At 36.0% G+C, this 57,671-nt stretch carries 53 protein-coding genes, 18 tRNA genes, 1 rRNA gene and 1 riboswitch (1 of these 73 running past the window's edge); of the genes, 54 read left to right on the top strand and 18 right to left on the bottom strand.

Features of this window, described 5'->3' with window-relative positions; genetic code table 11:
* Positions 1–1,036 carry the 5' portion of an acyl-CoA dehydrogenase family protein gene (locus tag A9178_RS17595; RefSeq protein ID WP_068677604.1) on the bottom strand. Its footprint begins 119 nt before the window's first position, so the window shows 1,036 of its 1,155 coding nt (coding positions 1–1,036); its start codon is at positions 1,034–1,036; its stop codon lies off the left edge, out of view.
* A 272-nt stretch (positions 1,037–1,308) separates the two neighbouring features.
* On the opposite strand from A9178_RS17595, the gene A9178_RS17590 reads away from it, so the two are divergent.
* The 4 genes from A9178_RS17590 to A9178_RS17575 are packed head-to-tail and all read left to right on the top strand — an operon-like array spanning position 1,309 to position 4,340.
* On the top strand, positions 1,309–2,058 hold the full coding sequence (locus A9178_RS17590) for an amino acid ABC transporter ATP-binding protein (protein ID WP_068677602.1): 750 nt from the start codon (positions 1,309–1,311) through the stop codon (positions 2,056–2,058).
* A gap of 17 nt (positions 2,059–2,075) precedes the next feature.
* Positions 2,076–2,900, top strand: coding sequence for a transporter substrate-binding domain-containing protein (locus A9178_RS17585; protein WP_068677600.1), 825 nt, complete (start codon positions 2,076–2,078; stop codon positions 2,898–2,900).
* Between the two features lie 38 nt (positions 2,901–2,938).
* On the top strand, positions 2,939–3,643 hold the full coding sequence (locus A9178_RS17580; protein ID WP_068677598.1) for an amino acid ABC transporter permease: 705 nt from the start codon (positions 2,939–2,941) through the stop codon (positions 3,641–3,643).
* A 1-nt stretch (position 3,644) separates the two neighbouring features.
* Positions 3,645–4,340, top strand: coding sequence for an amino acid ABC transporter permease (locus tag A9178_RS17575; protein ID WP_231889883.1), 696 nt, complete (start codon positions 3,645–3,647; stop codon positions 4,338–4,340).
* Between the two features lie 58 nt (positions 4,341–4,398).
* Here the strand turns inward: A9178_RS17575 and A9178_RS17570 are convergent, their stop codons facing one another.
* Positions 4,399–5,868 (bottom strand): aldehyde dehydrogenase family protein, encoded by a 1,470-nt coding sequence (locus tag A9178_RS17570; RefSeq protein WP_068677596.1) that lies wholly within the window; start codon positions 5,866–5,868, stop codon positions 4,399–4,401.
* 238 nt (positions 5,869–6,106) lie between these two features.
* Here A9178_RS17570 and A9178_RS19535 point away from each other — a divergent pair, with 238 nt between their 5' ends.
* Entirely contained in the window at positions 6,107–6,241 is a 135-nt protein-coding gene (locus A9178_RS19535) for a hypothetical protein (protein ID WP_255376736.1), read from the top strand.
* 20 nt (positions 6,242–6,261) lie between these two features.
* On the opposite strand, the gene A9178_RS17565 is transcribed toward A9178_RS19535, so the two are convergent.
* The gene (locus A9178_RS17565; RefSeq protein WP_068677595.1) at positions 6,262–6,858 is read right to left on the bottom strand and encodes a DNA-3-methyladenine glycosylase; all 597 of its coding nucleotides are present in this window, start codon (positions 6,856–6,858) and stop codon (positions 6,262–6,264) included.
* Positions 6,859–7,159: 301 nt separating this feature from the next.
* Between A9178_RS17565 and A9178_RS19740 the strand changes: the two genes are divergently transcribed.
* Positions 7,160–7,297, top strand: a complete 138-nt coding sequence (locus A9178_RS19740) for a DUF763 domain-containing protein (RefSeq protein ID WP_197482216.1) — start codon at positions 7,160–7,162, stop codon at positions 7,295–7,297.
* A 112-nt stretch (positions 7,298–7,409) separates the two neighbouring features.
* On the opposite strand, the gene A9178_RS17560 is transcribed toward A9178_RS19740, so the two are convergent.
* Positions 7,410–8,453: a hypothetical protein gene (locus A9178_RS17560; protein ID WP_197482215.1), complete on the bottom strand. Its 1,044-nt coding sequence runs from the start codon at positions 8,451–8,453 to the stop codon at positions 7,410–7,412.
* Between the two features lie 446 nt (positions 8,454–8,899).
* A tRNA-Val gene (locus A9178_RS17555) sits at positions 8,900–8,972 on the bottom strand.
* 149 nt (positions 8,973–9,121) lie between these two features.
* On the opposite strand from A9178_RS17555, the gene A9178_RS17550 reads away from it, so the two are divergent.
* From A9178_RS17550 to A9178_RS17540, 3 genes are all read left to right on the top strand, one after another.
* On the top strand, positions 9,122–10,279 hold the full coding sequence (locus tag A9178_RS17550; protein ID WP_231889882.1) for an MFS transporter: 1,158 nt from the start codon (positions 9,122–9,124) through the stop codon (positions 10,277–10,279).
* Positions 10,280–10,451: 172 nt separating this feature from the next.
* On the top strand, positions 10,452–10,844 hold the full coding sequence (locus tag A9178_RS17545; RefSeq protein WP_068677591.1) for a hypothetical protein: 393 nt from the start codon (positions 10,452–10,454) through the stop codon (positions 10,842–10,844).
* Positions 10,845–10,919: 75 nt separating this feature from the next.
* The gene (locus A9178_RS17540) at positions 10,920–11,117 is read left to right on the top strand and encodes a hypothetical protein (protein WP_068677589.1); all 198 of its coding nucleotides are present in this window, start codon (positions 10,920–10,922) and stop codon (positions 11,115–11,117) included.
* 164 nt (positions 11,118–11,281) lie between these two features.
* Here the strand turns inward: A9178_RS17540 and A9178_RS17535 are convergent, their stop codons facing one another.
* Positions 11,282–12,397, bottom strand: a complete 1,116-nt coding sequence (locus A9178_RS17535; RefSeq protein WP_068677587.1) for a methionine biosynthesis PLP-dependent protein — start codon at positions 12,395–12,397, stop codon at positions 11,282–11,284.
* Positions 12,398–12,612: 215 nt separating this feature from the next.
* A riboswitch (SAM riboswitch) is annotated at positions 12,613–12,713 on the bottom strand.
* Positions 12,714–12,959: 246 nt separating this feature from the next.
* Here A9178_RS17535 and A9178_RS17530 point away from each other — a divergent pair.
* The 12 genes from A9178_RS17530 to A9178_RS17480 all read left to right on the top strand — a co-directional run bounded on the left by A9178_RS17530 (position 12,960) and on the right by A9178_RS17480 (position 23,257).
* Complete coding sequence (locus A9178_RS17530) at positions 12,960–14,456, top strand: spore germination protein (RefSeq protein ID WP_068677620.1); 1,497 nt, start codon at positions 12,960–12,962, stop codon at positions 14,454–14,456.
* Between the two features lie 11 nt (positions 14,457–14,467).
* Entirely contained in the window at positions 14,468–15,556 is a 1,089-nt protein-coding gene (locus A9178_RS17525) for a GerAB/ArcD/ProY family transporter (protein ID WP_068677586.1), read from the top strand.
* On the top strand, positions 15,553–16,818 hold the full coding sequence (locus A9178_RS17520) for a Ger(x)C family spore germination protein (RefSeq protein ID WP_068677584.1): 1,266 nt from the start codon (positions 15,553–15,555) through the stop codon (positions 16,816–16,818). Before A9178_RS17525 ends, A9178_RS17520 begins: the two co-directional genes overlap by 4 nt.
* Entirely contained in the window at positions 16,819–16,977 is a 159-nt protein-coding gene (locus tag A9178_RS19060) for a hypothetical protein (RefSeq protein ID WP_156520800.1), read from the top strand.
* A 217-nt stretch (positions 16,978–17,194) separates the two neighbouring features.
* A complete protein-coding gene (locus tag A9178_RS17515; protein WP_068677582.1) occupies positions 17,195–17,773 on the top strand; it encodes a biotin transporter BioY in 579 nt (192 codons plus the stop codon).
* Between the two features lie 37 nt (positions 17,774–17,810).
* On the top strand, positions 17,811–18,806 hold the full coding sequence (bioB, locus tag A9178_RS17510) for a biotin synthase BioB (RefSeq protein ID WP_068677580.1): 996 nt from the start codon (positions 17,811–17,813) through the stop codon (positions 18,804–18,806).
* 151 nt (positions 18,807–18,957) lie between these two features.
* Positions 18,958–19,443: a small multi-drug export protein gene (locus tag A9178_RS17505; protein ID WP_068677578.1), complete on the top strand. Its 486-nt coding sequence runs from the start codon at positions 18,958–18,960 to the stop codon at positions 19,441–19,443.
* A gap of 14 nt (positions 19,444–19,457) precedes the next feature.
* Positions 19,458–20,207, top strand: a complete 750-nt coding sequence (locus A9178_RS17500; protein ID WP_068677576.1) for a hypothetical protein — start codon at positions 19,458–19,460, stop codon at positions 20,205–20,207.
* Positions 20,208–20,224: 17 nt separating this feature from the next.
* A complete protein-coding gene (locus A9178_RS17495; RefSeq protein WP_068677573.1) occupies positions 20,225–20,611 on the top strand; it encodes a GntR family transcriptional regulator in 387 nt (128 codons plus the stop codon).
* A gap of 12 nt (positions 20,612–20,623) precedes the next feature.
* Positions 20,624–21,490, top strand: coding sequence for an ABC transporter ATP-binding protein (locus tag A9178_RS17490; RefSeq protein WP_068677571.1), 867 nt, complete (start codon positions 20,624–20,626; stop codon positions 21,488–21,490).
* A gap of 255 nt (positions 21,491–21,745) precedes the next feature.
* A complete protein-coding gene (locus tag A9178_RS17485; RefSeq protein WP_068677569.1) occupies positions 21,746–22,291 on the top strand; it encodes a 5' nucleotidase, NT5C type in 546 nt (181 codons plus the stop codon).
* Between the two features lie 423 nt (positions 22,292–22,714).
* Entirely contained in the window at positions 22,715–23,257 is a 543-nt protein-coding gene (locus tag A9178_RS17480) for a GNAT family N-acetyltransferase (protein ID WP_068677568.1), read from the top strand.
* Between the two features lie 248 nt (positions 23,258–23,505).
* Here A9178_RS17480 and A9178_RS17475 read toward each other — a convergent pair whose 3' ends face one another.
* Positions 23,506–24,402 carry a DUF1002 domain-containing protein gene (locus A9178_RS17475; protein ID WP_231889881.1) on the bottom strand — a complete coding sequence of 299 codons (897 nt, stop codon included), beginning with the start codon at positions 24,400–24,402 and terminating at the stop codon, positions 23,506–23,508.
* A 274-nt stretch (positions 24,403–24,676) separates the two neighbouring features.
* Here A9178_RS17475 and A9178_RS17470 point away from each other — a divergent pair, with 274 nt between their 5' ends.
* Positions 24,677–25,468, top strand: a complete 792-nt coding sequence (locus tag A9178_RS17470) for a DUF4097 family beta strand repeat-containing protein (protein WP_068677566.1) — start codon at positions 24,677–24,679, stop codon at positions 25,466–25,468.
* Positions 25,469–25,524: 56 nt separating this feature from the next.
* Here A9178_RS17470 and A9178_RS17465 read toward each other — a convergent pair whose 3' ends face one another.
* Together A9178_RS17465 and gltC are read right to left on the bottom strand one after the other, a co-directional pair.
* Positions 25,525–26,757 (bottom strand): aminopeptidase, encoded by a 1,233-nt coding sequence (locus A9178_RS17465; RefSeq protein WP_068677564.1) that lies wholly within the window; start codon positions 26,755–26,757, stop codon positions 25,525–25,527.
* A 287-nt stretch (positions 26,758–27,044) separates the two neighbouring features.
* Positions 27,045–27,956 (bottom strand): glutamate biosynthesis transcriptional regulator GltC, encoded by a 912-nt coding sequence (gltC, locus tag A9178_RS17460; protein ID WP_068677562.1) that lies wholly within the window; start codon positions 27,954–27,956, stop codon positions 27,045–27,047.
* Between the two features lie 151 nt (positions 27,957–28,107).
* Here gltC and gdhA point away from each other — a divergent pair, with 151 nt between their 5' ends.
* From gdhA to hmpA, 7 genes are all read left to right on the top strand, one after another.
* Positions 28,108–29,472 (top strand): NADP-specific glutamate dehydrogenase, encoded by a 1,365-nt coding sequence (gdhA, locus tag A9178_RS17455; protein ID WP_068677616.1) that lies wholly within the window; start codon positions 28,108–28,110, stop codon positions 29,470–29,472.
* Between the two features lie 130 nt (positions 29,473–29,602).
* Positions 29,603–30,130 (top strand): DUF1648 domain-containing protein, encoded by a 528-nt coding sequence (locus A9178_RS17450; RefSeq protein ID WP_068677560.1) that lies wholly within the window; start codon positions 29,603–29,605, stop codon positions 30,128–30,130.
* Positions 30,131–30,216: 86 nt separating this feature from the next.
* Positions 30,217–30,606, top strand: a complete 390-nt coding sequence (locus tag A9178_RS17445; protein WP_068677558.1) for an RDD family protein — start codon at positions 30,217–30,219, stop codon at positions 30,604–30,606.
* 287 nt (positions 30,607–30,893) lie between these two features.
* Positions 30,894–31,496 (top strand): DedA family protein, encoded by a 603-nt coding sequence (locus A9178_RS17440; RefSeq protein WP_068677556.1) that lies wholly within the window; start codon positions 30,894–30,896, stop codon positions 31,494–31,496.
* Positions 31,497–31,529: 33 nt separating this feature from the next.
* A complete protein-coding gene (locus tag A9178_RS17435; RefSeq protein WP_068677554.1) occupies positions 31,530–31,760 on the top strand; it encodes a DUF3953 domain-containing protein in 231 nt (76 codons plus the stop codon).
* 330 nt (positions 31,761–32,090) lie between these two features.
* Positions 32,091–33,593, top strand: coding sequence for a malate dehydrogenase (quinone) (mqo, locus tag A9178_RS17430; RefSeq protein ID WP_068677552.1), 1,503 nt, complete (start codon positions 32,091–32,093; stop codon positions 33,591–33,593).
* A gap of 173 nt (positions 33,594–33,766) precedes the next feature.
* Positions 33,767–34,984, top strand: coding sequence for an NO-inducible flavohemoprotein (gene hmpA, locus A9178_RS17425; protein WP_068677550.1), 1,218 nt, complete (start codon positions 33,767–33,769; stop codon positions 34,982–34,984).
* A gap of 542 nt (positions 34,985–35,526) precedes the next feature.
* Here hmpA and A9178_RS17420 read toward each other — a convergent pair.
* The 3 genes from A9178_RS17420 to A9178_RS17410 all read right to left on the bottom strand — a co-directional run bounded on the left by A9178_RS17420 (position 35,527) and on the right by A9178_RS17410 (position 37,485).
* Entirely contained in the window at positions 35,527–35,982 is a 456-nt protein-coding gene (locus A9178_RS17420) for a DinB family protein (RefSeq protein ID WP_068677548.1), read from the bottom strand.
* A 352-nt stretch (positions 35,983–36,334) separates the two neighbouring features.
* Positions 36,335–36,607, bottom strand: a complete 273-nt coding sequence (locus A9178_RS17415) for a DUF1292 domain-containing protein (RefSeq protein WP_068677546.1) — start codon at positions 36,605–36,607, stop codon at positions 36,335–36,337.
* Between the two features lie 341 nt (positions 36,608–36,948).
* Positions 36,949–37,485, bottom strand: a complete 537-nt coding sequence (locus tag A9178_RS17410) for an HD domain-containing protein (protein ID WP_156520801.1) — start codon at positions 37,483–37,485, stop codon at positions 36,949–36,951.
* A 234-nt stretch (positions 37,486–37,719) separates the two neighbouring features.
* Between A9178_RS17410 and A9178_RS17405 the strand changes: the two genes are divergently transcribed.
* Positions 37,720–40,089, top strand: a complete 2,370-nt coding sequence (locus A9178_RS17405; RefSeq protein WP_156520799.1) for a polyprenyl synthetase family protein — start codon at positions 37,720–37,722, stop codon at positions 40,087–40,089.
* A gap of 159 nt (positions 40,090–40,248) precedes the next feature.
* On the opposite strand, the gene A9178_RS17400 is transcribed toward A9178_RS17405, so the two are convergent.
* The 4 genes from A9178_RS17400 to A9178_RS17385 all read right to left on the bottom strand — a co-directional run bounded on the left by A9178_RS17400 (position 40,249) and on the right by A9178_RS17385 (position 43,968).
* On the bottom strand, positions 40,249–40,854 hold the full coding sequence (locus A9178_RS17400; protein WP_068677540.1) for a response regulator transcription factor: 606 nt from the start codon (positions 40,852–40,854) through the stop codon (positions 40,249–40,251).
* Positions 40,855–40,857: 3 nt separating this feature from the next.
* Entirely contained in the window at positions 40,858–41,967 is a 1,110-nt protein-coding gene (locus tag A9178_RS17395) for a sensor histidine kinase (protein ID WP_068677538.1), read from the bottom strand.
* Between the two features lie 18 nt (positions 41,968–41,985).
* Positions 41,986–43,113 (bottom strand): DUF418 domain-containing protein, encoded by a 1,128-nt coding sequence (locus tag A9178_RS17390; RefSeq protein WP_068677536.1) that lies wholly within the window; start codon positions 43,111–43,113, stop codon positions 41,986–41,988.
* A 207-nt stretch (positions 43,114–43,320) separates the two neighbouring features.
* Positions 43,321–43,968: a TerC family protein gene (locus A9178_RS17385; protein ID WP_068677535.1), complete on the bottom strand. Its 648-nt coding sequence runs from the start codon at positions 43,966–43,968 to the stop codon at positions 43,321–43,323.
* A gap of 216 nt (positions 43,969–44,184) precedes the next feature.
* Between A9178_RS17385 and A9178_RS17380 the strand changes: the two genes are divergently transcribed.
* On the top strand, positions 44,185–44,874 hold the full coding sequence (locus tag A9178_RS17380) for an NUDIX hydrolase (RefSeq protein WP_068677532.1): 690 nt from the start codon (positions 44,185–44,187) through the stop codon (positions 44,872–44,874).
* Here the strand turns inward: A9178_RS17380 and A9178_RS17375 are convergent.
* On the bottom strand, positions 44,839–45,684 hold the full coding sequence (locus A9178_RS17375) for an MBL fold metallo-hydrolase (protein WP_068677530.1): 846 nt from the start codon (positions 45,682–45,684) through the stop codon (positions 44,839–44,841). The genes A9178_RS17380 and A9178_RS17375 overlap by 36 nt on opposite strands.
* A gap of 179 nt (positions 45,685–45,863) precedes the next feature.
* On the opposite strand from A9178_RS17375, the gene A9178_RS17370 reads away from it, so the two are divergent.
* The 5 genes from A9178_RS17370 to A9178_RS17350 all read left to right on the top strand — a co-directional run bounded on the left by A9178_RS17370 (position 45,864) and on the right by A9178_RS17350 (position 53,752).
* Entirely contained in the window at positions 45,864–49,079 is a 3,216-nt protein-coding gene (locus A9178_RS17370) for a DEAD/DEAH box helicase (protein WP_068677528.1), read from the top strand.
* A 311-nt stretch (positions 49,080–49,390) separates the two neighbouring features.
* Positions 49,391–49,531 (top strand): YpzI family protein, encoded by a 141-nt coding sequence (locus A9178_RS17365; protein WP_068677526.1) that lies wholly within the window; start codon positions 49,391–49,393, stop codon positions 49,529–49,531.
* A 120-nt stretch (positions 49,532–49,651) separates the two neighbouring features.
* The gene (locus tag A9178_RS17360) at positions 49,652–50,566 is read left to right on the top strand and encodes a DMT family transporter (RefSeq protein WP_068677524.1); all 915 of its coding nucleotides are present in this window, start codon (positions 49,652–49,654) and stop codon (positions 50,564–50,566) included.
* 163 nt (positions 50,567–50,729) lie between these two features.
* Positions 50,730–53,279 (top strand): tetratricopeptide repeat protein, encoded by a 2,550-nt coding sequence (locus tag A9178_RS17355; RefSeq protein ID WP_068677522.1) that lies wholly within the window; start codon positions 50,730–50,732, stop codon positions 53,277–53,279.
* 128 nt (positions 53,280–53,407) lie between these two features.
* Positions 53,408–53,752, top strand: coding sequence for a hypothetical protein (locus A9178_RS17350; RefSeq protein WP_068677520.1), 345 nt, complete (start codon positions 53,408–53,410; stop codon positions 53,750–53,752).
* A 131-nt stretch (positions 53,753–53,883) separates the two neighbouring features.
* On the opposite strand, the gene A9178_RS17345 is transcribed toward A9178_RS17350, so the two are convergent.
* On the bottom strand, positions 53,884–54,474 hold the full coding sequence (locus tag A9178_RS17345; RefSeq protein WP_082918260.1) for an aminotransferase class I/II-fold pyridoxal phosphate-dependent enzyme: 591 nt from the start codon (positions 54,472–54,474) through the stop codon (positions 53,884–53,886).
* Positions 54,475–54,656: 182 nt separating this feature from the next.
* On the opposite strand from A9178_RS17345, the gene A9178_RS17340 reads away from it, so the two are divergent.
* From A9178_RS17340 to A9178_RS17255, 18 genes are all read left to right on the top strand, one after another.
* Positions 54,657–54,731 (top strand) — tRNA-Asn (locus A9178_RS17340).
* Positions 54,732–54,735: 4 nt separating this feature from the next.
* Positions 54,736–54,826: transfer RNA gene (locus A9178_RS17335), tRNA-Ser, on the top strand.
* Between the two features lie 10 nt (positions 54,827–54,836).
* A tRNA-Glu gene (locus A9178_RS17330) sits at positions 54,837–54,911 on the top strand.
* Between the two features lie 103 nt (positions 54,912–55,014).
* Positions 55,015–55,090: transfer RNA gene (locus A9178_RS17325), tRNA-Val, on the top strand.
* 183 nt (positions 55,091–55,273) lie between these two features.
* Positions 55,274–55,350 (top strand) — tRNA-Met (locus tag A9178_RS17320).
* 70 nt (positions 55,351–55,420) lie between these two features.
* Positions 55,421–55,497 (top strand) — tRNA-Asp (locus tag A9178_RS17315).
* A gap of 9 nt (positions 55,498–55,506) precedes the next feature.
* A tRNA-Ser gene (locus A9178_RS17310) sits at positions 55,507–55,599 on the top strand.
* A gap of 201 nt (positions 55,600–55,800) precedes the next feature.
* A tRNA-Phe gene (locus A9178_RS17305) sits at positions 55,801–55,873 on the top strand.
* Between the two features lie 17 nt (positions 55,874–55,890).
* Positions 55,891–55,964: transfer RNA gene (locus A9178_RS17300), tRNA-Trp, on the top strand.
* A gap of 10 nt (positions 55,965–55,974) precedes the next feature.
* Positions 55,975–56,050: transfer RNA gene (locus A9178_RS17295), tRNA-His, on the top strand.
* 14 nt (positions 56,051–56,064) lie between these two features.
* Positions 56,065–56,136 (top strand) — tRNA-Gln (locus A9178_RS17290).
* Between the two features lie 6 nt (positions 56,137–56,142).
* Positions 56,143–56,219, top strand: a tRNA-Pro gene (locus A9178_RS17285).
* Between the two features lie 15 nt (positions 56,220–56,234).
* A tRNA-Ala gene (locus A9178_RS17280) sits at positions 56,235–56,307 on the top strand.
* A 15-nt stretch (positions 56,308–56,322) separates the two neighbouring features.
* Positions 56,323–56,396: transfer RNA gene (locus A9178_RS17275), tRNA-Met, on the top strand.
* A gap of 10 nt (positions 56,397–56,406) precedes the next feature.
* Positions 56,407–56,483: transfer RNA gene (locus tag A9178_RS17270), tRNA-Ile, on the top strand.
* 310 nt (positions 56,484–56,793) lie between these two features.
* Positions 56,794–56,867 (top strand) — tRNA-Gly (locus A9178_RS17265).
* 14 nt (positions 56,868–56,881) lie between these two features.
* Positions 56,882–56,955, top strand: a tRNA-Ile gene (locus A9178_RS17260).
* A gap of 218 nt (positions 56,956–57,173) precedes the next feature.
* Positions 57,174–57,671, top strand: a 16S ribosomal RNA gene (locus tag A9178_RS17255); the annotation flags it as partial.

Below are 57,671 nucleotides of genomic sequence, written 5' to 3'. Positions count from 1 at the left end.
ATAAGCTCCTTGCACCAACAATTTTCATAGCTAAGTCGACAACTTCTAAAGCTTTATTAACAACGGATAACTTTACGGCGCCTAGTTCCGGTCCCATTGTTAATCTTGTTGCTTCATCCCCACTATCCCACTTTTTGGCGATAGAATATAGGAAGTTTTTAGACTCTAAAATAAGAAGTTCCATTTCACCAATTTTTTGTTTTACAGTTGGTAATTCTGATATGGTGCCCTTGATGCTATTCGGTGAATAAGATGTAGCAAATTGGATGGCAGATTCTTGTGCTGCCTGAGCAATTCCAAGATAACATGCAGGTATATGTAATAGCCATCCAGCTGGTTTTTTCTTACCTGGATTTATTTTTTGTACAAGATCATCTTCTTCAACATGAACATTTTTTAATACTAAATCATGGCTCCCTGAAGCGCGCATAGCGATTGAGTCCCAGGTTTCATCCACTTTAACTCCATCTCTTTCTCGTTTAATGAGGAAATTTCCTACCTCATCTGTACCGTCTATTGAGGCGCTAACAACAAAGTAACTTAAAATGGGTGATAGGGTTGTGAATGTTTTACGGCCATTAATTATCCACCCTGTACTGTCCTTAGTTGCATGGGTTTCTGGTCGGCCACCACGTGTGGGACTTCCTGTAGCCGGTTCAGATGCAGCATTATTAAGTAAAGCACCTGTCTGAACGACATTATGTGCTACGGAAGCATATTTCTTTTCATCCCAGTCTTTGTTTTCACCAAGATGTTTCATAATACCCATATGCCAACCGATGGAAAGGGCTGTCGAACCATCTGCTTTTCCGATTATTTCTTGGTATTTTAGCATCTCGTATAATGAGATTTCGAGGCCACCATATTTCTTAGGTAAAGTTAGTGCAGGATAAGCAATTGACTTCAAGTCATTAAAGTTATCAAATGGGAAACTTGCATTTTCATCATGTTCTTTTGCACGTTCCTTAAAAGGTTTCACTGTTTTTAATAATAAATCTATTCTATCTTCCATACTTTGTAGTTGTAATAAATTCATATTAGACCCTCCATATTAGTTTTTCTATCAATTTAGTTGGAATTATATTTTATTATTTCACCACTATAACAAAATTTCAATTTATTTAACTGGTATTATAAAATTATATGAATACTGAATTTTTTGCCAAATCCATAAACCCTAGTTGACAGGTAGTAATTATATGTTTAAAATAGATTGAAATAGATTACTATATTGGAAAAATAAGTTAAAGAATAAATATTGGGATAATTTATCGGTATAGGGAATGTTTCAGGGGGTGAGTACATAAAATGCTATCTTTAAAAAATTTGGAAATATCATTTAATAATGAGCAGGTATTAAAGGGAATAAATTTAACCGTTAACAAAGGTGATGTTGTCACCTTAATCGGTCCTAGTGGTACTGGAAAAACGACATTGTTAAGATGTATTAATTATTTGGAAAAACCAGATAATGGAGAAATCTTATTAGGAGACATTCATCTAGATTATACATCGATTCGAAAAAAAGATATCCTAAAAATTCGTCGAAAAACTGCTATGGTTTTTCAACAGTATAATCTTTTTAAACATAGAACAGTTATTGAGAATGTGATGGAGGCACAAATCGTCGTACAAAAAAAATCGAAAGAGGCTGCATATAAGAAAAGTATGGACGAATTGGAGAAAGTTGGTTTACTAGATAAAATAGATGCCTACCCTTCACAACTATCAGGAGGTCAACAACAAAGGGTTAGTATTGCCAGGGCCTTAGCAGTAGAACCAGAAGTAATCCTATTTGATGAACCAACATCAGCACTCGACCCTGAATTAGTGGGAGAAGTTTTAAAAGTAATTGAAAATGTTGCTAAATCAGGAATGACCATTGTGTTAGTTACTCATGAAATGTCTTTTGCGCAAAATATTTCCACAAAGGTTGTTTTTATGGATAAAGGTAACATTGTGGAAGAGGGGACCCCAACCGAAATCTTTTATCAGTCATCAAATGATAGAACAAGGGAATTTTTAAATCAATTTTATACAGAAAAAAATTCAATATAGAAGGGGAGTTGGTATGTATGAAAAAAATATTAGTTTTCATCGGTTTGATTAGTTTTAGTATTCTACTTGCCGCATGTGGAAGTGATAGTGCTTCTGGAGATGGAGAGTCTGAATCGGGTGTTAGGACAATAGAGGTTGCCGTGCCACCTGCAGCAAAACCATTAAGCTATACTGAAAATGGGGAATTAACTGGTTATGAAGTCGAGATACTAAAAAAAGTAGATGAAAAATTACTAGATTATGAGTTTAATATTGTAGGTGTTGGTGATAGTGCAGCAGAGGTCGGATTAGACACTGGGAAATATGATTTAATCGCTCAAGGCATGTTCTTAAGTGAGGAACGTGAAGAAAAGTATTTAATTCCTTCCGAAAGTAATGGGGCAAGTTTGATGAAAATTTATATGAATGAAGATAATAAAGATATTGAAACACTTGAGGATTTAGTGGGAAGGAACATTTCTCCACCTAACCCATCCGGGGGAGTTTTTAATTTTTTAACGAATTATAATGAGGAAAATCCGGATAATCCAATTGAATTCAAAACATCGGACAGTGGTATTTCCTATGCGGATCGATTGAAAGAAGTAGAATCTGGAAAATATGATGCTTTAGTTTTACCGTCTAATCTTGGTCAAAATGAAATTATTGATCAAGCTGGTTTACAGATTCATACGACAGAGCCAGTAAAAATATTTCCAACTTATTTTCTCATTCATAAGACAGAAGAAAATGAATTGTTAAATGAAGAAGTAAGTAAGGCACTTTCGGAATTGAAGGAAGATGGTACACTATCTGAGCTTTCCGTGAAATATTATGGGGAAGATGTTTTTCAATATGAATAAGGAACATTAACGAAATGAAATGAGGGGGGAACACTAAAATGGATATTACATTTATGCTAGAAATACTCCCACAATTTTTAAGCGTCCTTCCAATAACATTGATGATTATTGTTGTTTCAAGTCTAATTGGTTTTCTTTTAAGTATTTTGGTAGCAGCGATTCGTATCAAGAAAGTGAAGTTGCTAAACCCTTTAATGGGCATGTACATCTCATTCACAAGAAGTACACCAATATTGTTACAGTTATTTTTAATTTATTATGGTTTACCAGTCGTATTAGCATTAATGGGAATCCATATCAATGATATAAATGCAACGACTGCCTCTATTATTACTCTAATCATATATAATGGTGCCTACATGTCGGAGGTTATACGCCCCGCATATTTAGCGGTGGAGCGTGGTCAACATGAGGCGGCTGATAGCTTGGGATTTTCTTCTTTTAAAAAACTAACACGTATTATCATTCCACAAGTGGCCCCAATAGCACTGCCGGGTTTAGGCAATGCTATAATTTACTTGATCCATGATACCTCCTTGGTTTTCGCGATTGGTGTTGTGGATATTATGGGCTTTGCTAATATTATTATTTCTAGCAATTATGGGATGAACCAAATTGAGATTTATTTAACGATTGCGATTATTTATTGGATGATTTCCATGGTTTCAGAACAAATTATTAAATACTTAGAAAAAAGAAAACAGCGACTTCCATATAATGGAACAGTAGAGGAGGCAGCGTAATATGATGTTTCAATTAGATGTTTTGATTGAAAACCTTTTTGGCATATTAAAGGTTGTGCCTCAAACATTATTATTAGCTGTCATTATCCTTATTTTATCCTTATTTATGGGGGGATGTCTTGCTCTAATTCAACGGAAAAAAATACCAATTATTTCTTCGTTGATTTCAGTGATGCAATCTTTTTTGAGGGGTACTCCAAATGTTGTTTTACTATACTTAGGTTATTACACCTTACCTTATATTGTTCAATATATAGTTTCTCTTGTTGGAATAGATTTTAATCCTCATCATTTACATCCTGTAATCACGGTTATTGTAGTATTTTCAATTAGTTTCTCCGTTTTCCAATCGGAAACAATTAGGGGATCCATGCATTCGGTCGATCATGGACAGATTGAAGCGGCACACTCTTTGGGATATAGTTTCTTTCAAACATTACGGAAGGTGGTTGTACCTCAAGCACTTGTTGAGGCACTCCCTGATATAATGAATTCATTTTTAGTCATTATCAAAGTTTTATCCTTAGCGTATTTAATATCGGTTGTAGATATTTTTGGACAAGCGAAATTGTTGGGGGCTTATAATTTTAGCTATATAGAGGCATTTGTTGCCGCGGCTTTAGTCTATTGGGCTTTGTGTTCTTTTTTAACTTTGCTTATTAATAAATTTGAACTTCGTTTAAGGAAAGGCTTTTAAAAAAAGTCGTTTAACCTTGTTTAGTGGTTAGACGACTTTTTATTTATAATTTTTTGTTTCAGCGTAAGTAATCCGTGCTAAATGGACTTTCGCGTTCTTCTGTTTGGACAGAAATCCACTGTACTGTTGAAAACTCTTCCAGTGACCATTTTCCCCCAAATCGTCCGATACCTGAAGCTTTTTCACCGCCAAAGGCAATCAATGGTTCGTCATTAACACTTTGATCATTGACATGGACCATTCCAGTTACAATTTGTTTTGCTACTTCCACTCCTCTTTCTGGAGATGCGGAATGGACAGCACCACTTAGACCAAATGGAGAGTCGTTGGCGATGCGTATAGCATCATCATCATCTTCAGCTGGAATAATCGTAGCAACTGGTCCGAACATTTCATTTTTTGCAGTAGCAACATCATTTGTACCTGTTAATATCGTTGGGTGCATCACGTTACCTTCTACTTTTCCTTCTAGAACAACTTTAGCACCTTGTTTTTTCGCTTCGTTAATCTGTCCAAGGATCCTTTCAATGGCTTCATGGTTAATTAATGGTCCAATTAAATTATCTTTATTTTGTGGATCTCCAACTTTAATCCTTTTCGCTTTTTCAACAAACGATTCTACAAACTGTTCATATTTATCTTTATGAACAATAATACGGTTGATTGCCATACAAATTTGACCATTGTGCATAAACTTACCGAATAGAGCGGAATTTACAGCTCTATCTACATCCGCATCTCCAAGGACAATCAACGCGTTATTCCCTCCGAGTTCAAGGGCAACTTTTTTAACATTCTTTCCACAAAGTTCTCCAATATGGCGACCTACAGCAGTAGATCCAGTAAAGGAAATAAGTCTTGGAATAGGGTGATCTACAAATGTGTCCCCGATTTCTTCGATACTAGGAATAACCACATTGAAAAGCCCTTTTGGCACACCAGCTTCTTCAAAAACCTTTGCAAGTAAGATACCACCTGTAACTGCAGTCTGTTCATCTGGTTTTAAAACAACCCCATTTCCGCATGCGAGGGAAGGTGCAACCGTACGCATTGAAAGATACATTGGGAAGTTAAACGGACTAATTACTCCTACTACCCCAAGTGGCTTACGATACAATCTATTTTCTTTTCCTGGAATCATGGAAGGAACAATTTCTCCATGCATTCTTAGTGGAAAGGATGAAGCTTCACGAGTTATCGCGATAACAAAGTCTACTTCCACGTTTGCTTTTAGATGGGAAGAGCCACCTTCATTAATAAGGTGATCTACAAATTCTTCTCTTCTTGATTCAATAATTTGCACCGCTTTTTCCATAATGGATGAACGTTCAAATGGATTTAAATCCATCCATTCTTTTTGAGCCTTCTCAGCGGATTGATATGCCTCATCAATATCTTCTTTATTAGCCATTTTAATTGTTTGCAAAACTTCATCGTTATAAGGATTTTTCACTTCATAAACGGTTTCTCCCTTACCATCTCGCCACTCTCCGGATATGTAGTTTTTATTAAGATTTTCATAAATCATTCCAAAATCAACTCCTCTTTGTCGTTTTAATTACTGTTATAGTATTTAACTTTGGGTTATATATTATCCGTATCTAGGCTGGTATCGATATGAAAAATCTATACCAATAACATTTAGAGATAAAGAAGAAGTGTTAATCCCTCGGTATTCCTTATTATACAATTTTTAGACAACTTTAATTAGCAAAAAACCAAAGTGGTATAATGGAATAAAAAGTTCATGGAGGTGAACAGACAACATGAATACAGTTAAAGAGCGTTTACTTAAAATTATTGATGAAGCACATATATGGCGGGGTTTTGCGTACACATGTGAAAATTATATTGATTTGGAAACTAGGAATTTAAAAAAGAAAATGTCCCGCAATGAATAAGCAAAAAGACGGATTTTGATTTATCGGGTTTTTGGAGAAACAAATTTGTTTCCGGCGACCCAAAAGCGCCACGGATAATGAACAGCCTCACCCGTATTCTGTATGCCGATTCGTGGTCCGGTTGTAATATGTTCAGGTTCTATGTCTTTTCCTTTTGTAATCCAAAGTGGAGATTTATCAAGTGGAAGACCATAGTCGGCCATGGTAATACCGAGTGCCTTTGTTAATTTACCCGGACCATTTGTCCATTGAATTTCATTTTTAGCCTTTGGTCTCCTTTTGGCTATTAGTTCTTCACCGGAAAAGGGTTCTACTGCCCTAATAAGAACGGCATGTGGTTGATCGATTTCACCACTGACTACGTCAAACAGACAATGTGTATGCATGGAATAAGTATAGGCGACACCAGGTTCGCCATACATAACCTCGGTTCGTTTTGTACGGCGGCCGCCGAAACTATGTGCCGCTTGATCAGTTGGGCCCATGTATGCCTCCGTCTCAACGATGATGCCCGAAGCGGTACCGTCAGGTGTTTCTTTAACAAGAAGACATCCAAGCAATGCTTTTGCAAGTTCAAGCGTTGGTTGATAATAAAATTTTCTTTCAAATGGTTTCATCAGAGGTTTCTCCTTTACAGCGAGCTTATCATTTGTTCTCTATTATCATCCGATTTAAAACCAGGGATACTACCAGGTTAAATAAGTTTATCACTTATATATTAATCATAATCAAAATTTTTATGTGCTCTTAAATAATTGTTTTCTTTGGTAGGTGGAACGTTGATAATTTATCGTTAATGATTTAGGTAAAAGTTGGAACTAACCGTTGACTAGCGGCTATGATAAAGTAGTTAGTAAATGAGGTGAGTTCGATGAAAACAGGTGTAGCCGCCCCGCTCCACGGTGGTCATTGTCCCCCATGGTTATTTACAAAAATGAAAGAGTTAGGATCCGCGATGCGATTATTCAGGTAATGGTAATGGAATATGGAACATCAGAGGTTTTACGAAGGTTGTCAGAATCTATCTGGTTCCAATCCTTTGGTAGTGTAACCTGATTTGAGTGGCATTCGTCCGGCCTTACAACGGTCGTATGTGGGGCTCTTAAAGAAGGATTAAGACAGGAACAAGGAGAATTAACGGTAACTACATAAAGAAAAAGCGCCGAATTTATTCGCCGCTTTCGAAATCTTTAAATATCCCGTTTGATCTTTCTATTATCTCTTTCAAAATAGCTTCGTACTTTGCCGCAAGTTCTTTATGAAGTTCCTTGTCGCCAGCTTCATAATCATTGACTACCATTTCGAAGCCGGTTTGTTGTAAGTCACCGAATAGTTTGGACATACCTAATTCGTCAATTTCAGTTTCGAAGTATGCTATATCATAAAGCGATTTTTCTACAAGTTGCATCTCGGCAGTATAGTCCATTTGATTTTCCCTGAATTGCGAATCGTGCGCCCAATTATCGGAAAGATCATTGACGAAACTTTCAAGTGAATCATATTCCGAAACTCCATCTTCTCCATGCGTAAAGTGACCAATTTCAAGCTCATTTGCGGGCATACCTCCGCCCGTCCATGCTCTGTCAATTTCTGAAACATTTTCGCCATTCAACGTGTGTGTCACGCCAAATGTTTCACCTACTCCGTCGTGGTTGACCGCAATATCAAGGTCATGGAACAATTGCTTCATGTAATTGAATGCTTCCCGCATATCGTCGGGCATTGGCTCCCATTGATCTGCAAGTTCGACGGCTTCTATTGCTTCGCCGTTATGTCCCAAATGTGAAGTGCGAACAAATTGTAAGTGTCCGAGTACCGAACTTTGTAAGTGCAAATTACTCATATCTTCACCTATTGCTTTTCCTTCCGCCCATGCACCCATTTCATGTTGCAATTCCGAAATTGCTTCCGACTTCAAATAATACGTGAAGCCTTCGTCATTATTCGATTGTTCAATTCTTGGGTCATCCAGATCCGCGTCAAGGATTTCGATAGATTTCGTAATCCATTCACCAAAGTTATCACTACTTTTCCACGGAAGCAATTCTTCCATTTCTTGTTCAGCAACAACTTCTTCTTCCGCTTTGGCTGCTACTGTATTACTGTTTTCTTCTTCCTTGGTTTCAGTTGTTTCCGAATTACTACAACCTACAAGCAAACCACCAATTATAATTCCTGATACACTAAATTTTAAAAACTTATTCATAATCAAACTCACTTTCTACTATTTTCCGGTAACTTTAATTTTAAAGGAACTAATTAGCAAGTCAATGTCTCTCATACACTAATTCAATGTTGTTTCAATTTTATTTCAATTTTATTCTCATTTAAAATTGTTGTCTCATGTAATGATGAACTCCAAAGGGAGAGGTGCGGTTACGTAATAAAATTCGAATTATCGAATCACTAGACGTCATATAGAAATGTTAATTCAATCGACGGGGGAAAGTAACGACAGCGGGTAGATTTGACAATCAATTTGGACATAATGAGCTTAAAATAATGATTTGGAACAGTAAGACACGTTAACTGCTTGTGTGTAATTAGTGCAGTTTTAGTGCAATGCATAAATATTTAGGGGAAAAATCAGTTTTTATAAAACAAAGAAAAGGCATCAATCCCTTTAATACACAAAGGATTAACGCCTTTTACAGTTAATGATTCCAACTGGACTTGAACCAGCGACCTCTTGCCTGTCAAGCAAGCGCTCTCCCAGCTGAGCTATGGAATCGTATAATTAATCAATACATTTAATATAATCTGTTTTTAGCAATCTGTCAATCTTTATTCTTTGCCTATTCATACAACCTTCCATATTAAGAATTTCAAAAGCTCGTCTAATTTTCCATCACGCGCATACAATATTTTGAGGTGAAAAAATTGAGAGAAGCAGCTATTGACAAATTGCACATTTTCTTAGTGATGTTCTTCATTAGTTTAATCATGAGTATTCAATCTCCAATTTTCACTCCTTATGCAGCGATGGTAGGTGCGTCAGGTGTATTAATTGGTATTATGCTTAGTGTTTCACAGTTGGCGAATTTAACGGGAAATTTAATTGCTGGGCCTTTGGTTGATCGGTTTGGAAAGCGAATATTTATTACTCTGCCTTTACTTGTGTCAGGTATTTTGTTCATCGCTCACGGTGTTGTTGGGGATACGGTAAGCTTGTTAATACTTAGGGCCATGAATGGATTTTCCTTAGCATTTTTAATTCCAGCAGCATTGGCACTGCTATCAGGATATGCTAAAAATAGTGTGCAGCAAGGGAAAAACATGGCAATCAATGGAATACTAGGGACGATTGCTAGTATAGTGGCTCCAGTAATAGGAGGTCAATTAGGGGTGTCTATAGGATATGCCAATACGTATTTCGTAATAGGTTTAGGATTAATTTTAACCTCTATCTATACGATGAAATTTATAAAAGAAAGACAAATTGTTACGATGAAAAAGAACTCCAAGACGGTTTTGAGTTTGCTGGACGTTTTAACTACACCAGGTCTTCAAGTTGTATTTTTGACAGGGTTTGCGGTGATGTATATTCATGGAGTTCTTATTTATGAAATTCCTTATTTAACAGTAGAAAAAGGCTTATCTACTGCGGTAACCGGACAATTGTTTAGTTATTTTGGTATTGGTACGTTTTTATCGTTATCCTTGCTTTTTGTTAATAGATTCGACCCTGTGAAGCGATTGATCTTCGGCCTGTTTGGAATGTGTATAAGTTTGTTTGCGCTTTTCAATTCTCTTTTATCATTAAGCTTATTGATATTCCTCATTGGCGTGTTTTTTGGAATTATGATGCCAGCGATGGCTACCGCATTAACGGATGCAGTATCAAGTGAGGGGCACGGGAGAGCATTTGGCGTTATGTCAGCGGTCTATTCTTTAGGGATGATTTTCAGTACCTTTTTTACAGGCATCATTCGTGACTTTATTTCTCCTTATTTTATTGCATTTTTGATAGGAATGGTTGTATTGATACTGATTGGTTATTCGAAATTACAATCACCAAGTCCAACGAAGTCTTATTAATGTGTGCTCAAAAAGGAGGATGAAAAGGACCGAGCAGTTCGAGGCGGCTTAGCTTTGAGCAGCGGAACGTATGGGGTTAATACGTGAGTAGCGGAAAAGCAAGCCAACGAAGAAATGCGAAGTGTCATTTTTACCGGACTTTTTGAGCAACCTATTAGAGGGGGAAGGGCAAATGAAAAAAGTACTTCTACTTGTTGGAATTTTAGCAGCTCTTGGATTTGTTGCATATTTAGAAAATCCGGAAAATAACTATCACGGTTTTACTCCTGATTTACATGTCGATTCAACTCCTACTATTCGCGAAGAAATCGAAAAAGAAATCGAGGAGGAATCAATAGAAGCTTATGCTCATTTGGAGCAAGAAAGTATCCCTGCTTTATCAAGTGTGGAGCTTGAGTTGGTGGACACTTACGAAGAAGATGGCTATATGGTTGAAAAATACCGCAAATATGAGACATATAGAAATGATAATGGAGTTATAGTGAAAAAGGAACCGACTTCAACCTATGAATTTTTAAAATATAAAATAGATGAATCAACTGAATCTGCTAAAAGAAATAACTAAAACTGGCTAATCAATGGATTGGCCGGTTTTTTTGCTGGTAATAGTACAAAATATAAGAAAAGGAAGGTGATTAAAGTGGAAGAAAATAAAGGGAAATTTACTGTTACAGGAACTGATATTGAAGAAGTGAAACGAAAGAATGCAGAATCTGGACTATCGTATAATGAAGTAAAGGCATTACTAGCATCAACAGGAGGTCTAGAAACATCCCTTTATAGTAATACGGATGTAGAAGAAATTAAAAAGAAACTGAAATCTGATCAAACGGAATAAAGGGAAGAAAACAGTAGGAAAAGTTGCATGAACAGTCCGCTCTCACGGATATAAAATTCTTTCAAGCCGGTCGTGATGTTTAATAAAAAGCAGTCCAATTTATAGGTTAATTGGACTGCTTACTGATTTTATTAAGTAATAATTTATGTTCGAGTCAGTCTTGTTTAAACTTCCACCTTACTTAAAATGGAAAATACCTGTTTTAAGTCCTGAATCAAATCTTGTGCCTTTTCTATTCCAACCGAAAAACGTAGTAGACGATCATCAACTCCTCGTTCTATCCGTTCTTCCAGTGGTATATCAGCATGTGTTTGGGTGGCTGGATAAGTAATAAAGCTTTCGACTCCACCAAGACTCTCTGCAAATGTAATAACTTGAAGTTTTTGTAAAAAAGTATCTACCCAGTCACTTTCTTGTAATTTAAAGGAAAGCATCCCACCTTTACCTGGGTAAAAGACTTCACTAACCAAGGCTTCGCTCTTTAAATATGAAACAATCGCTTTTGCATTTTCTTCATGTTTATCCATTCGTAGTGAAAGGGTTTTTAGACCCCTTATTAAAAGCCACGAATCAAAAGGGGAAAGGACTGCACCAGATGCATTATGAATGAAAGCTAATTTTTCACAAATTTTATCTCCTTTAGCAACAACCAAACCAGCCAATACATCATTATGTCCCCCGATATATTTTGTGGCACTGTGAATGACAATGTCGGCACCTAAATCGAGAGGTCGCTGCAAATAAGGAGTCATAAACGTATTATCAACAATTAGTAAAAGGTTGTGTTTCTTAGTGATGTCTACAATAAGAGAAATATCAATTTCCTGCATTAATGGATTAGTAGGTGTTTCGAGAAATATTGCTTTTGTATTTTCAGTAATTAACTCCTCTATTTGCTCACTGTTTTCAAAATCGGTGTACCTCGTTTGAATATTGTATGTATCAGTATAATGTTGAAGCAGACGATAGGTGCCGCCATAAATATCTTCGGGTACAATTAACTGATCCCCTGGTTGAAATAAAGAAAGAACAAGCTGAATTGCTGCCATTCCTGAACTGCACGCATACCCGCTGTCACCATTTTCCAAATCGGCAATTCCTTCTTCCAATATGGTTCTTGTGGGATTTTTTGTTCGGCTGTAATCGTATCCGGTTGATTGACCTAGCCCTTGATGTTGGTATGCTGTTGATAAATAGATAGGTGGATTGACAGCTCCAGTTGGCTTATCACTTCTGTTACCAAGTTGAACCAATTTCGTTTCCATGCTTCTGTCTGTCATTTTTTCATCTCCTTATTAAAACTTGGCGTTCACCAAAATTTTAGGTGAATGCCTTAGTTGTACTTATGCAGGGGAAGAAAGTTTATACTTTTTTCTCTGCTAAATGAGAGCCCCTCCTCAGAAGGGCCCTCTTTCTTCTTATTATTGTTATGTAAGTAATAAAAAGACCTCTTCTAAGGATTAGAAGAGGGTAGTTGCACAATAGCTATATACTCTTCTTATCTACAAGCGTTACACTTCTGGAATTGGCACAGTTCTATAAAAGTCTGTTGCCGAGGCTTCAAAGGGCCAGTCCCTCCACCTCTCTGGATAAGAAATTTGGATATTCAGTTAATTATTAAATATTACAATACACTTATTATGGTTAGTTGTCAATAATAATTTTGAAAATCTTTTATTTTCACGTAACTTAGGCTTAAGCGCCCGCTGACTAGCGAGATTTCCTTTACCTCTGTGCGATAAAGAAAACTTGTCGATTGGGGAAATTGTTCATACATAATTTTATCTATAACGTGGAAACTTAAGAGCTGTGAATACTTTATGATTGGGGGTAACTTGCTTGATGAAAAGATTATTCATGAAATCGAAAAAAAAGCAAATTTCACCAAAAACGGATCATGAGCAGGGTGTAGACCCCGATTTCGATGTAACGTTAGAACAATTTAAGAAAGCATACTTCTATCCAGTTAATACAGATTTTACCGTAAGAAATTTACATATTGGTGGGATAAATAAGCGGGCAGCCATTGTTTTTATTAATACGATTACAGACATTCAGGTTATAAATGAATTTGCTATTGATCCGTTAATTAAAAACCAAGAGCAAAATATTTTAATAGAAGATATTATTACGATTCAGTCCATGGAGACAAAAAACACGATAAACGATGCAACATTGGATATTAATAATGGTAATGCTGCGCTAATTATCGAGGGGGAAAGTAAGGTCTACATATTAAATGCTTCTAACTTTGAAGGTAGAAGCGTAGAAAAACCTGATAACGAAAGTGTTGTAAAGGGACCAAAGGAAGCATTCAATGAAAAGGTTTTTACAAATATTTCGTTAGTCAGAAAGAGAATCCGAGATAAAAACCTTATTGTCGAAAGCTCTATCATTTCCAAACGTTCCAAGAACATGGTTTACATGCTTTATTTAAAGGATATTGCCAATGAAAAATTATTAGATAACGTAAGAGAAAGAGTGAATGCGTTAGATACAGATGCTATTCAAAATTTATCGTTACTTGAACAATACATCGAGGAACGGAAATATTCTATTTTTCCCTCTGTGTTGTATACAGAAAGACCAGACCGAGCTGTTTCGTTTTTGGAAGATGGGTATATCGTTTTGTTAATGGAAAATTCCCCTGATTGCTTAGTTCTTCCTGCGACTTTCTGGTCATTTTTTCACTCGGCAGAGGATCATTATTTACGTTTTCCATATGGTAATTTTACTAGAATACTACGCATGCTCTCGTTCTTTATAACCATTTTTACCTCCGCGATATACGTAGCTGTAGTTACTTATCACATTGGAATGATTCCACCAGATTTATTACTAGCCATCGCCGCTACTCGCGAAAAGGTACCATTTCCAGCTCTCGTTGAGATAGTATTAATGGAAATAGCTTTTGAACTGATTAGAGAAGCAGGGTTAAGGGTTCCTACACCAATAGGGCCTACGATTGGAATTGTCGGTGCGCTTATATTGGGACAAGCTGCCGTACAAGCGAACCTTGTAAGTCCAATCGTTGTTATTGTCGTAGCGTTAGGTGGATTAAGCTCGTTTGCTGTTGGTGATATAAGTATGAATTTCACTGTTCGGTTAATTCGATTCCTTTTCATCTTTGCTGCGGGTCTTTTTGGAATTTATGGAATGACAGCAGTATTTGTTATGGGTATGTTTTATATGGTTTCTTTAAAATCATTTGGTGTTCCATATCTCTCCCCACTAACACCAAGTTATCAGTCTTCTAAAGATACACTTTTTAGACGTGCAATACCTAAGGAAGCCCTTAGACCTGGTTATTTAAAACCGAAGGATATAAAGAAAAGATAAGGAGATCCAAAATGGGAGAACCGAAGGATAAGATTGGGCTAAAAGAGTATACTGCAATTGCCTTATTTTTAATTGGCATAAAAGCGACAGATGATGTACCAGCTATGCTATTTGATTCCCTCAAGAATGCTGGTTGGATGGGACCAATTATTAGTGGCTTAATTGCCATCCTACCTTTGTTTCTTTTGTTGGATATTGCAAAAAAATATCAAAGCAAAAATTCCATAGATATTTTCTATCACTTATTGGGAAAGTATGTTGGATTTTTCGTGCTGTTTCTTTTATGGGTTGCCGGATTTCTGTACATTGTTCTTGATACAGCAACATATTCAGACATTGTTGCAACCATGTATTTTCCAAGGACACCTGCATTTGTTCTTTACGCCATACTAGTTGGAGTTTCTGCTTATGGCGCAAAAAGGGGATTAGAGCATATAGGATCGGTATCTTGGGCTGTTTTTCCATATTTACAAGCTACTTTACTATTCGCCATCATTCTAACTATCCGACATGGAAATTCTGGTTTCCTCTTTCCAATATTTGGACCAGGAGAATGGGAAGTAATAAAAGAAAGTACCATGTCCGTATCCATTTATATAGATTTCCTTTATCTATTCCTTCTTTTTCCGTATGTTAAAAGTGTGAAGGATTTTAAAAAGGGAACATGGATTGCTTTTTTTATAGCCTTATTTAATTTGGCTATTTCCATGGTTAGTTTTGTAATGATTTTTGATTATAATACGGCAATGTCATTAAATTATCCTTATCATGAAGCGATTCGTTCGATAACGATAGGCTTTTTAACTAATTTGGAAACCTTTTTTTTCCCATTTTGGCTCATCGCTACGGATATAAAATTTGCTATATACTTCTATATTAATATATTTTTATTTGGAAAATTGTTTAAGATTGAGCATTTTGAATATATTATTCCAGCCTTTGCCACCCTTATTCTCTTTCTAGGATTAATTCCAGAAAGTCCTACATTTTCTGTATTTCACATGAGACATTTTTTCGGACAAATTTTGTCACCTGTATTTTTCTTTCTACCTATTCTTTTATGGGTGTTAGCTAATGTTAAAGGAGAAATGAGGAAATGAGAAAAATCCCTATTATCGCTAAAATTCTCGGAAGCCTTCTTTGCGTCACAATTCTTAGTGGCTGTTGGGATCAAAAAGAAACGGAAGAATTGGCATATGTTACGGTTGTTGGTCTTGATAAGGATGAAGAGAATGAGAATATGGTTAAAGTAACCTATGTGATTGCAAATCCAGAAGTAGGAAGCCTAGCGGAAGGGGGAGGAGGTGGAGGTGAACCACCATTGGAAACCATTTCATTTTCAGCAAGTGATTTTATTACATCTAGAAGCTTGGCTAATACGGTAATTTCAAAGGAAATAACTTACGATGTATTACGCAACATCATGGTATCAGAAGATTTTGCAAGGGATAAAGATTTTATTCGTTGGATGTACGATATAACAAAAGAGATGGAAATTAGAAGGGATATAAACCTATTTGTTACGAAAGAAGATCCGAGTGCGTTTGTCCAAAATAATCAACCCAAAATGGATACGGGACCACATAAATATTATGAATTAATCTTTAACCGTGGACAGGATACCGGAACTATTCCACCATCGGAAGTAGGTCAATTTTTCCGAATTACAGAGGCAGATGCGGACCTCTTTTTAGGTATCTATGGAACGACGGAAAAAAGTGATAATTATAAGAGAGATAGAGACCCTGATCAATTTATGGCTGGTGAACTAAACTACGAAGGTCAGACAAACACAACGCAATTTGCTGGATCGGCTGTTTTTAAAGAAGGAAAAATGATTGATACACTGACCATCGAAGAAACTAGACTTTCTTACTTACTAAGTACTACCATGAAGCAACCAGAAGCCTTATTAGTTGCTCTACCAGATCCCTTTCATGAAGAATATGAAGTGGCAACGAAAATCTATCGAGAGAAGGACATTCAAATTAATGTGAATTTGAAGAGGGATAAACCATCCATACATGCAACGGTCCCTATTAAAATGAGCATATTAACAAACCATGGCATGACTAATTTAGCAAAATACCGAGATAACAGAGAAAAGCTAAAAAAAGCATTTGAGGAAACATTGAATAAAGAATTTGAAGAATTTATCAAAAAAACACAAGAAGAGTATGGATCAGAACCGTTCGGATGGTCATTAGCTGCACGCAAAAAATTTCGCACTATTCCTGAGTTTGAAGAATTTGACTGGATGAAGACGTATCCCGAAATGGATGTAAGTATCGATACACAAATCGACCTTGAAAACTTTGGTAGACAAACCGATTTGCCTAAAATGAAAGAAGTGAGGGATTAGATGAAAATAGTAACATGGCTGCTTATTATTATCGTATTTTTCTATACGATTGGTTTTGCTATTACCTTGTTGAAAGAAAAAAATAAAGTAGGATTTGTTGCTATCTTTCTTTTGGCAATTAGTATTGTTGTTGCACCATTTTTTTCCGTATTGAAATGAGGTTGTATTTAGCTTCACGCGTTCAAATTTTAGGTGAAATATCCTGGCTCACACGGACAACATCACCTTTCTAACCGGTGGTGGAAATGTCCGTGCAGAGGTTTTATTGTCAACCATATTTAAATTATGGTTGACAATTGGGCGGAAATAAAATATCATATTTTCAGAATATAAATTTAACAGAGTCTATTTTTGTATTTTAGGGAGGGGAAGTTTTATGAAATTAAAAGCTGTTGATATTACTCTAGCAGGTTTATTTGCTGCTCTTATGGCTATTGGTGCAAATATTACTGCATTTCTTATTGTTGGGGGGGTACCTATTACATTAACAACTTTCTTTAGTATTTTATCAGGTCTATTACTTGGTAGTAGGTTAGGTGCTATTTCTATGACTGTATATGCGTTAGTAGGATTAGCTGGAGCTCCTGTTTTTGCTCAATTTTCAGGAGGGCCATCTTCTGTGATTATGCCTACATTTGGATTTATCGTTTCTAACATTATTGTTGCTTTTGTAGTAGGAAAAATGGTTGAAAAGAAAGCAACGAGGGGAAATTTTGTATTTGCTGCATTAGTAGGTATGGCGATTAATTATGCATTTGGAACGACTTGGATGTACTTTGCATACCAATTATGGTTTGGTGCACCGGAAGGATTTAGTTATGTGGTGGCATGGTTATGGATGGTAGCGCCACTACCAAAGGATATTATTTTCACTATGTTGGCTGGTGGATTAGGTTACCGGATTCACGGGAGAGTTTATAAATCTAGAAATCTTGGTAATACAAAAACTGCTTAATTTGGGAAGAAGTTAGGAGAAAGGGGCAGGGAGAACAATGAATGATTGGTTTGACATGGCTGAACGTGTCATTGTAGGAGAAGAAATTACAGACGAGGAAGCATTGTCTATTTTAAATTGTCCTGATGGGGAACTTTTACTGTTAATACAAGGGGCTTATAAAATAAGACATCATTATTATGGCAATAGAGTAAAATTAAACATGATTATTAATGCAAAATCAGGACTTTGTCCGGAAAACTGTGGATATTGTGCCCAGTCTTCTGTTTCAGACGCACCTGTAGACAAATACACTTTTGTTAGTGAGTTATCATTATTAAGTGGTGCGAATCAGGCAAATAAATTAAATGCAGGGACTTATTGTATTGTCGCAAGCGGCAGGGGGCCTAGTAATCGTGAAGTGGATACAGTAGCTTCCGCAGTTAAAGAAATTAAGCAGAGATATGATTTAAAAGTTTGTGCATGTATGGGTATATTGAAGACTGAACAAGCAAAAAAATTAAAAGAAGCTGGTGTAGACCGCTATAATCATAATATCAATACATCAAAAGCGCATCATCCAAATATTACTACTTCTCATACATATGATGATCGCGTACATACAATTGAAACTGCGAAAAGTGCAGGAATCTCTCCATGTTCTGGTGTTATTGTTGGAATGAAGGAGTCAAAAGAAGATGTCATCGATATGGCAAGAAGTCTAAAAGTTATGGATGCTGATTCAATCCCTGTTAACTTCCTACATGCCATTGATGGAACACCATTGGAAGGAACAAAAGAGCTAGATCCAAGATACTGCTTAAAAGTATTAGCGTTGTTCCGTTATATTAATCCAACGAAGGAAATTCGTATTTCTGGTGGTAGAGAAGTAAACTTAAAGAGCCTACAGCCACTAGGTCTGTATGCGGCTAACTCTATTTTCGTTGGTGATTATTTAACAACGGAAGGCCAAGAAACTACTGCTGACCATAAGATGATTGAAGATCTTGGTTTTGAAATTGATTATAAGGAAATACCAAAAAAAACAATATAAATAGAACATAATCAAACCTGTCTGCAAAGACGGGTTTTTTTATTCTTCGGAAGATTTTTCTAAAATAGGCTTACGTTTCACAAAAATGGTGTTATAGTGTTTATATGGATATATACACCTTAACACTTAAATACTTTGGGAGGAATTTTTGATGAAAGCACTTTGGGGATATGTTTTAGTCTTTATTTTAGCAGCGGCACCATTTTTTGAGGCATACGGGGTAATTCCGATTGCCATTCTCTCGGGATTGTCTATTGCACCTGTTATGATTATCGGGCTAGTAGGGAATTTATTAACGGTATTACTACTCATTATGTTCATCAATCAATTTAAGGCTTGGAGAAATAAACGTAGAAAAGACAAGGGACCTAAAGAAAGTAAACGTTCCGTAAGAGCGCAAAATTTATGGAAGAAATATGGGTTGCCAGGGTTAGCAATGCTTGGCCCATTAGTTGCTGGAAGCCACTTAACTACTTTAGCTAGTATGACATTTGGTGGAACAAAAAAGAAGACATTTATTTGGATGGCTATAAGTATTACAACTTGGAGTATTGCTTTTACTGTTTTATTGTATTTCGGGATTGATTTTATTGGTTTAAAAGACAAAGGCATAATTAATTACTTTAATGGAAATTAAGGAGGGGTATGGAAATGTTTAAAGATGCATTTTGGTTAGTTAAGATGGAGTATAAGCAACAATGGGTGGCAGTTATTTCAACGTTTATTTTCAGTTTGTTTTGTGGATTATTTATAGGAACTATTTTTTCAGGACAAATGCAGTTTCGCTTTGAAGTAGATTCTTTTTCATATAACCTCTTTTTACTCGATTTCTTTTTAATTGGATTAGCACCTGCTTTTGCAACTTTATCGATGGCTAAACCATATATGAGTTATCGGGTAGCTAAGCATGGTCCTTATGGGAAGCGAATGGCAGTACTACGTTCTTTACCGATTTCCGTCTCTGTTTTAGCTTTAAGTCGAACATTATTTATGTTATGTACATTAATCATCATGTCGCTTGGATTTTTTGAATCGATGACAGTAACTATCCATATGTTCTCCGGTAATTTCTTTGAGAGGTTGACGATTGGTGAATATTTTATTTTTATCATCGTTTGGTTTGGATTTATGTTAACCGTTGGTGGACTAAATCCATATGTAGAATACGGAATGAGAGGGAAAATGCTTCATTTTATTCCTTACATTTATATTGGCCTAGTTGTTATTTTAGAAATAATTTTCTTTGTATCTTTTAATCAAGGTATAGTTGAGTCGATTATACAACTTATAACAACTTATGGATGGACGGTTGCTTTCGTTTCTATTCTCATAGGAGTAGTAAGTTGTTATGAATGGAATAAAATACTCAAAAGACGTTTAAAAAATCGTGATTATATATAGGAGGGAGTGGATTTCACATGAAGATACCAGTCCATGTCTCTGAAGAAAGTAGAGAGCCAATTTATCATCAAGTCGAGACGCAAATCAAAACACTTATCGTTAGTGGTCAGCTACTTCCCGAGACGCCACTTCCTTCCATAAGGGCATTAGCGAGTGATTTAGGTTGTAGTGTGATTACAACAAGAAGGGCGTATCAAAATTTAGAGGCTTCTGGTTTTATAAAGACAGTACAGGGAAAAGGGACATTTGTTCGTGAAGTGAAACAAGAAAATATGGAAGAGACAAAACAAAAAGTTGTATTTGATGCGTTTGAAAAGGCAGTAGAACAAGGAATACAAGTAGGCTGTTCAGAAAAGGAAATCAATCATATTTTTACGAATGTGATGAAGAAAAATTTTGAATAATGGGGGATAAATATGCAAACCTCGGTATTAGAAGTAAAAGGCGTAAAGAAAGGATTTAAAAAGTTTCACTTTGGTCCAATGAATTTCGAGTTGGAACAAGGGATGATTGTTGGATTAGTAGGAGCGAATGGTTCCGGTAAAAGTACGTTCCTGCGTTTATTAATGAGTATATTGAAAGAGGACGATGGTGAAATCTGGTTTTTTGGACAGAATTCATTTGATGATCAATCGGATTATAAGGAAAAGATTGGCTATGCAGGTGAATTGCTTGAAGGATATGACTTTTTAACGATTAAAGGAATAAAAAATCTGATATCTCATTGGTATCCAACTTGGAATGAGGAAAAATTTACCGAGTTGGTGAAACGTTATCGTATTGATATAGATGAGAAATTTAGTAAATGTTCGAAGGGAACGAAGAAAAAGATTGATTTTATTTTTGCTTTAGCACATGATCCACAATTACTTTTGCTTGATGAACCAACGGCAGGTGTGGATATCGTTTCTCAAGGAAAAATGAAAGAAGATCTTATTGCATTTATGGAAACTGGAGAAAGGAGTATCGTTCTTGCCACTCACACGGTTGACGAAGTTAATCAACTTTGTGATGAAATTATTGTAATGAATCAAGGACGAATTACAAATACCTTTTATAAAGATGAAATTCATGATAATTGGGGAAGAATATGGGTTTCTCATTTAACAGGGAAAGTGAAGAATCATCCGAACGTCATCCAGTATGAAGTAAACCCGCCCCAAATTGTTACGAATGATGTAAGTAATGTAGAGGATGTTTTGCAGGCTGAACAAATAACGATTAATCAATCTCAGCGTCTTTCCATGGAGGAAGTATTAGAATTTTTGATTGAACAAGAATAAGTTACCGTTAATTTCACTCTTTCTAAAGATACGCAGAATTTAGGGGGATATAGATAGAAGTTTTACTATAAAACAGATAGAATGAAAGGAGCAGATAAAGTGAAACTCATTCAGTAGGGGGTTTCTATCATCCTTACTGAATGTAGTTGAACTTATCAGGCTGTTGTCCCCCACTTAGATCTCTTGGCTCAACCTGATTTCTTGAAGTGGGGGTCTTACAGCCAGTTAAGACGTGATATAATAAGGAGTGTTTTTGTGGAGAGAATTAGTATTGCCATAGATATGGATGAAGTTCTTGCAGATACTTCGAAAAAAGTTTTTCAAACTGCAATTGATTTAGGCCTTCCAGTAAGTAAGGAGGGGCTACGCGGGAAGAGTATTTGGACATCATTAACGAAAGAACAATTAATGGTGCTTGGTCAAGCGATTAATACAGCTGGATATTTCCGTGATTTAGAAGTAATCGATTCGGCTATTCCAGTTGTAAAAGAATTGTCCGAGCATTACGATATTTATATTGCAACGGCTGCAATGGAAGTCCCATTTTCCTTCATGGACAAATATGATTGGTTAAAAGAACATTTTCCATTTTTAGACCATAATTATTTCATCTTTTGCGGAAATAAAAAGGTTGTCCATGCCGATTATTTAATTGATGATACGGTTGCCCAATTAGATAATTTCACGGGAACCGGTTTATTATTTGAAGCTTATCACAATGAAAATATGAAAACAGACCATGTTCATGTTAGCGGCTGGAATGATGTGCGTGAGTATTTTAAAAAGCTAAGAGAATCATAAATAATAGCAAAAATGGGCGCGAATCGTATAGATTTGTGCCTACTTTATATGTGGTGATTATATGGAATTGTGGAGAAGGGTAGGAAAGTATAAAAACTGATATCAGGAGCACGAATGCTGATATCGGGAGCGGGAATGCTGATATCGAGAGCGGGAATGCTGATATCGGGAGAGGGAATGCTGATATCGGGAGCGTGAATGCTGATATCGGGAGCGTGAATGCTGATATCCGGAGCACGAATGCTGATAACTGGAGCGTGAATGCTGATATCAGGAGCAGGCATGCTGATATCAGCATAGCTTTCGTGATGTATAGATTTGGATCTTAGCGTATAAAGGTTGTTCCTGCAAATGGTGGCGCTCTTTCTGCATGTAGAAAAGGATAAAAAAACGTTTTTGTAATGAGGTAAAGGAGAATTATTGATGAACTGGTATGAAAAACTAAATACATATTTTCCAGTCAATGAAATGAAATCAAAATTACAATTAGACATGTTAATGTTAGAAAAAGATGAGCATTACGTGAAAGATGAAGGGGAATATCACATCGTCATGTATGCAGAATTTGATACTTATATATTTATAGACTTTATCTGGGTATCAGAGAAAGCAAGAGGTAAAGGGATTGGCCATCAATTAATGGAGAAATTCAAAGCCAAAAATAAAACGATCATTCTAGAGGTGGAGCCAATAAATGAGGAAGAACCTGATACGGAAAAAAGGCTTCGGTTTTACAAAAGAGAAGGATTTCAATATGCGAAGCCAATTGACTACCAATTTCAATCCTTTATATCGAATGAGCTAGTTAAAATGGAAATTTTATATTGGACGAATAGTGCTACTTCAGAATGGGCAATCTATGAAAATATGAAAGAAGTTTATAATGAAATTCATTCTTATAAAGTAGAAAATATATATGGAGTAACACCAAAACCTGTTTCTGAAGTTTTAAATTTTAAGAACTAAAAATAATATGAGGTTGGGACATAACAAAAGTGCTTAATCCTAAAGGCGAACAATCCGCTATCTAAGCGGAGGAAATATACGTAGACTCCTGTGGGAGGAAAGGCCTAGGTGAGACGCCGCAGTGCGATAGCACAAGGTGGCTCACCAGCCGCCCACGGAAAGCGAAGTATATTTCCGGAGCGATTATTCGCTCAAACATGTTCGGATTTTATGTGGTTAAAAAACTTTTGTCCCAGCCTCTCTTATTTTTATTTAGTAAAGATTGAAATAAAGGAGTCCCAAATAGACTTCAAAAAGTTAAGGAAAGAATTGATAATATTTTGTCCTTCTTCTGTTTGGGCAAATTCCTGCACTTTATTTTTTGCAGTATTAATGGTGTCGTTCACTTTATCCCAGTCTATGTTTAACCCTTTTAATTTATTAAATAAAGAAACAAGCTGATCTAATTGTGCATCTGTAAGATTGATACCTAATTCTGCTGCAAGACGCTTAATCATTTCGCGAATTTCAGCTTCTGTTTGAGGATTTTTTTCAGCCATTTCTTCTTTAATTAAATTCATCAATTCTAATGCTTTGTCTTCACCGATATTCTCATCTTTGGAAAGATCAGAAGTAACAACCATTTCTTCATTAGCAGCTTGCTTTACATCTTCGTCAATTTTTTCACCAGTGGACACTTCGTAAGCTTTTAGAATTCCTGTTAATGCGCCTGTTCCAGAAACGGAGAATGGGGCAGTAACATAGATTTGTGCATCTGTAACTCCTGCAGTTGCAAGAGGATTGATATACATTTCTTCTGTAATGTAATTAATGTTTTTTGTTTCCACTGCTAGGCCTGAATTGGATTGTCCAAATGTAATCCTTGCAGAGGAAATGGCATTAGATCCAATTTGGGCGGCTGGAATATAGCTACCTAAATAGTTATGTTCCTCCTTATTTGTAACATAAACGATTTCAACATCATTTTCATTTTCTATTCCCATATCTTTAAGAACCGTTTGTTTCTGTTCAGCGGTTAAATCCTCACCTAATGTAACGATAACATCTCCAGGACCTGCATCAGCATGTACAGTTGTTGTCAAAAACGAAAACAACATAACCGCTGCGAGCAATAATATCCCTGTTTTGTGTATTGGTTTTTTCAAAAGAAAAGCATCCTTTCTTTGTAATAATTCATAATGTGCATGCGAACAACCTCTTAGAAGGTATATTATCATATAAATTATAAATGCAATGAAACAAAAAGGAAAATTTAATTTATACTTAAGAATAATATTCGTTCGACATGTTTCCATTATAACCGTTTTTGTATTAGTCTCCATACAACTTAAGGCGTATTGTAAAATACTTTTCAGGGGTATTCTTTTTGGTTGCAATTTCATATATTCTTGAAACAGATAAAATATAGAAAGGTAGTGGATGGAATTGAAAAAGGTAGCAATCATCGCGATTGTGTTAATTGGGGTTTTGGTAGTTAGTATTACACAATTTTTCACAAGAAATGGAACAGCCTCAGAGAAAATAGAAATATCGCAGGACTTTGTTGGGGTAAATGTAAAGGCGAGTAATGCAAGGGTGGAGATTTTTCCAACTGAAGGTAAGTCGGCAAAAATAACGGTTTCAGGGAAAAATAAAAATAGTAAGCTTGAAGCAAAGGTGAAAAACGATACGTTAATGGTCGAACTGAAAGACAAACGATTTTTTTCATGGTTTCAAATTGACTGGTTTAATGCATTTAAACCATCTACATTAACCCTTCATTTACCTCAGAATATGTACGAAATGATTCAAGTGAAAACGGATAATGGTCAAGTTAAATTGGAAGATTTAAAAGCAAATGACATGTATGTAGAAACAGACAATGGAGAAATAGATTTAGCAAATTTAGAAAGTTCCTATCTTTCCGCTGAGACAGATAATGGTGCGATTCATTTGAATAAAGTCGCAGGAGAAATTTCAGGTAAAACCGATAATGGTAAAATAATTATAGAGACCGCTTCATTGGATGAAATGATTGACTTAGAAACAGATAATGGAGCGATTGAAGTGTATACAGAAAAAGACCCAACAAACACAACGTTTCATATAAATACAGATAATGGAAAGATTTCTGTTTTCGGGAATAGTCATTATGATACAGTCATTGGAGATGGGGAAAACTTAGTTAAATTAAAAACGGATAATGGAAGGATTACTGTGGAGAAACGATGATTTGAAAAAAGGTCGGATGAGCTTGTTTAAAGCAATCATCCGACCTTTTTTTGTTCTTAGAATGCCCAATTTCCATTTCTAAAGATAGGCTTTCTAGTTCCGTCTGGTAAAATACCATCAATATCCATTTGTTCTGAACCAATCATGAAATCAACGTGAGTTAAACTATCATTTAGACCATTTTCTTTTAACTCTTCTTCGGTCATTTCTTTTCCACCTTCTAAACAAAAAGCATATCCTTTTCCGATTGCGATATGATTGGATGCATTTTCATCAAAAAGGGTTTCAAAGAATATTAAATCTGTGTTGGAAATAGGGGAGTGATGTGGAACGAGCGCCACTTCACCAATATAATGCGATCCCTCATCCGTTTCAATTAAATGCTTTAATGTTTCATATCCTCTTTCTGCTTGAAAATCTATAATTTCTCCATCTTTAAATGTTAAAGAGAAATTTTTAATCAGATTTCCAGAATAACTTAATGGTTTTGTAGCTGAGACGGTTCCGTTTACTCCTGTTTTCAGTGGAGCGGTGAACACTTCTTCTGTAGGTATGTTAGCCACAAAAGGAGCTCCTTTTTCATTTATGCTCTCCGCACTTATCCAAATATGCTTCTCTGGTAATTCAATGGTTAGGTCTGTTCCCTCGGCCTGATAGTGTAGAGCTTTGAATTTTTGTTCATTTAAATAGGTAGCTTTGGATTCCAACGTATCGATGTGCTTCCTCCACGCGTTTACGGGTTCCGGGAGATTGGCGCGTGTTGCATTGAATATAGCTTCCCATAATGTAGCTACGGCCTTTTCACCGTTTAACTCTGGGAATACCTTTTTCGCCCATGTTTCATTCGGAACAGATACAATGGACCAGCTTATTTTGTCGCTCATTTCATATTTCGTAAAAGTAGCAAGAGCTGTAGAAACTGTTTTAGAATTGATTTGAATTCGCTTTGGATCGATCCCGTTTAATAAATCAGGATTGCTTGATAAAACAAAAAGGAATGCAGCATTGTTTTCTGCTAAGTCGATACGATGTTTAGCTAAGTACTTTGGATAGGATTCAAACGTTTTATCGGGTGCCATTTCAAACTTTGTTCGGGTTAATACATCATCAGACCATTCATGAAGTACATTAGCCGCCCCTTGATCGTATGCCTTCTTCGTTAACATACGAACGAAGTCAATTGCTGAGATTGGTGCCGAGATAACTAGTGTTTGTCCTTCTTGAACATTTGCACCTACTTCAATTGCTAGGGAGGCGTATTTCTCTAAATTCTCATTAAACGTAGACATGATTTCCAATTCCTCCAATATTTTTTAAGTATAGATATATGTTACCAAATAGAGTTTTATTTATTAAATAATATATTCAGAGAGTCAATTTCCAAAGTAACTAAAGAATGTTGGGGAAAGCATTGCATATGTAAACATGTCTAGAAGAGGATGAAGAGAAAATCGGTGTGCAAGAGGGTTAAGAACGCATAGAATGTATTAGAGTATTGAGTTATAAAAAGCTTGAAAAAAGAAAGGCAAAAAGTGGTTTGTAACAGCCATTCTTTTTTCTTATAAAAAATCGGTAACTAATTTTTAAAATCATTAAGTCTTTCATACGTTTCCAATAGGAATTGGTAAAATACTTCTTCTGTTGGAGACAATTTTCGTTCGCTAGAGTAAATTACGCCAACGGTTCTAGTAACATTTGCGTCAGATATGGGTATCATAACGGTAGGGCGTGGCGTATTATCTATTAATGTCATTTCTGGTATTAATGCAATGCCGAGGCTCGCTGATACTAATCCTTTTAATGCATGAATGTCCTCTCCTTCAAAAGCAATTTTGGGTGAGAATCCAGCATTATTACAAGCTTGGATTACTTGATCCCGAAAAACAAAAGATTCTGACAGAACGACGAAAAAATCATCTTTCAACTCACGCAACATAATAGATTCACGTTCGGCCAATGGATGGTGGCTTGGTAATAATGCGACAATTTTTTCCGTAAAAAGAGTAGTTCCTTTGATTTTTCTTACTTTATTTTTATTAGGCATAGGTGCAACCATCGCCAAATTAAAGTCCCCTTTTACAACACCATTTATTAAATCTTTATGGGGAGCGCTAGTCATTTGAAATTTTACTTCGGGATAACGCATACGAAATGAATGGATAATGGTTGGTATTGTATGAGCTGCCATACTCATAGGAAAGGCAATTCTGACCGTACCTTTATCAGGGCTTGTATATTCCTTTACTTCTCTTTTGGCATCATCTATCATGTTCATTACTAAATGCATTCGGTCGTAAAAAATTTTACCGATTGTAGTTAATTTCACATTTCGGCCTTCCCGGACAAAAAGTTCAACACCAAGTTCATCTTCTAAATTAAATATTTGTCTACTGACAGAGGATTGAGCGACATGTAAGGCATCAGCAGCTTCAGTAACGTGTTCTCGTCTAGCAACTTCTAAAAAATATTGGATTTGTCTGAACTCCATTTTTACATCACTCCGTTAACTTATGCATTAAACGCATTAATTTCATCGATTATTTATATTGTAACTATCAATGATATTATTATAAAATAAAACCATGTTAAAATCTTAACTTAATTTTAGGGGCTGATTGCAAGTGAAAGTAATTGAAGATATGAAAGAACAACAAACAGAGAACGTTAAAAAATATGTAGAACATGTATTTGAAACGGTTAAACAACGTAACCCACATGAAGAAGAATTTCATCAAGCTGTTAAGGAAGTTCTTGAATCTTTAATTCCTGTGCTTGTGAAAAATCCGACATATATAAAACAGTCTGTCCTTGATCGTATCGTGGAACCTGAACGTTTAATTACTTTTAGAGTACCATGGGTAGATGATAAGGGCAATGTACAAGTTAACCGTGGTTTCCGTGTTCAATTTAACAGTGCGATTGGTCCTTATAAAGGTGGATTAAGATTCCACCCATCTGTAAACACAAGTATTATCAAATTCTTAGGATTTGAACAAATATTTAAGAATGCTTTAACAGGGCAACCAATCGGTGGCGGAAAAGGTGGATCGGATTTTGATCCTAAAGGAAAATCTGACATGGAAATCATGCGATTCTGTCAAAGCTTTATGACAGAATTAAGCAAGCATATAGGTCCAGATACCGACGTTCCTGCCGGGGATATCGGTGTTGGTGCTAGAGAAATTGGATATATGTTTGGTCAATATAAAAAATTAAAAGGCGCATATGAAGCAGGAATTTTAACGGGTAAAGGTGTCGGATACGGCGGAAGTTTAGGTCGTAAGGAAGCAACAGGATATGGTACCGTTTATTTTGTAGAAGAGATGTTAAAAGAACAAGGGTTAAGCTTTAATGAAAGTACGGTTGTAGTGTCCGGTTCTGGTAATGTTTCTATCTATGCTATGGAAAAAGCGCAGGAATTAGGTGCAAAAGTAGTTGCATGTAGTGATTCTAGTGGATACATTTATGATCCAAATGGAATTAATCTTGATACGGTGAAACGCTTGAAAGAAGTAGAAAACAAACGAATTTTTGAATATGTTAAAGAACATCCAGAAGCTACATTCCAAGTAGGATGTGCAGGTATTTGGACGATTCCTTGTGATGTTGCTTTACCATGTGCGACTCAAAATGAACTTGATCAAGAAGCAGCAGAACTATTAATTGCAAATGGAGTAAAAGCTGTAGGTGAAGGTGCAAACATGCCTTCTACTTTGGATGCAATTGATGAATTTTTAGAAAACGACGTATTGTTTGCTCCTGCAAAAGCAGCAAATGCTGGCGGCGTTGCAGTATCTGCTTTAGAAATGGCACAAAACAGTGCACGAATTTCTTGGACAAAAGAAGAAGTAGATGAAAAATTACAGGGCATTATGAAAAATATCTATAGCCAAAGTATGGAAGCATCTAAGGAATATGGTACACCTGGTAATCTAGTGGTCGGTTCAAATATTGTCGGCTTCGTTAAAGTTGCAGATGCAATGATTTCTCAAGGTGTCATTTAAGTATTTTGGGGAGAACAAATGTATAAAATGGAATTTGTGATTTAATACAAACAGCTGTATGGAATAAAAAAGATTCCAAACAAGCTGTTTTTTGCTATATAATGGAAGTAGAACTGGAGGATGATGATTCTTGTGGGGGAAGATTAAAAAGTTTTATTCGCCATGGATTGATGTTTGTTCCTTTCTAATTCTCATTATGACGGTATTTTATTCCGTTTATTATTATGCACAACTTCCAGATGAGATTCCTACGCATTTTAATTTTGCTGGTGAACCGGACACTTGGAGTGGAAAAGGAACCATCATTGGTTTCCTCATACTATATGTTTTTTTACTCCTCCAATGTTTTGGTTTAAATTACTTTTTGTTTATTAATCAAAAAGACCCAAAAGAATCACTGCATTTTATAAATCTTCCATTTGTGAAAAAAGAGAGCTTAACGGAGACACAATTAAACGGAATGGTTAAGTATACGACGAGAATGTTAGCTGTGATGAATTTGTGCATAAGTATTTTATTTGTTTTCATTCTTATTGGGATGGTTCAGACAGCTCTTGGTAATCAAAATGGACTTGGCACGGGAATTGTGATCATGACAGTTCTATTAGTGGTTGTTTCAATCTATTATATTTGGAAGATGTACCAAGAGGTTAAATGAAATTCATAAATAAAAGTTAATAGTTATTGAAACCTTTTATACAATGTTACGTAAGGATATTAGTTTAATGAAGGGGGAAAAGTTTTATGAAACCAATAACGAAAAAAAGAATGAAAGCCTTTTTTATTGACCTAGCCATTTCTAGTGCAGTAACTGCGGGAGTGGAATATGTTTTACGTAAAAAGATAAAAAATGAGGCGTTCCATGCTATAGTGACACCTACAGTAGTATTATGGTCCCTTGAATACGCACAACTTCGTAAAAATGGACAAACATATGGATATAAGAAGATGGGACTAGAACTTGAGAATAGGGATGGTTCCGAGTTAAATTGCAATCAACTTATGAAACGTATGGCTTACCGAGACCTTTGGAGTACGATTGATTATGTAAAAGGTCCAAAAGCGTTTGAAGAACAAGAGGGAAAAGTCCTCCCACATGATCGGTTCGCGGGAACTATAGTAAAAGAGAAATAATTCGAATGGAGTCTGTTTCCTGTTAAGAGGGAGATGGACTCTTTTTTTAGCAGGTAGGAAAGCATAAAATCTTTCCCGTCTGCATAAGTGCAACTAAGTCATTCGCCCAAAGGCTTGGTGAATGCCAAGTTTTCTAAACAAAAACTTTACATTAACTTTGTGCAAATTATGATAATATTAGTTATTCCATCATAGTGATAATTTGAATTTGACTGAAATAAAATGATAGAAGAAACGTATAAGATTACTTAGAAAAATACATATGAGAGACGTAGGTGCAAAGTATAGTGGAAAATTGGATAACAGAAATTATGAATGAGTTTGGTTATATGGGGGTTATGTTTCTAATTGCTTTAGAAAATATCTTTCCTCCAATACCTTCAGAAGTCATATTAACATTCGGCGGTTTTATGACAACTACTACGAATCTAACTATTTTTAATGTTGTTCTATCTGCAACTGCAGGTTCAGTCATCGGGGCTATTGTTTTATATCTAATTGGTTTACAATTAGATGTGGAAAGACTAGAGAAAATAGTTGATAGGTGGGGACATATACTCCGCCTCAAAAGAAGCGACATTTATAAAGCTGATGGATGGTTTGATAAATACGGTCCATGGGCAGTTTTCTTGTGTCGATTCATTCCATTAATTCGAAGCCTCATTTCAATCCCCGCCGGAATGTCTAATATGAATGTAATCGTATTTCTTATTTATACCACATTGGGGACATTTATATGGAATATTGTCTTAGTTAACTTAGGCGCAACGGTTGGGAGTTCATGGGATGTAATTGTAAACTATATGGATATCTATTCTAAAGTGATCTATGCATTTCTATTACTTTTTATCGTTATATTTGTCTATATTTTTATTAAGAAAAGAAGATAAATAAAATTTTTTAAGAGAGTTAGGATGGGGAAGATGAGACTACTAAGAATTGTATTATCGGTTGTGACAGTTGTATTAGCTTTATATGGCCTAATTACTCGAAATTTTGATTTATCGCCTTATATGATGCTTTCTTTAAGTACATTACTCTTAATTATAGGGATAGATGAGATTAAAAAACATGGAAAAGCTTCCTGGGGGTATATAAATATAATTGTTTCTTTATTCGGATATTATGTTTCTATACAAGGTTTCTTAATTTAATAGGTGGATTAAAATGCGTAGTAGAACTAATTAAATGGTCTTACTGCGTATTTTTGATTTCCGCAAAGGTTTTTATAAATGAAGAATCTTAACAATGTGAATTTACAGTTCATATATTAATTGTAAAATGATTCCCAATTTGGTGGAACGAATTACTTTTGGTCCATTTTAAAATGATTTATTATTATACTATAATAGTTTATATTTTAAATCTATAAATAATTATATAAATTATGATATGATAATAGTGTAGAAGATTAGGTGCTTACGGTTTAAAGAATATCCGTTATACACCTAGATTGAAAAAAATAGGGGAAAAGGTTGATAAGTATGGGCAACAGAGATAATAAAACCGATGTCATTTTAATTGGCGCAGGAATTATGAGTGCGACTTTGGGGACGCTCTTGAAAGAATTAGTTCCAGAATGGGATATTACAGTGTTTGAAAATTTATCTAAACCAGGGGAGGAGAGCTCGAATGAGTGGAATAATGCAGGGACAGGGCATGCCGCTTTATGTGAGCTCAATTATACAGTAGAAAAACCAGATGGTTCTATAGATATTAGTAAAGCGATTAGAATTAATGAGCAATTTCAAGTTTCGATGCAATTTTGGTCTTATCTTGTGAAGAATAACCTTATTCGTAATCCACAAGAATTTATCATGCCATTGCCTCACATGAGTATGGTACAAGGGAAAGAAAATGTAACCTTTTTAAAGAAACGCTTTGAAGCGATGTCAAAAAATCCTTTATTTGAAGGAATGGAATTCTCCGATAATCCGGAAAAACTAAATGAATGGATTCCACTTATTATGAAAGAACGTCAGATTAATGATCCAATTGCAGCTACTAAAGTTGATTATGGAACAGATGTTAACTTTGGAGCATTAACACGATTACTATTTGAACATTTAAGTGCTCAAAATGTGAACATTCAATATAGACATCATGTCGATAACATTAAGCGTACTAGTGACGGATTATGGGAACTTAAGGTAAAAAATAGTGATAGCGGTATCGTAGAGAATCATAGAGCAAAATTTGTCTTTATCGGTGGGGGTGGTGGAAGCCTACATCTACTACAGAAAACAGGAATACCTGAAAGTAAACATATTGGTGGTTTCCCTGTTAGTGGATTATTCATGGTATGTAATAATCCAGAAGTAGTTGAAAAACATCATGCAAAAGTTTATGGGAAAGCTAAAGTTGGTGCACCACCAATGTCCGTTCCTCATCTTGATACAAGATTTATCAATCATAAAAAATCATTATTATTTGGCCCATTTGCAGGCTTCTCTCCGAAGTTCTTAAAAACGGGTTCTATTTTAGATTTAATTACATCTGTAAAACTAAATAATGTATTAACGATGTTATCAGCGGGTTTCAAAGAGATGGCATTAACCAAATATTTAATTCAGCAAGTTTTGCTATCCAAAGAACAACGAATGGAAGAATTACGTGAATTTATTCCTAACGCTAAATCAGAAGATTGGGATTTGGTTATAGCGGGTCAACGTGTTCAAGTTATTAAAGATACGGAAACAGGCGGAAAAGGAACGTTACAATTTGGAACAGAAGTTATTACTGCTTCTGACGGTTCTGTTGCTGCCTTGTTAGGGGCTTCTCCAGGCGCTTCAACAGCTGTGCACGTCATGCTTGATGTTATCAGTAGATGCTTCCCAGAAAATATGAATGAGTGGGAAGCCAAAATTAAAGAAATGATTCCTTCTTTTGGAATGTCATTGATGGATCATCCAGAACTTCTAAAAGAAATTCGCCAATCGTCTGAGAATACACTTGGATTAGATGAAAAAGAATTGGTATTGAATTAAAATTAAATTTTAGTTAGTAGTTTCAGAACCTTTAATCAAGAAGATTGAAGGTTCTTTTGTTACTTTTAAATAAGTGCTATTTAGTTCCCATGTATATCCAGCATAAATAAAATATAAAACCTAAAAATAAGCTTGTTATTTATAAAATACAAACCAAAAAAGGGGATAATACCATGCTGGATCAAAACACGATAGATATAGTAAAAGCAACTGCACCGGTTCTAAAAGAGCATAGTTCGGAAATCGGTAAAAGATTTTATGAATTATTATTTACAAAAGTTCCCGATTTATATAATCTTTTTAACCAAACAAACCAAAAAAGGGGTATACAACAGGAAGCTTTAGCTTATTCTGTTTATGCAGCGGGTGAGCATATAGATAATTTAGATGCCATCAAACCTGTCATTACAAGAGTTACGGAAAAACATCGTGCGATAGGAATTAAAGCTGAACAATATCCAGTGGTAGGTGAAACGTTACTTGAAGCGGTGAAAGATGTACTTGGGGAAACAGCAACGGAAGAAATCTTAATTGCTTGGGGTAAAGCGTATAATTATATTGCGGATGCTTTTATAAGTATTGAAAAAGAGCTTTATGAAAAAGCTGAAAGTGCTTCTGGTGGTTGGGAAGGTTATCGTGAATTTGTAGTAGATAAAAAAGTAGATGAAAGTGATATAATAACTTCTTTCTATTTAAAACCAAAAGATGGTGAACCAATCACAAATTATCAGGCTGGTCAATACTTAACGATAAAAGCAGAAATAGAAGGAGAAAAATACAACCATATGCGTCATTACAGTTTATCTGATGCCCCAGGGGAAGAGTATTACCGAATTAGTGTCAAACGAGAAGATTCTGTTAATGGTCAACCGGAAGGAATCGTTTCTAATTATTTACACAAAAAAGTTCAAACAGGAGACATTTTACAGTTTTCTGCACCTGCAGGGGACTTCATCATTAATCCCTCTAATAAACCTATAGTTTTATTAAGTGGAGGAATTGGGATTACCCCACTTCTTAGTATGCTAAATACTACGGTAGAAAAAGAACCAAATCGGGAAATTACGTTTATTCATGCAACACAAAATAGTAAAGTTCATGCATTCAAAGAGCACGTGTCAGAGTTAGCAAAGGCTCATCATCAAGTTCATTCCCACGTAGCATATGATTCACCAACGGAAGAAGATAAAAAGGAGAAACGATTTGATAGAGAAGGGTTTGTCGATTTGGAGTGGCTTAAAGAAATCGTACCTTCAAATGATGCTGATTTTTATCTTTGTGGCCCTCTACCATTTTTACAAGCAATGGTTCGCTTATTAAAGCAGTGGGATGTACCACAGGAGCAAATTCATTTTGAAGTATTTAACCCCGTGGCTATATTGGGAGAATAATAAGTTCTTAATACTTATCCTTTATAAGGCGAATAAATTGTTAGCTTTTTAGTCTTGTGGGTTAATGAGTGGCGGAACGAGGCTAAAATTTCATCCTTCCGCAGCTCATCGGGTTAATGAGTAGCGAAACGAAGCTAAAAATGCTTCCTTCCGCAGCTCATCAGGTTAATGAGTGGCGGAACGAGGCTAAAAATTCATCCTTCCGCAGCTCATCGGGTTAATGAGTAGCGGAACGAAGCTGAAAATCCTCCATACCGCAGCTCATCAGGTTAATGAGTAGCGGAACGAAGCTGAAAATCCCCCATACCGCAGCTCATCAGGTTAATGAGTGGCGGAACGGGGCTAAAAATTCATCCTTCCGCAGCTCATCAGTTAATTAATGAGGTCCGGAACCGTAACGAAGTGAAAAATTTTTTTCGGTAACTCATAAAGGTGAGAGGTCTCGGGATGGGAGGATACCCTTCTTTCATTAATTTTTCTATAAAAAATAAAAATGGTTCCGCTCGTCAATAGACAATGAACGGAACCATTTTTAAAATTGACTATTTCACTTCAAGGACTTGCTTCATTGCTTTAATTAAACCAAGTGTTTCAGCCTCTCTTTGGGCAAGCATAATTAATAGGTCACCGTGTGTTTCAATATATCCGTGTGGGGCTTTGAATTTAACATTAGATTTCCAGAATAATTCATCATAATTATTAATTCTTTCCTGTTGCTGTATTAAATCTTCCATTAGTTTTGATAAGCTAGGTGGCTCGAATTTCCAATCCTCCACTTTGACATTTGAGCTAAATAATTCTGCATATTCTTTTGGTACTTTTTGAGATTTCTTTTGACTTACGAATAATAGTTTCTCATCTGTATAGAGGATGTTTCCGATGTACCAACGAACTGTATTATCAAAGAACTCGGATTTTTTATCCATTATATCTTCATCCAAATCCTGTATAAATGTAAGTAGAGAAGTTCTAGCTAAATTGAATTGTTTTAATGACATTTTCTTTCCTCCTTATTAATCATTCTTTAGTATAGTTGAATGAAAAAATAAATGAAAGTAATTCGCAAAACTATAAAATGGGTGCACACATTTTTAGTTGTAAACATATAGTGGTTATTGTGTGAGAATTCAATGGAAGGAAGAGAGAAATGAATAATGAAGATAAAGTAATTTTGGGGAAGAACGAGGTTAATAACGGGGGATATCAGGTTATTGAAGTAAATATGTCTGATATAAATGATAATATTTATGCAGTATGTACCCCGGTAAAATTTTCTTAGATGATCGGTTATTTCCTAAATAAAACCATCTCTTATGTAGGTGTACATACAAGAGATGGTTTTTCATGTTGTTAATCTGCTTCTTCATCTAAAAGAGCATCAAAAGCTTCGGAGACTTTTTCAAATTCTTCATCTGATTCAATGGCTGCTATATCACCATCTTCATCAATTTTAAGAAAGAAAATATCAATGTCTTCTTCCGTTTGTTCTTGTATATCATCTACAAAACTAACTGCAACATAATTAGTTCCTTCAAGCGTCACTTTCGCCAGAACTTCGACAGAATTTTCTTCTTCCGATTCATCCACAATTGTAAAGATTTCTCCAACTGTAATTTCTTCCATCATACGACCTCCTTTTTCTACGTCTAGTTTACCATTTTTAAAGGAAAATCATACCATAGAAGAGAAGAATTATATAGAATCATCTACTAAGTTATGAAAATGAGGTTGAGACAAAAGGTTTTAACCTAATAAAATCTAAACATGATTGGAGCGAATAACCGCTTCGGAAATATACTTCGCTTTCCGCGGGCGGCTGGTGAGCCTCCTTGTGCTATCGCACTGCGGGGTCTCACCTAGGCCTTTCCTCCCGCAGGAGTCTACGTATATTTCCTAGGCTTAGATAGCGCATTGTTCGTCTTTAGAGTTAAACACTTTAGTTATGTCCCCAGCCTCAACATTCTTTAACTCGTTTGTTCAAAACGAGGAGATTCGATATATTCATTGATTTTTGTATCAAGTATTTGAATTCGACGGAGTGCGGAGTCGTAATCAATTTGGCGATAATGGTGATTGCCACCCGGTTCTTCATCTGCTTCATCGGCTAATGCGACCACTTTTTGTAATGGAGTAAGTTGTAATTCTCCTTCTGGCAAATAAGAGTCTGTATGAAGGAGTACCGCCAGGGCAATGGCTTTCGCATTTTGAAGATTTTCCCCGCAACGCACGAGAAGTTTATGAGCACGAGCAGCACCTTTTATGGCATGAATATCATTTTCCCTATACAATTGATAATCCCATTCACCGTCTTGATACCATTCGTAATGACCGATATCGTGAAGTAATCCAGCCTTAGCAGCAAGATCTGGGTTCACCCCGGACTCTCGAGCAATTTCAAAGGCTTTTTCGGCAACAGAAACTGCATGTGCCATTCCTGAACGACCGACATATTTTTGAACAATAGGGTGGACATAAAGTGTTTCTAACGTGACATTTCGTATCATGATACTCCTCCTTTTCATCTTAAATTTTACGTTTCTAGAAAGGTATATTGTTAAATACATTACCATGATTTTTAGTGATTTTCAATGGTTGTTTGTCTGTTTTTTACATTCCGGCTTGGAAGTTAAAATATAAGTGGTTTGGAAATTTAATAATTGATAATTAAAGTGGTATTGTTTGTAGTATAGTAAAATATATTTAAATAACTATTCGTATAAGTAGGGATCAATAATATGACTTCGGAATTAATGATAAACACGGATGCAAGCTATCAACAGATGGAAGAGAAGGCTTATGCCTATTTTGCTACATTGTCTGAACAACATAGAGAAAAGACATATATCACTCAATTAACGAAAGATATCCAATTATGGAAAAAGAATCATATTCATCCTATTTCTTCTCTTTTTTCCAATAGAAAAAAGGAAATTCATTCTAAAGACTACCATCTATATATTAAATATTTGCATCATACTGGAAAGCTGGAAAATTATCTTGAACGAAGTATTTCTTATATTTATATGCGCGATTTAGGGAAAGCTCTCGATTCGAGTGAAACACAAAGACGGATACTAAAATCTGTTAAACAACTGAAAAACTATTTAGTAAACTCTACTAAAGAAACGAGAATGGACTCATATAGTCTAGCAGGATTATTTCGCTGGTCTCAAAAAGAAGGGGTAGAATCCAGTTTTATTTGGTTAACGGATAAATTAAAGACCGTACGAGATCATATTCCAAAGGGCTTAAATTCAGATGAGGCTCAAAGAAAGCTAATTAAAATTATCGCCGGTGTTGTGATGCATGTTTTAGAAGAAATGGATGAACAAATATCACCTAAGGATAGAGCGGTAAGACTGGATGAGGCTATTAGACTCGGATATTCCTATGGCCTTACTTATCCATTTATTGATGATCTTCTAGATTCCAATATTTTATCACCACTTGAAAAAGAGCGTTATACCAATTTAATTCGGTCTACACTAACTACAGGGATCGTACCAGAATTGGACGGTTGGAATGGGAAGAATAAAGAATTCATCCAGTTTGTCCACGCAGAACTTCGAGACGCATTTAAATATATCCAGTCCCATCAACGATTGGAAACAACGGAACTTTTTTATAAAGATTCCTTTGTATTTTTCCAATCACAGGAAGATGATCGCAATAAATCAATCGAAAACCCAAATTATACAAATGAGGAAATTTACATTCCAGTTATTTTAAAATCTGCGGCTTCCCGTCTTATTGTGCGTTCTATTATTAGTGCTCAAGGGGATGAGGGATTTGAAAATCGGACCTTTTATTATGGGGTGTATAATCAATTAGCTGATGACTTTGCTGATATGTTTGAAGATGAGAAGACGGGATCGGTCACTCCATACACATATTATTTGAAATATTATCGTACTCGTAAAGATCTTATAAATCCATTTGAACTCTATTGGACTGTCATTTCCTTTTTAATTCACGAAGTTTATCAATCGGATTATAAAACGCGTGAAGTGATTTTAAATCGTGCCATTAATGGGTTAAAACGATTTAAGAAAAAGTGGGGTGCTCAAAAATACGAAGAAATTATGGGTGTCCTTACTTCTGAAATTCAACCATTTAATGGTCTTATTCAAAAAATGGTAAAAAAAGCGGATGATGTTGATTTCTTTGATAAACTAATACGTGATCACATGATTGATCATTTACGAAAAGAGCGGAATGAGCGAGAAGAATTTATAGAGATGACGCGACATATTCGTGAAAAAATCAATTCTCGTTTACAATTAAAATCTCAAACTCAAGTTTTTTTAACGAATGATTATATCCTAGACGCGGTAAATTACAGTTTAGGTGATGGTGGGAAAAGGATAAGACCTATTATAACTTGGATGATGGCAACTAACTCATATAACATGGATGAAACGGATATTTTTCCGTTACTGCGGTCGTTGGAGTATTTGCATACGGCATCCTTAATTTTTGATGACTTACCATCTCAAGATAATGCATCTCTAAGACGCGGAAAATCGACATTGCATGAAGTATATAATGTGGCTACTGCGGAATTATCCGGACTTTATTTGACTCAAAAGGCAGTAGAGGAACAGACAACTTTACAACGTTTTAATGCGGAAAAAGTGCTCGAACTGATTCATTATTCGTCAAGTGTTGTAGCGGATATGTGTAGAGGTCAAGCAATGGATCTAGAGGCAAAGAATAAGCAATTAACAATAGAACATTTAAATAAGATGTGTTTTTATAAAACCGGAATAGGATTTGAAGCCTCGCTTATGATGCCCGCTATACTTGCAGGGGTAAACGAAGAGGAGAAGAAAGCATTAAAAAAATTCGCTTATCATACTGGTATCGCTTTTCAAATTAAGGATGATTTATTAGATCATCAAGGTAATACAAAATCACTTGGAAAGCCAGCACTTCTCGATTTGAAAAATAATAAGTCAACATTTGTTACAGTTCTTGGCCAAGGGGAAGCAAAAAGAGCGATGTGGGAACATTATGGTTTAGCATTAGACGCTTTTCAAGAAATACCTGGAAACAAAGGTTTTTTAAAGCATTTCTTAAGTTATATCGTGAATAGGGATCATTAATAGATTAAGAAATCGACATATCTATCTATCTTGGCATATTTTGAAATTGTGTTAGCTTAAAATTATATCAATCAAGTGAACAGCCACGGGGATAGATATACCGGCTTAATGTTACAGCAACCTGGTAAGCGACCAAAGGATCTGTCCCCACGGTATCTTTTAAATCCATCCCTTATTTGAAGCGATATGAACTGCCTGCTGCCTTGATTCTGCTTCTAGCTTCTGGATTGCAGAAGATAAATAATTTCGAATGGTCCCTTTTGTTAAATACAATTTTTTACTTATTTCATCTGTCGTCAAGCCTTCTTTTGCTAGAAGAAGCATTTCTGTTTCCCGCTCTGTTAGCGGGTTTTCTTCATTCTGAAATAGAATGGAGGTCAAATCATTACTTATCACTTTTTCACCTTTCATTACGCGACGGATAGCTTGAATTAAAAAGTCAATTGGTTCATCTTTTAGTAAATACCCATCTACTTTTGCCTTCATTGCTTGTTGTAAGTAACCTGGTCTGGAAAAGGTTGTTACGATGATAATTTTGCATGGATGGTTCATAGTTCGAAGTTTTAAGGCTAATTCAAGACCGGTTAGTCCTGGCATTTCGATATCGACAAGACAGATATCGGGATTGTGTTTTTGAATTGCTCTAAGAGCCTCCTCACCATCGGCTACCTCAGCTACGATTTCTAAATCATCCTCCATTTTTATTAATGTGGTGAAGGCACCTCTTAACATTTGCTGATCTTCTGCTATAACGATTCTCGCCATTTTTTACCCCTTTCCTAATGGAACTTCTAATATTATCCTTGTTCCTTTTCCGGTGGAACTGTGAATCGTACACGTTCCATTGATAGAGCGTAATCTCTCTTCTATAGACAATAGCCCATAACCGTTACGATGACTGTCAAAACGAACCCCTATTCCATCATCTTCCACGATTATGATGAAATTCTGTGGACTTGACTCCAATGTAAGTGAGCAACACATTGCCTGGCTGTGACGTATAATATTGGTGATGATTTCTCGGAAAGATAGGGATAGCATCGTTTCCTCCATTTTTGAAATAGACGGAAACGATTCCCCTTTTTGTATAACCATCTTTATATTTCTATCATGCAATTGCTTTTTAGAGTGTTCGATTTCATCTTCTAAGGAAATATATTTCATCCCGGTAACTAATTCCCTTACTTGTTTAATTGCTTTTCGAGAGGAGGATAAAATATCGCGAATTTCCTTTTTGGCAACTTCAGGGTCTTTATCAATTAATCTTTCCGTGAGTTCGCTTTTTACTTTAATCATGGTTAACGTCTGTCCGAGTGTATCATGAAGATCTCTAGCAATTCGGTTGCGTTCTTCCTCTTGAATATATTTTTCTAACATTTCATTTGCTTCATTTAATTCAACTTGTAAATGTTTTGATTTCTCTACGATATTTATAACGATTGGAAGGACCATTTGAAATATCATAAGTGGAAGAAGTATAGGATATTGAGAAAAAAATACGATACCACCACCATGAAAAATAACTGTTACAAACATTAGGGCTAATATTAAAATACCGAAGCCCATATAGATTTTCTCTTTTACTCTACCTAACATATCTGCAAAAATAAAACCGTATATAATCAGGGTATGATCAATGGATATAGTAAAGATAGTTACTATGACACAACCTACAAAAGTTGTTGTGATGAGTCGATAGTCACGTACCCACAGACTGATATAGTAGCATAGAAGGAAGCTAATAATGAGCATCATTTTAATTATAAACGATAATTCTGATTTTTGACTAAAAACCATATAGAATAAGAAAATAATCGATGCTACATCAATAAGTAAATACCGTTTAATTTGGTCTCTAGGATAAAAATTCGTGAACATAAATGTCACCTACTCAACTTATTTTTTGACCCCACTTAGTATTATTTTTCTTACTGTTTCTACTGGACCAAATTGAAACTTTTTCAGCCATAATGTTGCAAATAATATAAGGAAAATACAAATCATGAACCATATTAATATGATGGTGAAGGAATGGAGATTTCCACCTAGTCCAATCCCCCAACCGTAAAAGAGAATAGATGCAATAATATTTTGTGTGACATAGATGCTTAAAGACATTTTACCAACATTCTCCAACCTTTTCCATAACCAAAAATGCTCCCATTTTTCAACAACTATACTAATGAGCCCGATATATCCAATGGAAAGAATCGGTGCAAATACATAACGAACAGGAAGATCAAAAAGTCCGCCTGGAACGAAAATGAGCAAATTTAATGGCACCCCAATTAATAAAGCGATTTTTACGAATCGGCTTCTTATTTTCTTGCCATGTTCATGAGGTGAAAAGGCACCGATTCGCATTAGACGGACGCCTAATAAAAATAGAAAAATATTCATTGGAATAATAAAAATAGCTTCTATTCTAAGTGGTAATAGGTTGTTTATGCGATACTGCACCTGATCAAACCAAGTTCCATTTTGATAAAGGGAAATCACATCATGAAAACTGCCTAAAGAAACTTGAGCATTTAAACTAACGATGAAAATCAACAGGACAACAGCGATAAAAAGACTGCCAATTACTTGCATCGTATATTTAATCCATTTATCCCCTTTTTTTACAATGATGGCAACTATAATCGCTGTAATTCCATAACTCATCAATATGTCATATTCCATTACAAAAAGAAAGTGCATTAGTCCTTCCGCCATTAGGAATAATGAGGTCCATATATAGACACCGGGCCATGTGTTTCCTTTTCGTAGAGCCTGCCTGTATTTCAGTTCTAACCCGACGCCAAACATAATGGTTAGTAGACCGAGTAATTTTCCGTTTACGAGAAATAGTATCAGCATTCGCAAAAAGTCATCGAAATTCCACCAAGTATTTTGATGAAAAGTAGTAATAACGGTTAAATCACCTAAATGAGCAAATATCCAAATATTTGTCCCTAACGTCCCCAAAACAGCAAATCCACGTAAAATATCTAATAAGGCAATCCGTTTAGTCATATTCTCCACTCTTTTCTTGTTTAATTTAATTTCATTTTATTAGGAAACGGAAGAGCGGAACATTCATTCCAATCATGAAAAAAATATGACAGGTGTCATAAGTCATGACTTTTCCAGATTTTACTTAACAGAAGTTTTCAATGGGATTTAAAAAAGATGACTCCTGTTCAATACAGAAAATCATCTTTTGGATGCTGCATAGCCTTCTATTTTAGTTTAGCCTTGCTTTCTTTTAATCGCCCCTACAATGACTGTAATGACCGTAAGACCGATTAAAAATAAAGGTTTAGGGATACTGCTAGTTTGAATGAATACTTGAACTACTTCTTCTTTTACGATCATTTCTCCACCAGTCCAAGCAAGGAGTGCAGCCCCAACGAATACGACAACTGGAAATCTTTGAATAAGTTTTAAAATAAGTTCACTTGCTGTAAGTATAATTGGGATGCTTAAAATTATCCCAGCAATAATAAGAAGTAGATTACTATCGGCAATGGCTGCAATAGCAAGAACATTATCTAAACTCATAATGACGTCAGCAAAAATGATAATAGAGATGGCCTCTTGTAAGGAATTACCACTTTTTATTTGATCGTTTTCATGTTTATCGACCATGAGTTTATAGGCAATAAAAAGTAATAGTATTCCACCAATTAATTGAATAAATGGCATCTCTAATAAGTGTATCATTAAGAAAACAAATAATATCCTTAAAGCGATGGCACCTAAAGTTCCCCATTGAATGGCTTTCCCTTGAAGATCATTGGGAAGATTTCTACTGGCCATCGCAATGACGAGGGCATTATCTCCGCTTAGAAGGATATTGATAAAAAGAATTTCTAAGATTGGTTGAATAAATTCCATGTTTTGCCCCCTCAAATTTATATCGAATAAAAGCGCATAAAGACGATGAATTTATCTAATAAAACCTTGTCCAGTCGTCTTATTTCAAAAATATGAGAGGATAAATATGAAAAGAACTATTTTTAATTAATGTCTTTGAAAAAAATTAAAAGGGGATTTTACTTGATATGTGGAATATGTATTATATATGGTTTTACCAATTGAAGGAGGACATTTATGGTTGCAATACCAAAACCCGCATCTACCGTAGTTTTAATGGATAATGCATCAAGAATCTATTTAACGAAAAGACCGAAGACAATGAAATTCATGGGTGGTTTTTATGTGTTTCCGGGTGGGGGAATGGATGAGGCGGATCAATTTGTAAATGAAAAATATGTAAAGACGGAATTTAGAGATAATTCTCTTACTACCGGACATTACATAGCTGCCGTTAGGGAATTATTTGAAGAAGTAGGGATATTATTAGGCAATAGAGAAGATGGGTCTCCAGTGATATTACCGAAGAAAAAAGAACTAATATACCGAAACCAATTATTAAATAGAGAAATTACATTTGGAGAGATTTTAGAAAGAGAAGAAATATTTTTTAATCCCCATTGTTTATCATATATTGGACAATTAATTACCCCTAGTCAAAGCCCTATCCGTTTTGATACACGCTTTTTCTTAGCGATGCTTCCTCAAGGACAACAGCCACATCCGGATCGTTCCGAAATAGATGATGCATTTTGGATTGCCCCTGAAGAAGCGCTTGATTTATTTGAAAATAAAAAAATAAAACTTTCCCCACCAACCATTCTAACGCTTGAAGCGGTGATAAAATATATAAATGGTGGGGCACTTCATATATCCGCTTCTGAAATTGATTTATTGAAAATCCGGCGAAACATAACTGGATTTTGATTCGTTATATTGAATCAAATCCTCTTTTAAAAGTTTATCAAGATGTGCTTCTATTGTTTTTTGTGCAACTGGGAAAATACTAGGATGAATGCGATCTTGATAAATCATTTCTGTTAATTCTTTAGAAGTGACTTGTTGATGTTTTTCTAATAAAGTTAATATTTGTTGTTCACGCTGTAACCTGCGCTGGATAACAAAATCAATATGTTCATATGGTTGGTGTACCCAATTCCCATGTCCAGGACCAATTTTTTTGATTTTTAAATTCCTTAATCGACGAAGAGTTTGGAAATAATCTTTCATATCTCCACCGGGTGCTCCAATCCATGTGGTTCCTTCTGCGACAATATTATCTCCGGCAATAAGAATTTGTTGTGAGGGTATATAAAGACTTAAATGCCCTAATGTGTGCCCTGGTGCATGCATCGCAACGATTTCTTCCCCATCCACGTTTATGGAATCCCCATCTTCTATAAGCGTTATTTCTTCCCACGGAGAAATGGCGGATAAAACTTCTTCTTTTTCCTTTTCATGGCAAATTATAGTCGGTATCCAATGGATTAACATACGTACTCCGGCTGCATGATCCGGGTGAGCGTGGGTTAGAACAATTCGTTTTGGTGTTGCAAGTCGATGCTTTTTGATTTCCCATTCTAATAATTTTCTCGTAACCTCTGTATCATAACCCGCATCCACTAAAATAGATTCTTTTTCATTTCCAATAAGGTAAGAGTTTGTTGTCGTATGTGGCAATAAAGTTGGGGTTGGAATCGGAACGCGGATTACTTGGATTGTACTCTTTCTATTCACCTAATCCGTCCTTTCGATTAAAATAAATGCATCTTTCTATTCAAGTATAATATGTTGAGTATGGAATATTAAGACTCTTTTATTAATTAACAGTCTTTTGTTAGATCTTTCCTAATACTAGCAGCAATTTTTCGTTCATGATACATTGAAATAAAAAACCTTTAGAAAGGGGCACCCACATGCAACTAAAACTACATACAAGGAAAATCAAAGAACGATGTGGTACGGTCTCCTTTAAAAAGGGGGAGGCGTTTTTTCGCAACCAAAAAGTAATGATTGAGGAAGAATCGGAGAACGAGGTTAAAGCTACAGTGAAAGGCGTAGAGGATTTTCATGTTATGATACGAAAAGAAAATGGACAAATTAATGCGACTTGTAGCTGCCCTACCTTATCTTCTTTCCAGAAAGATTGTCAACACGTTGCAGCAGTATTTATTGCTTTACAACATCAAGATAATCGTGAGGAACCGCAAACGAGTGAAACAGAGGCAGGTATTTCGGATGAAATTGTGAAATTATTTCAAGATAAACCAATAATGAAAAGTGGTACACAGAACTACTTTGAAAATAGAATCACAATCTTTCCAACGTTTTTCTGTAAAGTAGTTCGAGGGAATCTTAATTATGACATGTTCGCAATAGAGATATCGATTGAATCTACAAAAATTAAAGATATTCGTGAATTTCTGGCTAAGATGAGAAGTGGGGAGTCGTATTTCGTTTCACAACAATTTACATACAATCCGGAAAAATATTGTTTTGATAAAGATTCGGATATGATTTTGCAACATCTTATTCGTGTAATGGATGACGAGAAAATATATCAACGTGCATTACCGAGTAATCCAAAGAGTAATCTTCCTAAACAACAAATCCTGATTCCAGTCTCCTTATGGGATAGTCTTGTTCCTTTGATAGAAAGTTTGAGTCATGTCACATTGGAATACGATCAACAACATTTTATTGGAATCCGTCAATCTGATGAATTACTTCCACTTGTATTTGAATTCGGTGATGAGAAAAAAGGATTTTCATTAAAAATTAGTGGATTACAGAAAATGAAACTCATGACAAAATATAATACTGTTTTATATCAAGGAAGACTTATTCGAATAAATTCTCTAGATATGGAACGGCTAGCAGAGCTTAAGCGAATGTTAGAGTTCTCTAAAACGGATAAAATCCCGATTCCTACAAACCAAATCTCATACTATATGGAAAAGTTGGTTCCAGCTCTAAGGAAAATTGGAGAGGTCCACTTATCTGGTTCCATTACAGACCAAATCAAAAAAAATCCACTGCAGGCGAAATTATATATAGATCGTTTGAAAAATCGATTATTAGTAGGATTGGAATTCCATTATAATCATGTCGTCATTAATCCATTAGAGAAACATGAAAAGCAAATTGGTACGATCATTATAAGGGACATGGAAAAGGAAGAAGAGATTCTTCAGCTTGTGGAAGAGGAAGGTCAATTAAACCAAACGGAGAGCGGATATTATCTCCATAATGAAGAATTGGAATATCATTTCTTGTATCATGTCTTACCGAAATTACAAAGGCTGACCCAAGTTTATGCTACTACGGCGGTAAGAAATCGGATTTTTCGTAAAAACTGGAAGCCAAAAATTAAGGTTAAACATCGTAAAGAAAGGACGAATTGGCTTCATTTTACATTCGATATGGATGGAATTCCACAAAGTGAAATAAAAGATGTATTAGAAGCATTAGAAGAAAAAAGAAAATACTACCGATTAAAAGATGGTACGTTATTTTCGTTGGAAACGAAGGAATTAGAGGAAATCGAACGCTTTTTGCGACAAGTGCCTCTTCAAGATGACGACCAATTAGAAAAAGGACTTGATGTTCCAATTGTTCAAGGATTGAGACTTTTAGATACTGTAGAAAGTGATGAAACACTATCGTATGAGGACTCGTTTCGGGAATTTTTAAAAAGAATTAGTGACCCTGATTCGAATGAATATAACGTGCCAGATAAGTTAGAGGGAACGTTGAGAAACTACCAGAAACAAGGATATCGTTGGATGAAGATGATGGCAAGTTTTGGTTTTGGTGGTATTTTAGCTGATGATATGGGACTTGGAAAAACGGTACAAAGTATAGCATACATTTTATCGGAACTCCCCGATATACGAAAGAGAAAACTTCCGGTACTAATTGTTTCTCCATCCTCTGTCACGTATAACTGGCTTTCCGAATTGATGAAGTTTGCACCTGAACTCGAGGCGATTGTCGTTGATGGAAAAAAATCAGATCGGATGGAAATTTTTCATAAAAGGGATCAAGTTGATGTCCTCATAACGAGTTATCCATTATTGCGTAGTGATATTCGGATGTATGAGAGGGAAAACTTTCATACGATATTCTTTGATGAAGCACAAATGTTTAAAAATCCTTTAACACAAACCGCTCGTTCAGTTAAAAAACTACAAGCTGACCATCGTTTCGCATTAACAGGAACCCCAATGGAGAATGCCCTTGAGGAGCTTTGGGCGATTTTTCATGTTGTCTTTCCGGAATTGTTTTTAGGGTTAAAGGAATATAGTAAATTAACGAAAAAACAGATAGCAAGAAGGATTCGACCGTTTATGTTACGAAGGGTAAAAGAAGATGTATTAGAAGAATTACCGGAGAAAAAGGAATCTGTAGAGTATAGTGAATTATACCCTGAACAAAAAACGCTTTATGCAGGATATTTAGCAAAGTTACGGCATGACACATTTAAACATTTGGATAAAGATACGATTCGGAAAAATAGGATTAAAATTCTTGCAGGTATAACTAGACTGCGACAAATATGTTGCCATCCAGTATTATTTGTCCATGATTATAAGGGAAGTTCCGCTAAATTTGATCAGCTTATGGAAATTGTAGCAGAAGCAAAACAATCCGGCAGAAGGGTTTTAATCTTCTCCCAATTTACAAAAATGTTAGATCTCATTGGTAAAGAATTCGTTAATCAAGAAATTCCTTATTTTTACTTGGATGGACATACTCCTTCACGTGAGAGAGTAACGTTATGTAATCAATTTAACCAAGGGGAGCGAGACTTTTTTCTCATATCGTTAAAAGCTGGTGGAACGGGACTAAACTTAACAGGTGCTGACACGGTTATTTTCTACGATAGCTGGTGGAATCCTGCTGTAGAGGAACAAGCTGCTGACCGAGCACATCGTATGGGGCAGAAGCATACGGTTCAAGTTTTGAAACTTATAGCAAAAGGAACCATTGAAGAAAAGATGAACGACCTTCAGGAGAGAAAGCGTCATTTGATAGAAGAAGTGATTGATCCTGAAGATAGCATGTTACAAACTTTAACCGATGACGATATACGGGACTTACTGAAAGAGGTTGTTCAAAAAGTCCGGTGAAAATGACACTTCGCATTTCTTTGTTGGCTAGCTTTTCCGCTCCTCATGTACCCCTTTTAATGTACATTCCGCTCCTTGGAAAAGAAGAACACTTTTCCTACGTGCGATGCGGAATCGGAGAAGCTTTACTTATGCTCAAAGCTACGCCGCCTCGAATTGCGACGCACAGGACGTGTTAGTGTCGGCGTTGCAACAGGACGTTGCGCATTTAGCCGACCTTGGTCCTTTTCATCCTCCATTTTGATCGCCTATTAAAAATATGAATAAAATCCTTAAAAAAACTCATGTTAACATGAGGAGGTGTTGTTCATATGGGTAGAGATCGTCAAGAAAAAAAGCTAAAGCAAAGCGGTAGAGTAGAGTCAGACCGTGATGTAGGGCTTCGTTATAAAGGTGCAACAAAAATGTCTAGCCCCGAAGAAGCAAGAAGATTAAATGATGGACATAAGTAAAATTAGTAAAGTCTCTCAACGATTGAGGGGCTTTTTTCTTTTTGTAGAGTAGCAGCTTCTTGAGTTGCAATCTAAATAAGTGTACCCTTGATTTGAGTAGGGGATGAAAGTGGGGATTGAATGAGGAAGTCACTTGTATATGTTCAGTTACTTTTGGTAATGATTATGTGGGGATTTAACGTAATCGCAATTAAAATTATTGTAGGGGAATTTTCAGCTGTAACAATTACTTCTTTCCGAATTTTTTTAGCAGCAATCATTGTATGTTCTGTTTTAATCGTAAAAAAACAAATACGTATACCAAATAAGAAAGAGTTTTTATATATTATTCTAGTATCCATCACTGGCGTTTTAGGTCACCATTACTTTTTATCTGTTGGTTTAACACAGACAACAGCTTCTAATTCTGGGCTTGTTTTAGGGACTGTACCGTTATTCACAGCAATTCTCGCTACCATTATGTTAAAGGAAAAGTTATCCTTAATTAAAATAATCGGTATTGTATTTGGATTATTAGGTGTTTCCACAGTCATTTTAATAGGGAATACAAATGGGGTAACGTTTAATATAGGGGATATTTATATATTCTTTGCAGTACTTTCTCAAGCGATAAGTTTTATTTACATAAAAAAAGCAACAGAAACAATGGGAGCTATATTCGTTACGGGATTAACGTTATTAATAGGATCCTTTTTATTATTTGGTTTAAGTCTTGTTTTAGAACCAAATGGTCTTCAAAGTTTAAAAGATGGAACGGCTGCAGGATGGTCTGTCTTTCTGGCGTCCGCTATTTTTGCTACAGCAGTAGGACAATTTCTTTATAACCATGCCATTCAATATATTGGACCAGGAAAATCATCTATTTTTATGAATTTATCGCCATTCTTTGCATTAATCGGATCTTTTTTCTTTTTGGGAGAGAGCATATTTGTAGCACATTTCTTCGGTTTTATTTTAATTGTAACTGGGGTACTACTCGGTTCGGGAATTGCTGATAGATTTATATATAAGAAGGAAGAAAGAAATGTATCGTAGTTAAGTAGGTTAGTGGGATTGTTATAATAACGATAAAATTAGAAGTCTCTCATGAATGGGAGATTTTTTTATTCATAATTTTAATATGGAAGAATACATATGGAAAAGGGGTTTATACGTTTTAATACTACCTTTAATTATATCGTTATAGTGAGGGATGAAGATGGCAATGGATCATCAATTAAAGACAAAATCCTACTACAAAACCTTTTTAGAAGGAAATGATGAGAAACAAGCTCTACTAGTTTTAGGGGAAAAATATGTAGCAGAAAGGCAAAAAGAAGTATTTGATTTATCAAAGATTCGTTTTGTTCAAGGAGAAATATATTATTTAAACAAGGATTATGAAGCTGCGATTTTCAAGTGGGAGAACGTGTCCAATGAGTTACTTCCTTGGGCTCAAAAGAATATTGCCGATGCCCATTTACAATTAGATTTTTTAGCGATTGCCGAAGAATATTATAAGGATATTCAAACTGACTCTAAGGTATTGCAAATGGAAATTTTATTGCAATTGTTTCTTCTTTACGTTCAACGAGGTCGGCTGCTTGAGGCAAAAAATACGATTCAGAAAGCCGTTAACATAGATCCTGATTATCCAGACGTAACAAAAAGAGCAAGAGCGTTTTATGAAAAGGAGGAAAGTTGGCGGGAGGCGTTCCACCTTGCTGAGAAGGAAGCGGTTCGCACGAAGTCTCTTCATTGGTTTCGTGTATTGAAGACATATGTGCAAAAGGGATTCGTACAGGACAAAGAGCCAAATTATTTTTATCCTACATTAACTGAATTGTATATGATTGACAAAAAATGTTACGAACAGTTAGTCATCGCGCTTTGGGATCATTATAAAGATACGAAGCAATATTTTTCATGGCTGCTCGAAATAAGTAAACAATCTCTGAGCTTCGAACCGAGTGCCGAGTATGAGTGGAAGGATTTACGAAAGCTTTATAAAAAAACATTTGCAGAAATTATGAGTAGTAATTATTCCGTTAAAGAAATATCAAATGTCGTTCCTAGTTTAATCCTTAACTGGTTTCGAATTGCTAAAAGTGAGGATGAAAAGCTTGCTGCATCAGCTTTAGTGGTATGGGATGAATTGTATCCTTTTCATATTGATAGAGTGGAAGTCGAGAATGCAAAGGATTTATTGCTCCATTATTCTACCGATTCAACTCAAATTTTACATGAAACAGTGAACTTATTTGAATTAATGGCTGGTTGGGCAGACGAGAAAGGGATTATTTTAGATTCACATTTAGGGGAGAAAATGAAGCAACAATTGGATTTACAGCATTATTATGTTCTGATAGGTGGAAATAAATCGTCCTTACTTGATAAATGGAAATTAAACAAAACATCTAAATCATTGCTTCCAATGGAAACAAACAAAAATAATAATGGCCTCATTCAATGTAAAATATCGATGTTTAAAAATAATGAGATTAATATAATGGAATCGCCAGGTCTTTTAGAACAATCATTAGCCGATTTGGTTATATACATTGTAGAGAAAGATACAGATATTGATGAGGCTATTCAAATGCAGGGACAGATGCCGGAAATCAATTTTCTATTTTTAATAAACAATGAATTTAAAGATGCTGATTTTACGAAAAAGATTAAAAAGCAGTATCCAAATGCAGGTATAATGAATCTCCATGAAAATACGAGTAATCTATGGACGGAGATTATATCAGCTATAAAATTACAAGATTTTAGTGTAGAAGAGGAGAGAGCAACCAAAACATTATCCTTTCTGAAAAGGTTTCTTTGTTTTTTACTAGATAAACGGAAAGAGTTAGAAAATAATTATTTAGATACAATTGAGAGAAACGAAGAAATCGTCGAGAGATTATACGAAGCTATTCGCCAATTGAATGATCTTCAAAATGAAAAGATCGGTGTATTAAAAAATAATTATCGTTTTATTAAACATGAGATAAGAGAAAATATGTTAAAAACAATTCCTAAGATATTAAGGGAATGTGCGGATATTGTTTCAAAGGATAGTGATTTTGAACAAATTCACGTTAATTTGAATGATGAAATGAATCAAAGGGTGAATGATTACGTAAATGAAGATATATTCCAAGTATTTCATTTTGCAATGGATGAATGGATAAAAGAGAGTGAAAGGGAGCTTAAGGATTCTAAGGATAGTTTAGACGAAATTAGTACAAATTTTAATCAAATGTGTGGGAAAGAGAAGATGGTATTTGATTGCGATTTACGTGTACTAGATGACTGGGCTCGTGATGTAGAACGAATGTGCCATGGAAATGTGCAACTGGAAGAAGCCAATATATTAATGCGATCGGGTTCTTCACAGTTTTTAATGAAAGGGGCAGGGAGAATTTTTGGATCCATTCCGCAAAAGAATAAGAATCTCGTTTTTAAGAAATATAGACAATTCATAGAAACGAAAGATTATAGTGAAATAACAAAATCGATAACTGATCGATTTATGTTACAACTTGATCTTTTTGAAAAATCCATTCAACGTGACATAGAAATGTTTTTCAAGAATGCGTTTCATAGTTTAGAGGCGGTTATAAAAGAATTGGAAAAGGAATTGAGTAAGGAGAAACAGTTATTGTATGAAATGAGCAACCAGCCAGAAATTTATAAAGATCCAATAACTTTGTTTGAATTCAAAGTTCGCCAGCTTCAAATTTTGCACGGGGTTATAGAACCAGTTCATGGATATTAATAGTATAAGAGAAACGAACACACTTCGCTAATGATGAGCAATGTGTTCGTTTTTCTAATGTGTTGTATTTTCATGTTAAAATAAAAATACAAATAAATTTAAATGAAACGGTTAATAGGGGTGTGTAAATGGGGACTTCTGATAAGGAGTATATTCTCCAATCAATTCCTAGTAGAGAAAAAGAAACGTATTATCGGCTAACAAAGCTAAGTTTAAGAGAAAAACATTTAATGTGGAAATTAATTCGAAATACGAATATAGAAGGCATTACCATATATCAAGGTTCAATAGAAAATGTGCATCGTTTACTCTTATTGGAATTAGTAGCGACAAATCCGTTATATAAAACAAAAGAGGGAGAAATTAGTTTATTTATCCTCCGAGACACTCCATATTTATTACGATTACTACGAAAAATAGCTAGAGGAAATAGGGAGAAGAGCATCAGGAAAAATGATAAGGAAAATGTTTAAGTAAGATATAAAAAGGAAGGACAAGCTAGAACCTTCCTTTTCTGTTATTAAATTGAAAATAGGTTACTATTTTTAAAGTTAGTTACAGCTTTTCTCAATGTTTCTTCGTTTTGTACAAGGGCAATTTGAACTTAGCCTTCACAAGATGGTCCAAATGCATTTCCGGGAGTTACAACAATTCCTGCGTCATCAATTAGTCGATATGCAAAGTCGGTGGATGTATAGGAGGATGGGACTTTTGCCCTGAAAAACATAGAGGCTTTCGGAGATTCCACTTTCCAACCTATTTCATTTAATCCATTTACTAAAACATCTCTACGATTTTTATACGTTTTTCTTAAATCGCTACTAAAATTTGATTTATCGTTCAAAGCATGTATCGCTGCTTTTTGGATTGGAATAAAAACACCATAGTCAAGGTTTGATTTTAAACGATTTAATCCTTTAATAACGTCTTCGTTACCAAGTACGTAACCAATCCGACATCCTGCCATATTGAAACTTTTTGAAAGAGAATTAAATTTAATTCCAACATCCCTGGTGCCATCAATGGACAAGAAACTTATCGGCTTTTCTTCATAATAAAGCTCCGAATAAGCAAAATCATGTAAGATAACAATTTGATGTTTTTTCGCAAATTGTATTACATGATGAAAAAATTCTTTAGTAGCGATTGTCGGAACAGGATTTCCAGGAAAATTTATATTTTCATTTTTTTTCATGAAATGTATTGACTTATTTCGAAAGTCGTTTTATCATAGATTTTGCTGTTGAAAAACATTACATAAGTTAAAGAAAAATAAAATATTATAAGATATTGACTGTTAAAATGATTTATGCTAATGTATATAACTGTCACATTTAATTTTTTGGCGGCTTCACAAGTGAATTACGGTTTAATTATTCCACAGTAGCTCAGTGGTAGAGCAATCGGCTGTTAACCGATCGGTCGTAGGTTCGAATCCTACCTGTGGAGCCATTAGGGAGAAGTACTCAAGAGGCTGAAGAGGCGCCCCTGCTAAGGGTGTAGGTCGCGATAGCGGCGCGAGGGTTCAAATCCCTCCTTCTCCGCCATAAAAACTATGGCCCGTTGGTCAAGCGGTTAAGACACCGCCCTTTCACGGCGGTAACACGGGTTCGAATCCCGTACGGGTCACCATTTTTAATAAAGGCATGTTAAGTACACGACGTACTTGGACTGCGAATGCTTGTACTACTGTAAAGATTTGTCGCAAAACATGCACTAACACATTCTGTTCGTCGGAGGATTAGCTCAGCTGGGAGAGCACCTGCCTTACAAGCAGGGGGTCACAGGTTCGAGCCCTGTATCCTCCACCATCAATGCTTTAATAGAATTTTCCCTTATATCGCGGGGTGGAGCAACGAGCGTTACTTCTACCGAATAAACCGCGAGTAACCTCGAAGCATCTAACACCATCGATTATGCTAGTAGATGAGAGGTTGCATCTTGAGAGATTAATTAACCAAGATGTATGTTGAAAAATTAATATCACTTCACATCGCGGGGTGGAGCAGTCTGGTAGCTCGTCGGGCTCATAACCCGAAGGTCGTAGGTTCAAATCCTGCCCCCGCAACCAAATTATTCATTTGTGCATATCTGGAAAAATGCGAAACCAGTTTTACTAAAAGTTTTCATTTATAAAAAATGGTCCGGTAGTTCAGTTGGTTAGAATGCCTGCCTGTCACGCAGGAGGTCGCGGGTTCGAGTCCCGTCCGGACCGCCATTTAAAAATGGAGGTATACCCAAGTCTGGCTGAAGGGATCGGTCTTGAAAACCGACAGGCGGGTCAAACCGCGCGGGGGTTCGAATCCCTCTACCTCCTCCATGCATAAGAAATGGCCCGGTAACTCAGTCGGTAGAGCGAGTCGCAAACACCATCGAATTTGCTCCTAATTGCAGACTTGCGAGGAGTGTAACTTCACAGAAACTACTTGCAACACGACGAGCAAATGTCTTTCTTCTCTGAATAGGCATCTTACTATTGGATTGCGAGAGCTAAAAGAGGGTTTAACTTCATTATTAATACGGCTCGGTAGCTCAGTCGGTAGAGCAACGGACTGAAAATCCGTGTGTCGGCGGTTCGATTCCGTCCCGAGCCATCACAAATGAATGTCAAAGGGGTATAGTTTAACGGTAAAACTACGGTCTCCAAAACCGTCAATGTGGGTTCGATTCCTACTACCCCTGCCATATTCTTATGGCGGTCGTGGCGAAGGGGTTAACGCACCGGATTGTGGCTCCGGCACTCGTGGGTTCGATTCCCACCGATCGCCCCATTATTTTTGATTATTGGGCTATAGCCAAGCGGTAAGGCATCGGGTTTTGATCCCGTGTATCCTAGGTTCGAATCCTAGTAGCCCAGCTTATTCGGGAAGTAGCTCAGCTTGGTAGAGCACATGGTTTGGGACCATGGGGTCGCAGGTTCGAATCCTGTCTTCCCGACCACTAAATAAATGTTTTGGGGCCTTAGCTCAGCTGGGAGAGCGCCTGCTTTGCACGCAGGAGGTCAGCGGTTCGACCCCGCTAGGCTCCACTCTATCTTTAATATGGCGGCGTAGCTCAGCTGGCGAGAGCGTACGGTTCATACCCGTGAGGTCGTGGGTTCGATCCCCTCCGCCGCTATTCATATTAAGGACCCTTAGCTCAGTTGGTTAGAGCTATCGGCTCATAACCGATCGGTCGCAGGTTCGAGTCCTGCAGGGTCCACCATTTCTATTAATATATCTTAAATAGTTTTGTCTGCTTATAATACTTTTATTAAATAATCAATAATATTCTCCGAAGTGTTTAGCTCCATGAATATGTTTGTGGATGGAGAGGTATATTGTTTGGGACTGAATTAAAGGTATAAACTTTATTATATATGCGGGTGTAGTTAAATGGTATAACCTCAGCCACGAGCGATACTTCTACCGAATAATCTGCGAGTTGCCTCGAAGTATTCACTTCTTTGAATTGGCTTGTAGATGGAGAGGCATGTTGGTCGGGACTGAAAACAAAATACAATTTCATTTTATATGCGGGTGTAGTTAAATGGTATAACCTCAGCCTTCCAAGCTGATGTCGTGGGTTCGATTCCCATCACCCGCTCCATTATCTGAAATAATGGGCCTGTAGCTCAGCTGGTTAGAGCGCACGCCTGATAAGCGTGAGGTCGGTGGTTCGAGTCCACTCAGGCCCATCCAACTAAATGAGTTGGGGAAATTCAAGAAATGTTTTCAAAAAAACATTGACAATGATATATCGAATATGATATATTATAAAAGTTGCTTTTAAAATACAACATAGAAATTTGCTCTTTGAAAACTGAACAAAACAACCAGTATGTCAAGAAATAGAGGTATTTAACCTCGAAAAGCTAAGATTTTCAAATTGATTGATGTCAATTTGGACAAACTTTTTTTGGAGAGTTTGATCTTGGCTCAGGACGAACGCTGGCGGCGTGCCTAATACATGCAAGTCGAGCGCTGGAAGCTACTTTCATCCCTTCGGGGATGAAAGTAGTGGAAAGAGCGGCGGACGGGTGAGTAACACGTGGGCAACCTACCTGTAAGACTGGGATAACTCGCGGAAACGTGAGCTAATACCGGATAACACTTTTTATTGCATAATAAGAAGTTTAAAAGGCGGCGTAAGCTGTCACTTACAGATGGGCCCGCGGCGCATTAGCTAGTTGGTGGGGTAAAGGCCTACCAAGGCGACGATGCGTAGCCGACCTGAGAGGGTGATCGGCCACACTGGGACTGAGACACGGCCCAGACTCCTACGGGAGGCAGCAGTAGGGAATCTTCCGCAATGGACGAAAGTCTGACGGAGCAACGCCGCGTGAGTGAAGAAGGTTTTCGGATCGTAAAACTCTGTTGTTAGGGAAGAACAAGTATGATAGTAACTGATCAT

This window comes from Oceanobacillus sp. Castelsardo, from assembly GCF_001659985.1.
Lineage (GTDB): Bacteria > Bacillota > Bacilli > Bacillales > Amphibacillaceae > Oceanobacillus.
Note: the sequence above shows the minus strand (reverse complement) of the source record. Positions and strands in the feature narration are given on the sequence as shown.

What these genes read in the sequence shown, in the direction of transcription:
- A9178_RS17395 (WP_068677538.1), bottom strand. Translation starts at nt 41,967, where the DNA reads ATGTTCACGAATTTTTATCCTAGAGACCAAATTAAACGGTATTTACTT.
- A9178_RS17570 (WP_068677596.1), bottom strand. Translation starts at nt 5,868, where the DNA reads ATGATTTATGAAAATCTTAATAAAAACTACATATCCGGAGAGTGGCGA.
- A9178_RS17365 (WP_068677526.1), top strand. Translation starts at nt 49,391, where the DNA reads ATGGGTAGAGATCGTCAAGAAAAAAAGCTAAAGCAAAGCGGTAGAGTA.
- A9178_RS17585 (WP_068677600.1), top strand. Translation starts at nt 2,076, where the DNA reads ATGAAAAAAATATTAGTTTTCATCGGTTTGATTAGTTTTAGTATTCTA.
- A9178_RS17350 (WP_068677520.1), top strand. Translation starts at nt 53,408, where the DNA reads ATGGGGACTTCTGATAAGGAGTATATTCTCCAATCAATTCCTAGTAGA.
- A9178_RS17590 (WP_068677602.1), top strand. Translation starts at nt 1,309, where the DNA reads ATGCTATCTTTAAAAAATTTGGAAATATCATTTAATAATGAGCAGGTA.
- A9178_RS17545 (WP_068677591.1), top strand. Translation starts at nt 10,452, where the DNA reads ATGAAAAAAGTACTTCTACTTGTTGGAATTTTAGCAGCTCTTGGATTT.
- gdhA (WP_068677616.1), top strand. Translation starts at nt 28,108, where the DNA reads ATGAAAGAACAACAAACAGAGAACGTTAAAAAATATGTAGAACATGTA.
- A9178_RS17525 (WP_068677586.1), top strand. Translation starts at nt 14,468, where the DNA reads ATGGGAGAACCGAAGGATAAGATTGGGCTAAAAGAGTATACTGCAATT.
- A9178_RS17345 (WP_082918260.1), bottom strand. Translation starts at nt 54,474, where the DNA reads ATGAAAAAAAATGAAAATATAAATTTTCCTGGAAATCCTGTTCCGACA.
- A9178_RS17360 (WP_068677524.1), top strand. Translation starts at nt 49,652, where the DNA reads ATGAGGAAGTCACTTGTATATGTTCAGTTACTTTTGGTAATGATTATG.
- A9178_RS17565 (WP_068677595.1), bottom strand. Translation starts at nt 6,858, where the DNA reads ATGAAACCATTTGAAAGAAAATTTTATTATCAACCAACGCTTGAACTT.
- A9178_RS17470 (WP_068677566.1), top strand. Translation starts at nt 24,677, where the DNA reads ATGGAATTGAAAAAGGTAGCAATCATCGCGATTGTGTTAATTGGGGTT.
- hmpA (WP_068677550.1), top strand. Translation starts at nt 33,767, where the DNA reads ATGCTGGATCAAAACACGATAGATATAGTAAAAGCAACTGCACCGGTT.
- A9178_RS17490 (WP_068677571.1), top strand. Translation starts at nt 20,624, where the DNA reads ATGCAAACCTCGGTATTAGAAGTAAAAGGCGTAAAGAAAGGATTTAAA.
- A9178_RS17515 (WP_068677582.1), top strand. Translation starts at nt 17,195, where the DNA reads ATGAAATTAAAAGCTGTTGATATTACTCTAGCAGGTTTATTTGCTGCT.
- mqo (WP_068677552.1), top strand. Translation starts at nt 32,091, where the DNA reads ATGGGCAACAGAGATAATAAAACCGATGTCATTTTAATTGGCGCAGGA.
- A9178_RS17500 (WP_068677576.1), top strand. Translation starts at nt 19,458, where the DNA reads ATGTTTAAAGATGCATTTTGGTTAGTTAAGATGGAGTATAAGCAACAA.
- A9178_RS17520 (WP_068677584.1), top strand. Translation starts at nt 15,553, where the DNA reads ATGAGAAAAATCCCTATTATCGCTAAAATTCTCGGAAGCCTTCTTTGC.
- A9178_RS17445 (WP_068677558.1), top strand. Translation starts at nt 30,217, where the DNA reads ATGAAACCAATAACGAAAAAAAGAATGAAAGCCTTTTTTATTGACCTA.
- A9178_RS17535 (WP_068677587.1), bottom strand. Translation starts at nt 12,397, where the DNA reads ATGACAGACAGAAGCATGGAAACGAAATTGGTTCAACTTGGTAACAGA.
- A9178_RS17385 (WP_068677535.1), bottom strand. Translation starts at nt 43,968, where the DNA reads ATGGAATTTATTCAACCAATCTTAGAAATTCTTTTTATCAATATCCTT.
- A9178_RS17465 (WP_068677564.1), bottom strand. Translation starts at nt 26,757, where the DNA reads ATGTCTACGTTTAATGAGAATTTAGAGAAATACGCCTCCCTAGCAATT.
- A9178_RS17405 (WP_156520799.1), top strand. Translation starts at nt 37,720, where the DNA reads ATGACTTCGGAATTAATGATAAACACGGATGCAAGCTATCAACAGATG.
- A9178_RS17355 (WP_068677522.1), top strand. Translation starts at nt 50,730, where the DNA reads ATGGCAATGGATCATCAATTAAAGACAAAATCCTACTACAAAACCTTT.
- A9178_RS17480 (WP_068677568.1), top strand. Translation starts at nt 22,715, where the DNA reads ATGAACTGGTATGAAAAACTAAATACATATTTTCCAGTCAATGAAATG.
- A9178_RS17505 (WP_068677578.1), top strand. Translation starts at nt 18,958, where the DNA reads ATGAAAGCACTTTGGGGATATGTTTTAGTCTTTATTTTAGCAGCGGCA.
- A9178_RS17400 (WP_068677540.1), bottom strand. Translation starts at nt 40,854, where the DNA reads ATGGCGAGAATCGTTATAGCAGAAGATCAGCAAATGTTAAGAGGTGCC.
- A9178_RS17495 (WP_068677573.1), top strand. Translation starts at nt 20,225, where the DNA reads ATGAAGATACCAGTCCATGTCTCTGAAGAAAGTAGAGAGCCAATTTAT.
- bioB (WP_068677580.1), top strand. Translation starts at nt 17,811, where the DNA reads ATGAATGATTGGTTTGACATGGCTGAACGTGTCATTGTAGGAGAAGAA.
- A9178_RS19060 (WP_156520800.1), top strand. Translation starts at nt 16,819, where the DNA reads ATGAAAATAGTAACATGGCTGCTTATTATTATCGTATTTTTCTATACG.
- A9178_RS17580 (WP_068677598.1), top strand. Translation starts at nt 2,939, where the DNA reads ATGGATATTACATTTATGCTAGAAATACTCCCACAATTTTTAAGCGTC.
- A9178_RS17415 (WP_068677546.1), bottom strand. Translation starts at nt 36,607, where the DNA reads ATGGAAGAAATTACAGTTGGAGAAATCTTTACAATTGTGGATGAATCG.
- A9178_RS17420 (WP_068677548.1), bottom strand. Translation starts at nt 35,982, where the DNA reads ATGTCATTAAAACAATTCAATTTAGCTAGAACTTCTCTACTTACATTT.
- A9178_RS17530 (WP_068677620.1), top strand. Translation starts at nt 12,960, where the DNA reads ATGAAAAGATTATTCATGAAATCGAAAAAAAAGCAAATTTCACCAAAA.
- A9178_RS17370 (WP_068677528.1), top strand. Translation starts at nt 45,864, where the DNA reads ATGCAACTAAAACTACATACAAGGAAAATCAAAGAACGATGTGGTACG.
- A9178_RS17435 (WP_068677554.1), top strand. Translation starts at nt 31,530, where the DNA reads ATGAGACTACTAAGAATTGTATTATCGGTTGTGACAGTTGTATTAGCT.
- A9178_RS19535 (WP_255376736.1), top strand. Translation starts at nt 6,107, where the DNA reads ATGAATACAGTTAAAGAGCGTTTACTTAAAATTATTGATGAAGCACAT.
- A9178_RS17380 (WP_068677532.1), top strand. Translation starts at nt 44,185, where the DNA reads ATGGTTGCAATACCAAAACCCGCATCTACCGTAGTTTTAATGGATAAT.
- A9178_RS17575 (WP_231889883.1), top strand. Translation starts at nt 3,645, where the DNA reads ATGATGTTTCAATTAGATGTTTTGATTGAAAACCTTTTTGGCATATTA.
- gltC (WP_068677562.1), bottom strand. Translation starts at nt 27,956, where the DNA reads ATGGAGTTCAGACAAATCCAATATTTTTTAGAAGTTGCTAGACGAGAA.
- A9178_RS19740 (WP_197482216.1), top strand. Translation starts at nt 7,160, where the DNA reads ATGGTTATTTACAAAAATGAAAGAGTTAGGATCCGCGATGCGATTATT.